The sequence below is a fragment of the Ornithinibacillus massiliensis genome (genome assembly GCF_018310345.1).
In the GTDB taxonomy this organism is placed as follows: domain Bacteria; phylum Bacillota; class Bacilli; order Bacillales; family Amphibacillaceae; genus Ornithinibacillus; species Ornithinibacillus massiliensis.
On record NZ_JAGXBY010000006.1, the window covers coordinates 43,223 to 100,893 of the forward strand.

59 protein-coding genes (1 of these 59 cut by a window edge) are annotated in these 57,671 nt (G+C 38.3%); 43 read left to right on the plus strand and 16 right to left on the minus strand.

The window, feature by feature from the left end; translation table 11 throughout:
• Positions 1-314: 314 nt before the first annotated feature.
• Positions 315-626 (minus strand): hypothetical protein, encoded by a 312-nt coding sequence (locus tag KGF86_RS15545; RefSeq protein ID WP_186870432.1) that lies wholly within the window; start codon positions 624-626, stop codon positions 315-317.
• A 191-nt stretch (positions 627-817) separates the two neighbouring features.
• Here KGF86_RS15545 and KGF86_RS15550 point away from each other — a divergent pair, with 191 nt between their 5' ends.
• The 4 genes from KGF86_RS15550 (at position 818) to KGF86_RS15565 (ending at position 5,387) form a co-directional block, all read left to right on the plus strand.
• Positions 818-1,315 carry a hypothetical protein gene (locus KGF86_RS15550; protein WP_186870431.1) on the plus strand — a complete coding sequence of 166 codons (498 nt, stop codon included), beginning with the start codon at positions 818-820 and terminating at the stop codon, positions 1,313-1,315.
• Positions 1,316-1,396: 81 nt separating this feature from the next.
• On the plus strand, positions 1,397-2,260 hold the full coding sequence (locus KGF86_RS15555) for a chemotaxis protein (RefSeq protein WP_186870430.1): 864 nt from the start codon (positions 1,397-1,399) through the stop codon (positions 2,258-2,260).
• A gap of 100 nt (positions 2,261-2,360) precedes the next feature.
• Positions 2,361-3,911 carry a Na+/H+ antiporter NhaC family protein gene (locus KGF86_RS15560; protein ID WP_211742398.1) on the plus strand — a complete coding sequence of 517 codons (1,551 nt, stop codon included), beginning with the start codon at positions 2,361-2,363 and terminating at the stop codon, positions 3,909-3,911.
• A gap of 147 nt (positions 3,912-4,058) precedes the next feature.
• Complete coding sequence (locus tag KGF86_RS15565) at positions 4,059-5,387, plus strand: FAD-binding oxidoreductase (protein ID WP_211742399.1); 1,329 nt, start codon at positions 4,059-4,061, stop codon at positions 5,385-5,387.
• A 47-nt stretch (positions 5,388-5,434) separates the two neighbouring features.
• Here the strand turns inward: KGF86_RS15565 and KGF86_RS15570 are convergent, their stop codons facing one another.
• Positions 5,435-7,462 carry a LuxR family transcriptional regulator gene (locus KGF86_RS15570; protein WP_211742400.1) on the minus strand — a complete coding sequence of 676 codons (2,028 nt, stop codon included), beginning with the start codon at positions 7,460-7,462 and terminating at the stop codon, positions 5,435-5,437.
• 182 nt (positions 7,463-7,644) lie between these two features.
• Here KGF86_RS15570 and KGF86_RS15575 point away from each other — a divergent pair, with 182 nt between their 5' ends.
• From KGF86_RS15575 to dhaM, 16 genes are all read left to right on the plus strand, one after another.
• Positions 7,645-7,842 carry an alpha/beta-type small acid-soluble spore protein gene (locus tag KGF86_RS15575; RefSeq protein ID WP_211742401.1) on the plus strand — a complete coding sequence of 66 codons (198 nt, stop codon included), beginning with the start codon at positions 7,645-7,647 and terminating at the stop codon, positions 7,840-7,842.
• 159 nt (positions 7,843-8,001) lie between these two features.
• Complete coding sequence (locus tag KGF86_RS15580; RefSeq protein WP_343221465.1) at positions 8,002-9,396, plus strand: PAS domain-containing protein; 1,395 nt, start codon at positions 8,002-8,004, stop codon at positions 9,394-9,396.
• Positions 9,296-9,604: a sensor histidine kinase gene (locus KGF86_RS19600; protein ID WP_343221466.1), complete on the plus strand. Its 309-nt coding sequence runs from the start codon at positions 9,296-9,298 to the stop codon at positions 9,602-9,604. Before KGF86_RS15580 ends, KGF86_RS19600 begins: the two co-directional genes overlap by 101 nt.
• Positions 9,597-10,280: a response regulator gene (locus KGF86_RS15585; RefSeq protein WP_186870424.1), complete on the plus strand. Its 684-nt coding sequence runs from the start codon at positions 9,597-9,599 to the stop codon at positions 10,278-10,280. Before KGF86_RS19600 ends, KGF86_RS15585 begins: the two co-directional genes overlap by 8 nt.
• 154 nt (positions 10,281-10,434) lie before the next feature.
• A complete protein-coding gene (locus KGF86_RS15590) occupies positions 10,435-11,439 on the plus strand; it encodes a tripartite tricarboxylate transporter substrate binding protein (RefSeq protein ID WP_211742402.1) in 1,005 nt (334 codons plus the stop codon).
• Between the two features lie 79 nt (positions 11,440-11,518).
• Positions 11,519-11,977 (plus strand): tripartite tricarboxylate transporter TctB family protein, encoded by a 459-nt coding sequence (locus KGF86_RS15595; RefSeq protein ID WP_186870422.1) that lies wholly within the window; start codon positions 11,519-11,521, stop codon positions 11,975-11,977.
• Positions 11,978-11,989: 12 nt separating this feature from the next.
• Positions 11,990-13,486, plus strand: coding sequence for a tripartite tricarboxylate transporter permease (locus KGF86_RS15600; protein ID WP_186870421.1), 1,497 nt, complete (start codon positions 11,990-11,992; stop codon positions 13,484-13,486).
• Between the two features lie 202 nt (positions 13,487-13,688).
• Complete coding sequence (locus KGF86_RS15605) at positions 13,689-14,402, plus strand: gamma-glutamyl-gamma-aminobutyrate hydrolase family protein (RefSeq protein WP_211742403.1); 714 nt, start codon at positions 13,689-13,691, stop codon at positions 14,400-14,402.
• 141 nt (positions 14,403-14,543) lie between these two features.
• Positions 14,544-15,497, plus strand: coding sequence for a dipeptidase (locus KGF86_RS15610; protein WP_211742404.1), 954 nt, complete (start codon positions 14,544-14,546; stop codon positions 15,495-15,497).
• Between the two features lie 389 nt (positions 15,498-15,886).
• Positions 15,887-17,731 carry an asparagine synthase (glutamine-hydrolyzing) gene (gene asnB / locus KGF86_RS15615; protein ID WP_211742505.1) on the plus strand — a complete coding sequence of 615 codons (1,845 nt, stop codon included), beginning with the start codon at positions 15,887-15,889 and terminating at the stop codon, positions 17,729-17,731.
• A 397-nt stretch (positions 17,732-18,128) separates the two neighbouring features.
• Positions 18,129-19,376, plus strand: coding sequence for a formaldehyde dehydrogenase, glutathione-independent (fdhA, locus tag KGF86_RS15620; protein WP_343221467.1), 1,248 nt, complete (start codon positions 18,129-18,131; stop codon positions 19,374-19,376).
• A 266-nt stretch (positions 19,377-19,642) separates the two neighbouring features.
• On the plus strand, positions 19,643-20,473 hold the full coding sequence (locus tag KGF86_RS15625) for an MIP/aquaporin family protein (protein ID WP_186870417.1): 831 nt from the start codon (positions 19,643-19,645) through the stop codon (positions 20,471-20,473).
• A 27-nt stretch (positions 20,474-20,500) separates the two neighbouring features.
• Positions 20,501-21,997 carry a glycerol kinase GlpK gene (gene glpK / locus KGF86_RS15630; RefSeq protein WP_186870416.1) on the plus strand — a complete coding sequence of 499 codons (1,497 nt, stop codon included), beginning with the start codon at positions 20,501-20,503 and terminating at the stop codon, positions 21,995-21,997.
• A 69-nt stretch (positions 21,998-22,066) separates the two neighbouring features.
• Positions 22,067-23,056 (plus strand): dihydroxyacetone kinase subunit DhaK, encoded by a 990-nt coding sequence (gene dhaK / locus KGF86_RS15635; protein WP_211742406.1) that lies wholly within the window; start codon positions 22,067-22,069, stop codon positions 23,054-23,056.
• Between the two features lie 15 nt (positions 23,057-23,071).
• Positions 23,072-23,689, plus strand: coding sequence for a dihydroxyacetone kinase subunit DhaL (gene dhaL / locus KGF86_RS15640; protein WP_211742407.1), 618 nt, complete (start codon positions 23,072-23,074; stop codon positions 23,687-23,689).
• A complete protein-coding gene (dhaM, locus tag KGF86_RS15645) occupies positions 23,690-24,058 on the plus strand; it encodes a dihydroxyacetone kinase phosphoryl donor subunit DhaM (RefSeq protein ID WP_211742408.1) in 369 nt (122 codons plus the stop codon).
• Between the two features lie 41 nt (positions 24,059-24,099).
• On the opposite strand, the gene KGF86_RS15650 is transcribed toward dhaM, so the two are convergent.
• Entirely contained in the window at positions 24,100-25,407 is a 1,308-nt protein-coding gene (locus KGF86_RS15650; RefSeq protein ID WP_211742409.1) for a trypsin-like peptidase domain-containing protein, read from the minus strand.
• A gap of 573 nt (positions 25,408-25,980) precedes the next feature.
• Positions 25,981-26,430, minus strand: a complete 450-nt coding sequence (locus KGF86_RS15655) for an Lrp/AsnC family transcriptional regulator (RefSeq protein WP_186870410.1) — start codon at positions 26,428-26,430, stop codon at positions 25,981-25,983.
• Between the two features lie 270 nt (positions 26,431-26,700).
• On the opposite strand from KGF86_RS15655, the gene KGF86_RS15660 reads away from it, so the two are divergent.
• Genes KGF86_RS15660 through KGF86_RS15670 form a run of 3 tightly spaced genes read left to right on the plus strand, consistent with a single transcriptional unit; the run spans position 26,701 to position 29,367 of the window.
• The gene (locus tag KGF86_RS15660; protein ID WP_425516501.1) at positions 26,701-28,245 is read left to right on the plus strand and encodes a gamma-glutamyltransferase family protein; all 1,545 of its coding nucleotides are present in this window, start codon (positions 26,701-26,703) and stop codon (positions 28,243-28,245) included.
• A gap of 28 nt (positions 28,246-28,273) precedes the next feature.
• Complete coding sequence (locus tag KGF86_RS15665) at positions 28,274-28,834, plus strand: chromate transporter (protein WP_186870408.1); 561 nt, start codon at positions 28,274-28,276, stop codon at positions 28,832-28,834.
• On the plus strand, positions 28,834-29,367 hold the full coding sequence (locus KGF86_RS15670; RefSeq protein WP_186870407.1) for a chromate transporter: 534 nt from the start codon (positions 28,834-28,836) through the stop codon (positions 29,365-29,367). The genes KGF86_RS15665 and KGF86_RS15670 overlap by 1 nt, the downstream gene beginning before the upstream one ends.
• A 135-nt stretch (positions 29,368-29,502) precedes the next feature.
• Here KGF86_RS15670 and KGF86_RS15675 read toward each other — a convergent pair whose 3' ends face one another.
• The gene (locus tag KGF86_RS15675) at positions 29,503-30,288 is read right to left on the minus strand and encodes an HAD family hydrolase (RefSeq protein ID WP_211742411.1); all 786 of its coding nucleotides are present in this window, start codon (positions 30,286-30,288) and stop codon (positions 29,503-29,505) included.
• 160 nt (positions 30,289-30,448) lie between these two features.
• Here KGF86_RS15675 and KGF86_RS15680 point away from each other — a divergent pair, with 160 nt between their 5' ends.
• Complete coding sequence (locus KGF86_RS15680; protein WP_211742412.1) at positions 30,449-30,901, plus strand: GNAT family N-acetyltransferase; 453 nt, start codon at positions 30,449-30,451, stop codon at positions 30,899-30,901.
• Positions 30,902-30,937: 36 nt separating this feature from the next.
• Positions 30,938-31,360 carry a DUF7878 domain-containing protein gene (locus tag KGF86_RS15685; protein WP_211742413.1) on the plus strand — a complete coding sequence of 141 codons (423 nt, stop codon included), beginning with the start codon at positions 30,938-30,940 and terminating at the stop codon, positions 31,358-31,360.
• A gap of 34 nt (positions 31,361-31,394) precedes the next feature.
• On the opposite strand, the gene KGF86_RS15690 is transcribed toward KGF86_RS15685, so the two are convergent.
• Positions 31,395-33,092, minus strand: coding sequence for a M3 family oligoendopeptidase (locus KGF86_RS15690; RefSeq protein WP_211742414.1), 1,698 nt, complete (start codon positions 33,090-33,092; stop codon positions 31,395-31,397).
• A gap of 166 nt (positions 33,093-33,258) precedes the next feature.
• Here KGF86_RS15690 and KGF86_RS19525 point away from each other — a divergent pair, with 166 nt between their 5' ends.
• A complete protein-coding gene (locus tag KGF86_RS19525) occupies positions 33,259-33,387 on the plus strand; it encodes a hypothetical protein (RefSeq protein WP_281413789.1) in 129 nt (42 codons plus the stop codon).
• A gap of 208 nt (positions 33,388-33,595) precedes the next feature.
• On the opposite strand, the gene KGF86_RS15695 is transcribed toward KGF86_RS19525, so the two are convergent.
• A complete protein-coding gene (locus KGF86_RS15695) occupies positions 33,596-33,784 on the minus strand; it encodes a hypothetical protein (protein ID WP_211742415.1) in 189 nt (62 codons plus the stop codon).
• Positions 33,785-34,046: 262 nt separating this feature from the next.
• Positions 34,047-35,249 (minus strand): dicarboxylate/amino acid:cation symporter, encoded by a 1,203-nt coding sequence (locus KGF86_RS15700; protein ID WP_211742416.1) that lies wholly within the window; start codon positions 35,247-35,249, stop codon positions 34,047-34,049.
• Positions 35,250-35,413: 164 nt separating this feature from the next.
• Here KGF86_RS15700 and KGF86_RS15705 point away from each other — a divergent pair, with 164 nt between their 5' ends.
• Positions 35,414-35,704 carry a hypothetical protein gene (locus KGF86_RS15705; RefSeq protein ID WP_186870400.1) on the plus strand — a complete coding sequence of 97 codons (291 nt, stop codon included), beginning with the start codon at positions 35,414-35,416 and terminating at the stop codon, positions 35,702-35,704.
• A gap of 40 nt (positions 35,705-35,744) precedes the next feature.
• On the opposite strand, the gene KGF86_RS15710 is transcribed toward KGF86_RS15705, so the two are convergent.
• The 5 genes from KGF86_RS15710 to KGF86_RS15730 form a co-directional block, all read right to left on the minus strand.
• Positions 35,745-36,590, minus strand: coding sequence for a CvfB family protein (locus KGF86_RS15710; RefSeq protein ID WP_211742417.1), 846 nt, complete (start codon positions 36,588-36,590; stop codon positions 35,745-35,747).
• Between the two features lie 418 nt (positions 36,591-37,008).
• Complete coding sequence (locus KGF86_RS15715) at positions 37,009-37,671, minus strand: ABC-2 transporter permease (protein WP_186870398.1); 663 nt, start codon at positions 37,669-37,671, stop codon at positions 37,009-37,011.
• Between the two features lie 12 nt (positions 37,672-37,683).
• Positions 37,684-38,322: an ABC-2 transporter permease gene (locus KGF86_RS15720; RefSeq protein ID WP_211742418.1), complete on the minus strand. Its 639-nt coding sequence runs from the start codon at positions 38,320-38,322 to the stop codon at positions 37,684-37,686.
• A gap of 5 nt (positions 38,323-38,327) precedes the next feature.
• A complete protein-coding gene (locus KGF86_RS15725; RefSeq protein ID WP_211742419.1) occupies positions 38,328-39,176 on the minus strand; it encodes an ABC transporter ATP-binding protein in 849 nt (282 codons plus the stop codon).
• Positions 39,173-39,553 (minus strand): GntR family transcriptional regulator, encoded by a 381-nt coding sequence (locus KGF86_RS15730; RefSeq protein WP_186870395.1) that lies wholly within the window; start codon positions 39,551-39,553, stop codon positions 39,173-39,175. The genes KGF86_RS15725 and KGF86_RS15730 overlap by 4 nt, the downstream gene beginning before the upstream one ends.
• 163 nt (positions 39,554-39,716) lie before the next feature.
• Here KGF86_RS15730 and KGF86_RS15735 point away from each other — a divergent pair, with 163 nt between their 5' ends.
• The 12 genes from KGF86_RS15735 (at position 39,717) to KGF86_RS15790 (ending at position 51,804) form a co-directional block, all read left to right on the plus strand.
• Positions 39,717-40,616, plus strand: a complete 900-nt coding sequence (locus tag KGF86_RS15735) for an AEC family transporter (protein WP_211742420.1) — start codon at positions 39,717-39,719, stop codon at positions 40,614-40,616.
• A gap of 323 nt (positions 40,617-40,939) precedes the next feature.
• Entirely contained in the window at positions 40,940-41,611 is a 672-nt protein-coding gene (locus tag KGF86_RS15740) for a GntR family transcriptional regulator (protein WP_186870498.1), read from the plus strand.
• A gap of 177 nt (positions 41,612-41,788) precedes the next feature.
• Positions 41,789-42,709, plus strand: a complete 921-nt coding sequence (gene hpaI / locus KGF86_RS15745; RefSeq protein WP_186870394.1) for a 2,4-dihydroxyhept-2-ene-1,7-dioic acid aldolase — start codon at positions 41,789-41,791, stop codon at positions 42,707-42,709.
• Positions 42,710-42,722: 13 nt separating this feature from the next.
• Complete coding sequence (gene hpaE, locus KGF86_RS15750; protein WP_211742421.1) at positions 42,723-44,207, plus strand: 5-carboxymethyl-2-hydroxymuconate semialdehyde dehydrogenase; 1,485 nt, start codon at positions 42,723-42,725, stop codon at positions 44,205-44,207.
• A gap of 15 nt (positions 44,208-44,222) precedes the next feature.
• Positions 44,223-45,689: a 4-hydroxyphenylacetate 3-monooxygenase, oxygenase component gene (gene hpaB, locus KGF86_RS15755; RefSeq protein ID WP_211742422.1), complete on the plus strand. Its 1,467-nt coding sequence runs from the start codon at positions 44,223-44,225 to the stop codon at positions 45,687-45,689.
• A 12-nt stretch (positions 45,690-45,701) separates the two neighbouring features.
• Positions 45,702-46,685 (plus strand): 3,4-dihydroxyphenylacetate 2,3-dioxygenase, encoded by a 984-nt coding sequence (hpaD, locus tag KGF86_RS15760; protein WP_211742423.1) that lies wholly within the window; start codon positions 45,702-45,704, stop codon positions 46,683-46,685.
• Between the two features lie 197 nt (positions 46,686-46,882).
• On the plus strand, positions 46,883-47,359 hold the full coding sequence (locus tag KGF86_RS15765; protein ID WP_186870390.1) for a flavin reductase family protein: 477 nt from the start codon (positions 46,883-46,885) through the stop codon (positions 47,357-47,359).
• Between the two features lie 32 nt (positions 47,360-47,391).
• The gene (locus KGF86_RS15770) at positions 47,392-48,534 is read left to right on the plus strand and encodes a Leu/Phe/Val dehydrogenase (protein WP_211742424.1); all 1,143 of its coding nucleotides are present in this window, start codon (positions 47,392-47,394) and stop codon (positions 48,532-48,534) included.
• Between the two features lie 10 nt (positions 48,535-48,544).
• Entirely contained in the window at positions 48,545-49,777 is a 1,233-nt protein-coding gene (locus KGF86_RS15775; RefSeq protein ID WP_211742425.1) for a dihydrolipoamide acetyltransferase family protein, read from the plus strand.
• A gap of 94 nt (positions 49,778-49,871) precedes the next feature.
• Positions 49,872-50,663, plus strand: coding sequence for a fumarylacetoacetate hydrolase family protein (locus KGF86_RS15780; RefSeq protein ID WP_211742426.1), 792 nt, complete (start codon positions 49,872-49,874; stop codon positions 50,661-50,663).
• A complete protein-coding gene (locus KGF86_RS15785) occupies positions 50,660-51,415 on the plus strand; it encodes a fumarylacetoacetate hydrolase family protein (protein ID WP_186870386.1) in 756 nt (251 codons plus the stop codon). Before KGF86_RS15780 ends, KGF86_RS15785 begins: the two co-directional genes overlap by 4 nt.
• A gap of 11 nt (positions 51,416-51,426) precedes the next feature.
• Positions 51,427-51,804, plus strand: a complete 378-nt coding sequence (locus KGF86_RS15790) for a 5-carboxymethyl-2-hydroxymuconate Delta-isomerase (protein ID WP_186870385.1) — start codon at positions 51,427-51,429, stop codon at positions 51,802-51,804.
• Positions 51,805-51,951: 147 nt separating this feature from the next.
• On the opposite strand, the gene ytaF is transcribed toward KGF86_RS15790, so the two are convergent.
• On the minus strand, positions 51,952-52,590 hold the full coding sequence (gene ytaF / locus KGF86_RS15795) for a sporulation membrane protein YtaF (protein ID WP_186870384.1): 639 nt from the start codon (positions 52,588-52,590) through the stop codon (positions 51,952-51,954).
• Between the two features lie 184 nt (positions 52,591-52,774).
• Between ytaF and KGF86_RS15800 the strand changes: the two genes are divergently transcribed.
• From KGF86_RS15800 to KGF86_RS15815, 4 genes are all read left to right on the plus strand, one after another.
• Positions 52,775-53,188, plus strand: coding sequence for a hypothetical protein (locus tag KGF86_RS15800; RefSeq protein ID WP_186870383.1), 414 nt, complete (start codon positions 52,775-52,777; stop codon positions 53,186-53,188).
• 50 nt (positions 53,189-53,238) lie between these two features.
• The gene (locus KGF86_RS15805) at positions 53,239-55,416 is read left to right on the plus strand and encodes a DNA topoisomerase III (protein ID WP_211742427.1); all 2,178 of its coding nucleotides are present in this window, start codon (positions 53,239-53,241) and stop codon (positions 55,414-55,416) included.
• A 113-nt stretch (positions 55,417-55,529) separates the two neighbouring features.
• The gene (locus tag KGF86_RS15810) at positions 55,530-55,922 is read left to right on the plus strand and encodes a GNAT family N-acetyltransferase (protein WP_211742428.1); all 393 of its coding nucleotides are present in this window, start codon (positions 55,530-55,532) and stop codon (positions 55,920-55,922) included.
• A gap of 161 nt (positions 55,923-56,083) precedes the next feature.
• Entirely contained in the window at positions 56,084-56,323 is a 240-nt protein-coding gene (locus KGF86_RS15815; RefSeq protein ID WP_186870380.1) for a DUF362 domain-containing protein, read from the plus strand.
• 85 nt (positions 56,324-56,408) lie between these two features.
• On the opposite strand, the gene KGF86_RS19530 is transcribed toward KGF86_RS15815, so the two are convergent.
• Together KGF86_RS19530 and trpB are read right to left on the minus strand one after the other, a co-directional pair.
• Complete coding sequence (locus tag KGF86_RS19530; RefSeq protein ID WP_255488130.1) at positions 56,409-56,543, minus strand: hypothetical protein; 135 nt, start codon at positions 56,541-56,543, stop codon at positions 56,409-56,411.
• 126 nt (positions 56,544-56,669) lie between these two features.
• Positions 56,670-57,671, minus strand: partial view of a tryptophan synthase subunit beta gene (gene trpB, locus KGF86_RS15820; protein WP_211742429.1) — the 3' portion only. Its footprint extends 165 nt past the window's final position; the window shows 1,002 of its 1,167 coding nt (coding positions 166-1,167); its start codon lies beyond the right edge, outside the window — the gene reads right to left on this strand; the stop codon is at positions 56,670-56,672.

Here is a 57,671-nt window from a genome sequence, read left to right on the forward strand (position 1 = left end):
ACATCTGCTTGAAAAGACCTCGCAGTGTCTTCTTTACACTTTATCACAGTATAAGTGCGACATCTGCTTGAAAAGACCTCGCAGTGTCTTCTTTACACTTTATCACAGTATAAGTGCGACATCTGCTCGAGAAAACCTCGCAGTGTCTTCTTTACCGTCGGGTGGCTGGTGAGCTTCCTCGGAGCTAACGCTCCCTTGGGGTCTCACCGATGCCTTTCCTCCCACAGGAGTCTCCGTATATTTCCGGGGGCTAATGTGGTGATGGTTCGTTTTTTATTACCTTTGTTTAAATTTGTCCGAACCCCATCTTACTGTTAAGAAGCTACACCTATTGAAGCATTATCTGGTTTTGCGGCATTAATCATGAGGAAAATGGCAGAAAGAATATGCATAATCATTCCAACGAATGGAATCCAACCAATACAAGAAGTAATAATACCGAGGATACTTCCTGTAGATGCGCCACCATCTCTTTGTGTCAGAACTAAAGTGATGATATGTAGAAATAACATGACTAAAAGTGGCGTCCAAAGTAATCCAACAATTATGGTAGCACCTAAAATCGGAAACCCTAACAAAGCTTCTAAACCACCCGTTATCCATTTCATGATTCGAGAAGTTGACATGAATTTTCACCTCCAAGAAATTATATGTATTAATATTTTAAATAGTGCAACAAAATTATGGCAAAACTTTGGTACTAAGTCGACAAATATCCTTAACCTATTGTGGAACTTGTTTATTAGTAAATTACTTATAATTATCTTTTGCATCGAATAGTTATGAAGTAGTCCAATCTCAAATGGGAGGGTTACGAATGAACCGAAATAGGAACAGAAGGGTTTTTATCGTTATATTCTTCGTAATTATTGTCTTACTTCTTAGTGGTTTTGTTTATTTTTTTATTTTTCAAACACCTTCCAATCAAGCAGAGAAAGCAGTTGAGAAGTTTTACGAATATGAACAGGAGGGGGCGTTTTCTGAATCATGGGAAATGTTCCATCCATATATGAAGGAACGATTTGACAAAGGTGATTACTTACAAGATAGGCCGCATGTTTTCTTTCATCATTTTGGAGTTAATACGTTTACCTTTACGTTGGAAAAAGCAAAGCTGATTCGCAATTGGCAAATAGAAGAGGAAGTTGAACCAATCGATGAAGTTTATAAAGTTACTGTTGTCCAATATTACCAAGGATTGTACGGGAACTTTGAGATTGTACAGGATGTTTATGCTACTTCTTTAGATGGAAAGTGGACGATACTTTGGGATTATAAAAAGACAGGGATTATAGAAGATCTAGAAGAAAAATAACTAATCTTTATCTTTTAAAATTACCCACTTTTCTGTAAAATAAGAAAAAGGCATGTCTTATGAATCCAAGGGGGAGGTTTGATGAGTCAAAAAATTGCCGTATTGATTCTTCATGGCGCTGGCACTCCTAAGGAGAATTTTGCAGATAAGTTAATAGCTAGAATTACGAAAGAATTTAACAATATGCTACCAGAACAAAAAGCAGATAAAGAGATTGTATTCGAACCAGTGTTTTGGTCTAGTGTCTTTGCTGCTGAACAAGTGAAGTTATGGGAACAACTCAAGACATACAGGAAACTAAGATATTCGCGGCTGCGCCGATTTGTATTAGAATTTCTTGCAGATGCTGTAGCCTATCAACCTACAAAAATGGAGAATCAAAATTATGATAAGGTTCACGCTTTACTGGCAAAGTCGATGCAACGTTTACGAGAGAAGGCCGGTGAGAAGGCACCTCTATGTGTAATAAGTCATAGCCTTGGTACGATTATCGCAAGTAATTACTTTTATGACTTGCAATACAAGCAAGAAAACATTGGCAAGGAAACGAAATATTGTACGAGTCAGAATGCAATTGAACAATGTCAGACGCTAACACTTTTTTATACATTAGGTAGTCCGATGGCGATGTGGTCCCTACGTTATATTGATTTTGGTTCACCGATAGCGGTCCCCTCGCCATTAGTTCAACTATATTATCCCAATTTACAAGGGGAATGGCTAAACTTCTATGATAAAGATGATATTCTCGCATTTCCTTTAAAAGGAATAAATGAAGCTTATAACCAAGCGGTTACGGAAGATGTTCAAGTAAATGTAGGTGGCATTTTTACTAGCTGGAATCCACTATCTCATCTTAAATATGATACTGAAAAGGAGGTTATTAAACCAATAGTGAATGGACTTGTTCGAACATGGAAGAAAGTGAATAGAAAAACTGTGTAAAATCATCGCTTCCTCTTATTAAAGGAATTTTTTACTAAACTGTTCCATACATAAAGTATAGGGGGAGTATATCTCTAAAATGGAAAGAGGGGGAATAACAGTGGAATTTGGGATATTATCACTTTTACCACCAGTATTGGCGATACTGCTAGCTTTAATTACTAGAAGTGTCATACCTGCCTTATTTGCCGGCGTCTGGATTGGGGCTACTATGGTTCATGATTGGAACCCATTACTCGGCATGTATGCTAGCTTTAGTGAATTTATTTTACCAAATTTAGGGGATGAGTGGAGTGCTACTGTATTGCTTTATTGTGGTTTGTTTGGCGTATTAGTTGCATTTTTACAAAAAACAGGTGGTGCTCAGGCGATTGCTCAATCCATTTCGAAAAGAGTAAAAACCGATCGTGGTGCACAGGGGTCGACGATGTTATTTGGAGTTATTATCTTTTTTGAGGATTATTTCAATGCGCTTACTGTAGGAAGTGTTATGCGTTCGGTAACCGATAAGATGCGTGTATCGCGAGAGAAACTCGCCTATATAGTCGATTCGACTTCAGCACCATTATGTTTACTTGCTCCAGTATCGACTTGGGTCGTATTTGTGATGGGATTAATTGGCGCACAATTTGTGGAACTTGGAATTTCAGGTTCGGAATATGTTACGTATTTAGCAACAATACCGTTTAATTTTTACTCGATATTAGCACTACTTTTAGTTGCTATCGTTATCTTCAAACGGTGGGATTTCGGTCCAATGGCAAAGGCAGAATACAGGGCAAGAACGACAGGGAAAGTTCTCAGAGATGGAGCTGAGCCTCCTTCAGATGATTCGATGCATGAGTTCGAGACAATACCGGGGAATCCAAAGAAACGCAATTTTTTAGTTCCAATCATTGTACTTCTTGGTATGATACCGCCAATGTTTCTATGGACTGGTGGATTTCCAGAAAATGATTTAGTTACTGCTGTAGGAGAAGCGGATGGAGGACTATCCATATTAATTGCTGCCTTCGCCGCAATTGTAGTAGCATTGCTAATGGGCCTACAACAGAAACTTTTTAATTTTAAAGAATCCATGCAATTAGTTGTAAACGGTTTCAAAAGTATGATGTTAGTTTATATTATACTAACATTAGCATGGTCTATAGGCAGCGTAACACAAGCACTTGGTACGGCAGATTTTATTGTAGGTCTTGCTGAGCAGTCTGTATCACCAGCAATAATTCCTATCCTATTATTTATTGTAGCAGGAGTGGTTGCCTACACGACTGGAACATCTTATGGCACTTTTGCCATTATGGTACCGATTGCCATGCCATTAGCACATGCAATGGATGAGATGTCTATGTTTTTAGCCATTGCTGCGGTATTAAGTGGAGGTATTTTTGGTGATCATTGTTCGCCAATTTCTGATACAACAATACTCTCATCAGCCGGAAGTGCCAGTGACCATATTGATCATGTTAATACCCAAACACCATTTGCCATCACTGCTGGAATTAGCGGATTAGTTTCTTTCTTTATAGCAGGAGTTACAGGATCAGCACTATTGTCTCTTGCAATTGGAATTGTTGTACTTATTGTTCTAACATACTTGTTACAAAGAAAATGGGGGCAGAAAATACCAGACAACTATTCCATAACATAATAAGTAGTCTATTAAAATATATACCTAGGTATACATTACAAATATACTGTCATATGATATTCTAGTTTTAACAGGGGTGTATTAATTTCTAGCTATGAAATACGGAGTAGGTGTACCCTATCGTTACTAGTAAATGGAGGAATTTTCATGGGTCAAGATATCGAACAAAAGTCTGGCCAGAAAATTGAATGTGATCACCCTTTATATCACTTAAAACGAAAAGTATGGAATTCTCATGTTGATCGATATCCTGCTGTGATCTTTGAATGCCAACGTGTACAAGATGTACTGGAGGCTGTCCATTATGCCAATGAACATGGATTAAAGATTAGTGTAAGAGGGGGAGGTTTTCATCCGGCAGGGAAAACGGTTAAAGATAATGCCGTGCTCATAGATGTCTCCCAGATGAATGAGATTCAAGTAGACGAAATTAGTAAATTGGCCATTGTTGGAGCTGGCGCGATAACGGCAGAGGTAGATAGGATAACTCAAGAATATGGATTGGCAGTTCCGTTATCGATGAACTCTCAAATCGGCATTTCAGGCCTTGCATTAGGTGGTGGAATCGGACATTTGAGAGGGAAATACGGACTGACAAGTGACAATGTCGTCGGCGTTCATCTTGTTACGGGAGAAGGTCAATTACTCTACGTTAATAAATTCGAACATCAAGAGCTTTTTTGGGCAATTCGAGGTGCTGGGGCTAACTTTGGTGTAGTAACAAAATTTGAATTTCAATTACATCCTGTCGGTCAATATATTCTAGGCATAGATGTTGTTTATGATTATAAAGATTGTAAACAAATACTAGAAAAAGCTGAGAGATATCGTCAGCATGCGGTTGAGGATATCTCATTTAATATTATCATAACAAAAATGAACCAAAACTTTCCATGTGTAAGGTTAGTTGGAATGTATGTCGGGGAGTTAAATATAAAGTCAGAACAAGAAATAATTCAACCATTGTTGGAGCTAGCTACACCACTTGCTGATAATACAGAAATCACCCTGTATGGTGACATGCAATGTAAATTTGACTCGTATATTCAAGAGGGGATTACGTTTGAAGGAATTTCCTTATTCTTTAATGAATTACACCCGGATGTTATTCAACTGCTTATGGATGAAGTCAATGAGAGTGAACTACTCGTCGTCATTCATCTTATCGAAATGCATGGTAAAGTAAACCAAATCTCCCATCAAGAAACAGCATTTTATATTCGTGATGCGAGCTACCTTCTAGTAATTGAAGCTGAGATTACTAGCGATCCATCAAAAACCCAAACATGGTTCAATAACTTATATAAAAAGCTTCTTCCCTATTCTTATAATCAAATATCTTATTTAAATAGCACACAGGATAACGAGGAAGTAACTCGAAATGCTTATCGAGCTATTGCGGATAAATTAGTAGCGCTTAAAAAGGAATATGACCCGAATAATCTTTTTTGCTCAGAGCATAATTTAATAGACTAAAATGAAAGACGTCATCCAAAGAATTCAGGCTCTTGGAGACGTCTTTTCTATAGAATATCCATCATCTTCTTTAAGAAATGACTTCTATTTCGGACATTTGCTTTATGATATATCCTGCTTAGACTTTTTTTGACCGTAATTTGAGCAATGAACAATTCACTAGCAATTTCAGCAATCGTTTTGTTTTCTAGAATCAATTTCGTAATATCCTGTTCCCTTTCTGTTAAGGAAAACTTTTCTGCTAATATATCTAACTTCTGTTGTTGGGTAATATCGTGTAAGAATTGTTTGAGATATGGTAGTAGTTTCGGTCCGCTCAAATCCAATAAGAATGTCGGGGTTGGGACATCTGTTTCAAAATCACGATGCTCTGCCCCTGGTACGGTTTGAAACCCAAATTTGTATAGCAAATCCTGATAGAATCGTAAAGGGGTGGATGTAGAAATTTTTCCACCTGAAAAGATTAATGGTAATAGACTATATAATAAAAATGAACGGGCAGAATTATTAGTTGGATCTTTATATTCTTGGTAACGGATATAATATCCGGCAGTCTTTTCTACTGGTACATTATAAAAGTCTATTTCCTCCTTGGTCAAATTACCAAAATATGCACTAGAAACAGGCTGAGTTGCAAGGAAGGGTAATGTCTGTTCATTAACTGGAACAATAATGGATATACCGATTACCTCATCATGAATGTTTTTTAGTAAGCTTGAACCGTTATAACCGATTTTTTTAATGTATTCAGGTCCAACTAATTCCTGCTCATGTTGTTTATGTACTAATGGTGAATGGAATTGGAAGGAATGGTTAGTTGTTCGATTAAAATAATGGGTCTTTGTCATTGTTGGATTATTTTTTAGATAGGCAAAGAAATCCTCTACAGCATGAAAATTATGGTCGCCAATCGGTTCTAAATACATAGCGTTATCAAATGTGGCATCGTGAAAGAAGACCGATTGAATAACATCATCTCCAAGATGATAAAAAAAAGAAGCAATATCTTCTTCCGTTGGTCGTTTGGCAATTCGATGGTAATAAAAATCAATAATTTTTTTGTTTATTCGTTCATATTGGTTGGGATTACGTTGTTGGAGTTCTATACGAATAGCATCACGAACTAAATCATGTATACTCCATCCCCTTCGTGACCTTTTTACAAAAGATAGAGAGGTAAGTTGGTAGAATTCTTGATTAGGTATTTCACGATTTAGTACCTCGGATAGACAATGTTGATCAAATTGATGAAACATGGCAGCAGCTTCTACCATTCTTGTTAATCCTTCATTGGTTACCTCTCTTAACCATCTTTTGGTAAGGGTAGTCAAAATATCTATGTTATTGTTAAAACTTCGATTATGCTCTTCCTCTGAGAGATTAATTATAGTAGCGAGTGTTAATAGTAATGGATTACCTTTAGTAAACTCCCATATTTTTCTTATTTCTTGATTATTATTAAAACCATTTAGTTCCAGTAAATTACTTGTTTCCTCCACGGTAAAGGGCTCTAATTTTATCTGTCTAGTAATTTTTCTCCATGCAGGGGATTCCAGCCATTCTCCGATTAAAGGTTTTCTTCCTGCTAGAATGATCGTGACACTTGGATGTAAATATCGAATAAAGGTATTTCGAAACCAACGTTCTAACTCCATTTGTTCAAATGTATCTATTGTAATGATTACTCGACATTGAAACCGATCAATTAGAGAAAGACAATCTTGTAAGCTTATTTGTGGTGAATAGTTCAGTGGTTCGTTTTGATGACAAGCCAAAGTTTGATATAAATGATCAATAAACCCTTGAACGTTTTGTACAAAGTCCTGACTATCGAGTAGGAAAAAAGGAATCTGTTTTTGTTTTGCAACTCTAGCAAATTCATGTAATAAAAAGGTTTTACCGATTCCACCTTCACCATAAAAATGGATGATTTTTTGACCTGGATTGTCTTCTCGAATATACTCTTGAAAGAACGTTAACTCTTTACTTCTACCAATAAAATATTTTTCCTCTACATCTTGAATCAGTTCATTTATACGCTCTTCGCTTTCTGTAGTATCTTGATAAACGTTCAATCATATAGCCCCCAATTCTAATGTTTTATATTAGAAGAGTCTTATTATTAAAAATATAAAGTAGTAAAAAAGTACTGTCAAGCTTATGTTAACTCGATTAAAAGTATAATAAGTAACCATTATTCGCACCCTAATATGGAACAGAATCTTCTGTTCCATTACCCACAAGGGAGTGATCGGTTTTGGCTAGAAACAATAATAAATTGTTAGTGCCTGGTGCAAGGAATGCAATTGACCAAATGAAAGAGGAAATTGCAAATGAACTTGGTGTTCAGCCTGGTGCGGAGACAACTGCACGCGAAAACGGATCCGTGGGTGGCGAGATGGTCAAACGAATGATCAAAATCGCTGAACAGAGTATGCAAAATGGGAACAAGTAGCTTGCTCTGGAAAAGGAGCTTCCATTATGGAGGCTCCTTTTTAAATGGTTTTATACTACAATACAATCAAATTATACAATACTTCACGTAATCTTCTGTATTTAAATAAGACTATGAATATGGTAAATTTAGAATATTAATGCTCTAGGGTGGTGCTACTTGCAGAAAATTTCCTTACAATCCAAAATACTAGTGTTAATTGTTAGTTTAATTACGTTTATTACAATTTCTCTAATCGGTATTTTCGCCTATTTAGAATCAAAGGATACAGAGAGGCATATTGGGGAGCGTGCTTTAAATGCCGCAACGACGATATCCATCATACCAACTGTAGTGGAAGCGTTTGAACTGGAAAATCCATCAGAGGTTCTCCAACCAATTGCGGAAGAAATTAGAGAGGTAATTGGGGCAGAGTTTATTGTGATTGGAAATGCAGATAGTATTCGCTATGCACATCCAGATAGAGAGAGAATTGGGGAACGGATGGTTGGTGGTGATAATGACCGAGCGTTAAACAATGGCGAATACTATATTTCCAAAGCAGATGGTAGTCTAGGTCCATCTCTAAGAGGAAAAGCTCCGGTTTTCAATCAGGATGGAGAAGTAGTTGGCATTATTTCTGTTGGATTTATGCTCGATGATATTCGAGCGATTATTTATAATAGCTTACAAAAATTTAGTGGCTCGGCAGTAGTGATTATAGTGTTGGGGATAATTGGCAGTGTGATGCTTGCCCGTAATATACGAAAAGACACGTTTGGTCTAGAACCTTATCAAATAGCATCATTGTTTCAGGATAGAAGTGCTATTTTGTCATCGATAAAAGAAGGGATCATTGCAATAGATTCTCATGGTAGAATTACGGTTATGAATGAATCTGCCCAGAAGATACTTGGATTAATAGATAATTATACGAATAAAAGAGTTGAAGAAGTGTTTCCTAATACTAAAATGTATGACGTTTTAAAATCAGGGAAAGCAGTCAGAGATGATGAAATGGTGTTAAATAACCGCCTTGTAATTGTTAATCGAACACCAATATTGGATGAGAAGCAAAACGTAGTTGGAGTGGTAGCGAGCTTTCGGGATAAGACGGAAATTAATGAAATGCTCAATACGTTATCAGAGGTAAGAAAATACTCAGAAGATCTAAGGGCACAAACCCATGAGTATACGAATAAACTCTATGTTCTATCTGGACTGTTACAATTAGGGCATTATAAAGAAGCAATTGATCTAATTCAACTAGAATCAAGGGCAACGATTCATGCTAATAGAATATTAATGGAACAGATAAAGGACCGAACAATACAAGCAATATTGTTGGGCAAGATGGGGAAAGCATCGGAGAAGAAGGTTGAGTTTAAAGTAGATGGAAACAGTTATATAAGCGAGTTGCCGAAGCATATAGATATGGCCAAGATGATTTCCATTCTAGGAAATTTACTAGATAATGCATTGGAGGCAGTGGAGAAAAAGGAAAAGAAAGAAGTTATTTTTTTTTGGGACAGATATAGGAGCGGATATTGTCTTCGAGATAGCGGATTCTGGTGATGGTGTACCAGATAAGGATGTACAAAAACTATTCGAACTAGGTTATTCCAGTAAGAATGATGTAGAAAGAGGATATGGTCTAGCCATTGTTAAGGATACGGTGAAGGAGCTAGGCGGTCAAATTGAAGTTCATAATCAACCAAGTGGGGGAGCGGTGTTTTCCGTATTTATTCCAAAACAAGGAAAATCGGGGGAAGAATATGATTAATGTTGTCATAGTGGAAGATGATTTTCGAATCGCTAAAATTCATGAAGAGTTTATTGGGAAGGTTTCGGGCTTTCGGGTAGTAGGCAGAGCATTAAATGGAGAGACAGCTATCCAGCTAATAGCTGAGAAGCGTGTAGATTTAGTAATTTTAGATGTCTACTTGCCAGATATTCTCGGAGCGAATCTAATAGATACGATTCGAGAAACAAATTCACATATCGATTTTATTATGGTTACGGCGGCTACGGAAACAGAACTGGTGAGTGAAATCATTCGAAATGGCGTGTTTGACTATATTATTAAGCCAGTAAAAATGGAACGGTTTATTGAGACATTACAACGCTACCGGGAAATGAAGGAAAACCTCGAGAGGAAAAAGGAGGTTGATCAATCATTTTTAGATAAGTACTTTGGCCACCAATCGGCTACGTTAGATCAGAAAGAAACTCCTAAAGGAATTGATCCATTAACATTAGAGAAGGTATCTGACATTATAAACACGTTAAAAGGGGGAATAACAGCAGAAGAGATGGGAGCCAAGATAGGTGCATCACGTACCACTGCTAGAAGATATTTAGAGTATCTAATTTCGGTAGGAGAAGTAGCGGCGGAATTAGAATATGGGATTGTGGGACGACCAGAAAGAAAATATCACGTAGTAAACAAAGGAGACTGATTAATGCGACAGTCTCTTTTTCTGTGAACAAAATGAACAAAATGTATTTTTTTGTTTTTTTATTCATTATTTTGAAAACGGTTACATTAGATTAGTAGTGAATTATAGTGGAAAATAAGCACTGATTTTTCAGAATTTTAAGGGGGATATAAATATGAAGAAGTATTTAGCACTTTTCTCAATTGTTATCTTAATAACGATTCTTGCTGCTTGTTCGGCGAATAACACTTCTGGTGATAATGAATCGGGAGAGTTTGAGCCAGATAGAGCCATTGAAATGGTTGCACCAGCTGGAGCAGGTGGTGGCTGGGATACAACAGCAAGGATGGCTGCTAAAGTATTTAGTGAAGCAGGAATTATTGATGAAAGTATTGGCGTAATTAATAAGCCTGGTGGCGGTGGTGCTGTCGGTTGGGCATATGTTGCAGGACAGGATGGAAGCAATCATCACTTATTTGTTGCTTCACCACCTATTATTCTAGTTCCATTAAACGGACAATCAGAATATGGTTATGATGACTTCACACCGTTTGCTAATGTTATTGCCGATTATGGAGCGTTCGCTGTCCGAGCAGATGCACCATGGGATAACTTAAATGAATTATTTGAAGATATGAAAGCGGATCCAGAGAGTATTTCGGTAGTTGGAACATCCTCACCAGGTAGTATGGACCATATCCAATTCGTACAGATTGCCAAAGCAGCAGGTGTCGATATTACAAAAATTAAATATGTTACCGACCCGGATGGCGTTGGGTTAACCCAGTTATTAAATGGTAGTGTTGAAGTATTTTCAACTGGTGTTGCGGAAACAGTAGAACAAGTAAAAGCTGGAACTATTAAGGTTCTTGGTATTACGGCAGAAGAAAGATTATCTGGAGAAGTTCTAGAAGATTTTCCGACTGCGATGGAGCAAGGAATTGACGCTTCATTTGTTAATTGGCGAGGGTTCTTTGGGCCACCAAATATGGGTGAGGAAGCAGTTGCTTACTATGAAGCAAAATTTAAGGAGTTAAGTGAATCAGAGGAATTTGCTACTATTCGTCACCAATATGGATGGGATGAAATGTTCTTAGGTACGGAAGATTATAAGGCTTTCTTAGATGAGCAAAATGATACTGTTCAAATCTTATTAAATGAGTTAGGACTAGGTCAGTAAAATAACCATTCTGTGAAGTCAATGATTCCCATGTCATTGACTTCCGTTTATTTTTTATTTTTATAGAGGTGGTGAAAGTATGTTCAAAACATTAAACCAACGAGTAAGCCTGGTATTACTAGTGCTGGCCACTTTATATCTCATACTTGCTTATCAATTACCTTCATTTTCCTATTCGATTGTCGATGCTGATGTAGTGCCAAAGGGATTAGGATTTTTATTGATTGCACTATCGATTGGGTTATTTTTTACGAAGGATTCCGAGACGGAGGAGCAAAAAGCACGTAGAAATATACCTAAAAAAGATATTGGGGTATTAATGGCTGTTTTCGCATTTGTATTCTTATATATATTCTTCTTAGAGATATTAGGATTTGTTGTAACAACCGCCATGTTTGTTTTTGGTTGTTCTTGGTTCTTAGGATATAAAAAACATCTTACGAATGGACTTGTAGCTATTTTGTTTCCTCTATTCATGTACCTTTTATTTACTAATTTTCTAAAGATAAATTTACCACAAGGAATATTGCCGTTCTAAAGGAGGGAGCATATGGGATCGATTGAAGGTATTTTAGCTGGTTTTCAAGTAGCGTTAAGTCTTGAAGGAATTATGTTTGTTTTAATAGGGGTCCTTGTTGGAACATTTATTGGTATGCTACCTGGTCTCGGACCAATTAGTGCCATTGCGGTTATGATTCCAATAACATTTGGAATGGATCCAGCTCCAGCCCTTGTCATGATGGCGGGCGTCTATTATGGTGCGATATTTGGTGGCTCTACTTCCTCCATCTTATTAAACGCACCAGGTGTATCTGGGGCGGTTGCAACATCTTTTGATGGGTATCCAATGGCACAGCAAGGAAAAGCTGGAAAAGCATTAGCGATTGCAGCTGTTTCCTCCTTCGTTGGAGGTACAATTAGTGTTGTACTATTAATGATCTTTGCACCGGTCCTTTCAAGTGTAGCGATATCATTTGATCCGCCTGCTTATTTTGCATTAATGTTCTTAGGTCTAACCGCTATTACTAGTCTGTCAGAAGGATCCACTATTAAGGCGTTAATTTCAGCTGTAATTGGCTTTATGGTTGTGACGATTGGAATTGATGCACAAACAGGGACACAACGCTTTACATTTGGAAATGTTAATTTACTAGAAGGGATTGACTTTTTAGTTATTGCTCTTGGACTATTTGCACTTGCTGAGGTTTGTACACTCATTATTAAGCGGAAGGATTTATCCTTTGATAATAAACATAAGCTAGGAAGTCTAAAGATTACGAAACAAGAATTTAAAGAGATGAAAGGACCGATGACGAGACAATCTTTTCTAGGCTTTGTTCTCGGTGTTCTACCAGGCGCAGGAGCAACGATTGCTTCCTTCATCGGTTATATTACTGAAAAACGTCTTTCTAAAAAGCCGGAAGAGTTTGGAAAGGGTTCGGTCAGAGGTCTCTCAGCACCAGAGACAGCGAATAACGCAGCAACAAGTGGGGCGTTTGTTCCTTTATTAAGTTTAGGAATTCCCGGTTCGGGTACGACTGCAGTTATGCTAGGTGCTTTTCTAGTTTTGAATGTTCAACCAGGACCACTGTTAATGACCGATCGTCCAGAGATTTTTTGGGGCATTATTGCTAGTATGTATGTCGGTAATGTATTTCTATTAATCTTAAATCTACCATTGATTCCGTACATCTCTAAAATACTAAAAATACCACGCCCATTACTAATATCCTTGGTCATCATGTTTAGTATTATTGGGGTGTATGCAATTAGTTTTAATACCTTTGATTTGTATATGCTGCTTTTATTTGGGGTTATTGGATTCTTAATGCGACTATTCTCCTTCCCCGCACCACCGTTTATTCTAGCATTTATATTAGGTGGTATGATGGAGCAAGCATTTAGACAATCATTAACCATTTCTAACGGAAGCTATATGGTCTTTGTCAATAGCCCGATAGCGTTAACGTTATTAATCTTTGGTTTATTATCATTCTTGTTCCCAATCATAGGACATTTTCGTCGTAAACGGAAAGAAGTAAGCTAGGGGGGGTTACTCCCTATTATAAAGCTCCTTATGGCGCTAGACCGAAAGTAAGATCAAGCTTTTAGGGTTGTAGTGTCTAAGGAGCTTTTTACATAGTTGTCGAATAATAAATGGAAAACTTTATCTTTTCAAAAAAATAGTCCCATTATATTACGAGTACGTGTATCATAGTAATCAAAAGAGTTACGAGGAGGATGCCAAAATGAAACCGTTAATTGGTGTGATTACTTCGACAGACCTTGATGGAGATGTGTATTATGAAGGAAAAGATAATGTGAATGCTATTTTAAAAGCTGGTGGAGTCCCAATATTACTTCCTTACTATGAGCAGGAGGAGGATTTAACAGCGATTGCAGGGATGATAGATGGGCTTTATGCAACAGGCGGATACGATATTGATCCAACTCTGTTTGGAGAAGAACCACATCCAAATCTAGGAACAATTTTACCAGAACGAGATACATTTGAAATATCGATCATGAAGAAAATGCTGGAGTTGGAAAAACCGATTCTTGGGGTTTGTCGTGGAAGTCAAACATTAAATATTGCACTAGGTGGGGATATGTATCAGGATATTTATGCACAAATTCCAAGTACGTTACTACAGCACCGGCAGAATGCGCCGAAATACCACGGCTCCCATTTTGTTGAGGTTAAAGAGGGTTCCCTTTTGCATCGCTTAACAGGTGAGACGAAACTAAGGGTAAATAGTAGACATCATCAAGCAAATCGAAACGTACCCAATCCGCTTCAAATTAGTGCAACCGCCGGTGACGGTGTTATCGAAGCAATCGAAAGCACAGAACACCAGTTCGCCCTTGCGCTGCAGTGGCATCCAGAAAATATGTTTATGGCGAATGACACGCCCTCCGCGGCAATATTTAAGGGATTTATTTCCGCTTGTAAGCAAAACTAGGCATTTACTTGTCTTAAGTGAATGCGGTAGTGTTTCCATTGCTGGGAGGGAAAATGTTTATGTTTTTTTCTGTTAAGATAAAACTAAGCATGCTATAAAGGGAGTATGTAATATTTTCTATATGGAGAAAGGATTATTAAATTGAATATAATCGATACCCATTGTGACGCTTTATTAAAAATACAATATTCCAAAAGACAATATGATAAAAAACTACTTCAGTTTAAGGACGCACAGGAGTTAAATACTAATCTTGGATTTCTTAAAAAAGGAAAGGTGAAGGTACAGTTTTTTGCTATTTTTATTATGCCGGACATTCCTGTCGAAGCAAAATGGCAGCATGCCCTTGAGCAAATTGATATTTTTCATACCGATATTCTTGAACCAAATCCAGAGATGAAGCATATTAAAGAGTGGCAAGATATAAAGAAGTTAAAAAATGGAGAAATCGGTGCAGTATTAACACTCGAGGGTGCAGATGCTTTTGGTAGTGATTTAGCAAAGCTCCGATTACTTTACCGTTTAGGTGTCATGTCCATTGGTCTTACATGGAATAATGCTAATTTATGTGCCGATGGTGTGGAAGAACCTAGAGGTGCGGGCCTAACTGCATTTGGTAAAGAGGTTGTCCAATTAAATAATGAGCACGGTGTATTGACAGATGTATCCCATTTATCTGTTAAAGCCTTTTGGGATGTAATGGAACTAGCAAAATATCCAATAGCAAGTCATTCCAATGCTTATAGCCTCTGCCCACATCCTCGTAATTTAAATGATGAACAGATTAAAGCGATGTTTGAACGAAATGCGATGATTGATGTTGTATTTTGGCCTCCTTTTATTAACCATGAGCGCCAAGATGGGAGTATAGAAGATTTAATTCGTCATATTGACTATCTATGTGAGCTCGGTGGCGTAAGGAACATCGGGCTTGGATCAGACTTTGATGGTATCTCATCCTTTATCACAGATTTAGAGGACGCCTCGAAATATCAAAATCTAATAAATGACTTATTAAAGTACTATTCAGAGGAAGAAGTAAAAGGTTTTGCCTACCTAAATTTTATTAATCAATATGTGAATGTAATTGATTAATGTAGAGTGTCTACATAGAATAAATGACTTAGTGTTGTGCTGGACGTACCTGATTCGCGGGTAGAAGAGGCTGATTGGCAGAAGGGAGCGCATGTCCTGTAGGAGGGTGAGGTTCATCCGCGGGTACATGGGCCCACTCCGCGAGTACATGGGCCTAAAGCGGAAGAAGATGAACCCACCCCACCCACCCAAACTCTTCTCACATGCCAACCCCCCCAACAAATTAACCAAATCCAAATCTTTTCATGCATAGAAAACCCTTCCAATCATATAATATTAAGTTGTTTGTCATGTACGTTTATTTGTTTGCATATGATGATATGTGGCCTATTTTTCCTGATAACAGGGAAAATACCGGTGCAATTAATTCATTAGGAGTGAATGCAGCGATGTGTGGGATAACCGGTATTGTGAGTTGGAATAATTTTGTGCGTGAAGAAAAGGAAATACTTCAACGTATGACAGATACGTTGTCATTAAGAGGTCCAGATGATACGAATCTTTGGTTAAATACTTTTGTGGGTTTTGGACATAAGCGATTGGCGGTTGTGGATTTAGAAGGTGGGAAACAGCCAATGCAAAAGAAAGCTGGTGGCAATACGTATACACTTGTCTATAATGGCGAGTTATATAATACAGAGGAATTAAGAAAAGAGCTTCTAAATCGCGGCTATACGTTTCAGACGACTTCTGATACAGAAGTATTACTGACTTCCTATATCGAATGGAAGGAAGATTGTGTAGAGTATCTTAATGGAATCTATGCCTTTGGGATATGGGATGATGCTAGACAACAGCTATTTATGTCACGTGATCGAATAGGGGTAAAACCTTTATTTTATTTAGAAGATGAAAATCGTTTTCTATTTGGTTCGGAAATAAAGGCAATATTGGCTCATGATAGTGTAAAAGCAGAAGTTGATTATAGTGGTTTAGCAGAAATTTTTGGATTAGGTCCATCAAGTACTCCTGGTCATGGGATTTTTAAACATATGAAAGAATTGCGTGCGGGACATTCGCTAACCTTTTCAAAAGATGGGTTAAAGACTTGGCGTTATTGGAATGTGGAGAGTAGGGAGCATACGGATTCTATTGAAGAGACGATTCAACGAGTGAGAGAACTTTTTATTGATGCAGTACAGCGCCAGTTAGTAGCCGATGTACCAGTATCTACTTTCTTATCAGGTGGTGTGGATTCTAGTGCGATTACCGCAGTAGCATCGGAGTATTTTAAAGATAATGGGAGAGGGACACTGACTACTTTTTCGATTGATTATGAAGGAAATGATAAACACTTCGTCGCTAGTAAATTTCAGCCATCCACTGATAAACCATTTATAGACAAAATGGTGCAAGCTTTTGAAACAGATCATCATGACGAGATAATTTCTGGGGAAGAATTGGCACATTACTTAAAAGAAGCGGTTATACTACGTGATCAACCAGGAATGGCGGATATTGATTCCTCTTTACTTTGGTTCTGTAAGCAAGTGAAGAAGCATACAACGGTAAGCTTATCTGGTGAATGTGCGGATGAGATATTTGGTGGATATCCATGGTTCCATGACCCGGATTCGGCGGAGGACGGCTTCCCATGGGTACGTTCGCTTGATTCTAGAATTGATTTATTAAAGCCAAAATGGCAAGAAAAGCTTGATTTAAAAACATATGTCCATGACCGATACCGGGAAACCATTGAAGAAACTCCTCGACTAGATGGAGAAGGGAAGCAGGATGCAAGAAGAAGAGAATTATTCTATCTAAATATTCATTGGTTTATGCAACAGCTTCTTGATCGGAAGGATCGGATGAGTATGGGGGCAAGTCTAGAGGTTCGGGTTCCGTTTGCTGATCATCATTTAGTAGAATACGTTTGGAATATTCCTTGGGAGATGAAGATGTATAATAATCGAGAAAAAGGAATTCTGCGTAAGGCTTTAGAAGGAGTTTTACCAGATGAGGTTTTATACCGTAAGAAAAGTCCTTATCCAAAGACCTTCCAGCCTGAATATACACAGCAAGTAATAAAATGGATGAAGGAAATACTTTCGGATAAGGATGCACCATTATTCGAATTTCTAGATAAAAAGAAAGTCGAAGCGATAGTTCAAAGCGAAGGAAAGGAATTTAAAGATCCTTGGTATGGTCAGTTGATGAAAGGGCCACAACTGATTGCTCATTTGTGTCAGATTGATTATTGGTTAAGGACATATCAGGTTAAAATATCGGAATAGCTAGTAAAAATGGTGAATCATCTTTTATAATGGTTCACTTTTTTTACTGGCTAATTAACTAAACCACCCTATGAGAAAATGAAGGCATCCACTATATGTGCCACAAGAAAAGCGCTTTCTAATAAACAGGGACAAGCTACTTCATTTTAGATTCGGTTCATTTTCCTTCGTTAGAACAGTCCCTTTTCCCAAAATTAATTCAACAAGATTCGAGGAATAAGTTGTATATTCTAAATGTAATATGAAAATTAAGTCGAAATAACAGTTAAATGGTCATAAAATAAAATCAATATTCAATTTACTGATTATTGAAAATAGTGGTACAAGATGATATAGTTGGGATAGAATGTGTAATCGCTTACAAATAACATCCATCAATTATAAAGGAGTGGTTCATGTGAGTAACAAAGCGGTAGTTTATGTGAAGCCTGGTGAGGTGGAGGTACGGGATATTGGCTATCCGGATTTAGTGCTACGAGACGGTCCTGGTGTAAACCCACTGAATGTTGGGAGAAAATGTAATCATGGGGTTATTTTGAAGGTCATTACAACGAATATTTGTGGTAGTGACCAGCATATGGTACGTGGTCGTACTACTGCTCCTAGTGGATTGGTTTTAGGACATGAGATTACTGGTGAAGTAGTAGAAGTTGGTAGCGATGTTGAATTTATTAAGAAGGGTGATATTGTCTCCGTACCGTTTAATATTGCCTGTGGTCGTTGTGTAAATTGTAAAAGTCAGGATACCCATATTTGCTTGAATGTAAATCCGGACCGTCCAGGATCTGCCTATGGTTATGTAGATATGGGGGGATGGGTTGGTGGACAATCCGAATATGTCATGGTACCATATGCGGACTTCCAATTACTTAAGTTCCCTGACCGTGAGCAAGCATTAGATAAAATCCTAGACTTAACAATGTTATCGGATATATTCCCAACCGGCTACCATGGAGCGGTAAGTGCTGGAGTCAAAATGGGCTCTACCGTATATGTTGCAGGAGCTGGACCTGTAGGATTAGCTGCAGCACATTCAGCCCAACTATTAGGTGCATCTGTAGTTATTGTTGGTGACTTAAATGAGGCTCGTCTAGAGCAAGCAAGAAGTTTCGGATGTGAAACTATTAATCTACGTGAGCATGATAATCTAGGAGAGCAAATTGCCGAGATTCTAGGGGTTCCTGAAGTAGATTGTGCTATTGATGCAGTAGGATTTGAAGCTAGTGGCCATGGTAAAAATGCCGGCGAAGCACCAGCTACCGTACTTAACTCTATAATGGGTATTACGAAAGCAGGTGGAAGGCTAGGTATTCCGGGGCTGTATGTAACAGGAGATCCAGGTGCAGTGGATGATGATGCGAAAGAAGGTACCTTAAAAATTCGCTTTGGACTTGGATTTGCAAAGGCACATATCTTTGTAACAGGTCAAACACCAGTAATGCGTTACAATCGCGATCTAATGAAGGCAATACTTAGTGGAAGAGCCCAAATTGCGAAAGCGGTAAATGCAACATTAATATCTATTGATGAGGCACCAGATGGTTATAAGCAATTTGATGGAGGCGTTTCTCGCAAATTTGTTATTGACCCACATGGTTCGGTGAAAAATCGTGTCTCTGCTTCTGCAAGTGCCCATGCAGAATAAGAAATAGATTATTATATCTAGCAAATAGAAGCCTACACTTACGGGAAAGGAAAGTGTAGGCTTTTTCAACTAATAATTAGCGAAAATAGTTTCACACCTTTACAAGAAAAAGTAGCTGTATCATGTGGGTTTTCTTAAGATAATGACATGTTAATTAGATTAATAGAATATATTTAAAATAGGACATTTGGTTCTAGTTTACTCTCCTAAACAGGCCAAATTTCCTGTAGTAGGACTTATAAACTGAAAAAGGGGTGTTGGGTAAGATGTCAGAGTTTATGGCGGAATTAATTGGCACGATGATTTTGGTCATTTTTGGTGGAGGAGTTGTCGGGGGCGTTGTACTGAAAAACTCCAAAGCAGAAGGCGCCGGTTGGATAGTTATTACGATCGGATGGGGTCTTGCAGTAACGATGGCAATTTATGCTGTAGGTAGTATTTCAGGAGCGCATGTCAATCCGGCAGTAACAATTGGTTTTGCTTCTGTTGGAGAGCTTGAGTGGGCTAAGGTTCCATTATTTGTAACAGCCCAAATGCTAGGGGCAATAATAGGAGGAGTCATTGTATATTTAACATATATTGCACATTGGCGTAAAACGGATGACCCTGCGACTAAGCTTTCCGTATTCTCGACCGCACCAGCAGAGCGTAGCATGTTTGCAAACTTCTTAACGGAGACAATAGGTACATTTGTTTTATTATTAGGCTTAATGTTTATTGGGGCAAATGAATTTACGGAGGGGCTAAATCCGTTAATTGTTGGTCTGTTAATTGTAGCAATCGGAATGTCTTTAGGTGGTCCTACGGGCTATGCGATTAATCCTGCTCGTGATTTAGGACCAAGAATTGCTCATGCGGTATTACCTATTGCTGGTAAAGGGGACTCCGATTGGGGGTATTCCTGGATACCAGTGCTTGGGCCAATCTTTGGTGGTGTTTATGGGGCGGTTTTCTATCATGCCATATTTCAAGGAGACTTTTCCGTATTATTTTGGATTATGAGTGGATTAATGTTACTTGTTATTGTAGGGGCAGTGAATGAAGATTTTAAAAAACAAGGAGCAAGTAGAAGTCAGACTAACAAAGAAGCGGTATAATAGTCATTATTAGGGAGGGATATCTTGATGGAAGAGAAATATATTTTAGCCTTAGACCAAGGTACAACAAGCTCAAGAGCGATTCTTTTTAATCATAAGGGAGAAATTGTAGAAACAGCTCAGCGGGAATTCGAACAGTTTTTCCCGAAACCAGGTTGGGTAGAACATGATGCAAATGAGATTTGGACTTCGATATTAGCGTGTATTGCGGAGGTACTAAGAAAAGCGGATGCTGATCCAAGTCAGGTAGCGGGAATCGGTATTACGAATCAACGCGAAACAACGGTTGTATGGGATAAGAATACAGGAAAACCAGTCTATAAAGCGATTGTATGGCAATCTCGTCAAACTGCAGATATTTGTAACGAATTGAATGAAAAGGGTTACAATGAGCTGTTTCGAGATAAGACGGGACTATTAATCGATGCTTATTTCTCTGGAACAAAAGTAAAGTGGATACTTGATAATGTGGAAGGCGTACGGGAAAAGGCAGAGAACGGTGATCTTTTGTTTGGAACAATTGATACATGGCTAGTGTATAAGCTTTCCGGTGGAAAAGCCCATGTAACAGATTATTCAAATGCATCCCGTACATTGATGTTTAATATTTATGAGCTAAAATGGGATGATGAATTGTTGGAAATTCTAACCGTTCCTAAATCAATGCTTCCAGAAGTTCGTCAGTCATCTGAAGTTTATGCCCATACCGTAGATTACCATTTCTTCGGTCATGAAGTTCCGATTGCTGGAATTGCAGGGGATCAGCAGGCAGCGTTATTCGGTCAGGCTTGCTTTGAAACAGGTATGGCAAAAAATACGTACGGTACTGGCTGCTTCATGCTTATGAATACGGGGGAAGAAGGTGTGAAGTCAGAACATGGGCTTCTGACAACATTAGCATGGGGTGTTGATGGAAAAGTGGAGTACGCCTTAGAAGGTAGTATCTTTGTTGCAGGTTCTGCAATTCAGTGGCTACGGGATGGGCTACGAATTATTAAAAATGCCCCAGAAAGTGAAGATTATGCTTCAAAGGTTGAGTCGACTGATGGGGTATATTTAGTACCGGCATTTGTCGGACTTGGTACACCTTATTGGGATAGTGATGCACGTGGAGCGGTCTTTGGTTTAACTCGTGGAACCTCAAAAGAACACTTTATTCGAGCTACATTAGAATCGCTAGCCTACCAAACAAGGGACGTGCTGGATGCGATGATAGCAGATTCTGGAATTGAGTTAAAAACATTGCGTGTTGATGGTGGCGCGGTTAAGAATGATTTCTTAATGCAGTTCCAAAGTGATATCTTAGGTGTACCAGTAGACCGCCCAGTCGTACAAGAAACAACAGCACTAGGGGCAGCATATCTTGCAGGGCTTGCTGTTGGCTATTGGAAGGATAAAGAAGAAATCGCTAAGCAATGGCAAATTGATAAAACATTTGAAAACCAAATGGATGCAGAGGAAAAAGATAATTTATATGCCGGTTGGCAAAAGGCCGTGGCAGCTACAAGAGAATTTAAACGATAATAGATATGGCCCTAACGAATGTACCGCTAGGGCCATTCATACTATATAGAGACAAAGGGGGAACGCCAAGTGAAAAAAATTATCAATGATGCCAATCAAGTCGTACAAGATATGGTGGACGGACTTGTCGCTGCTAATCCCACTACATTAAAGCAAGTGCCTGAAACATTTGTAGTAGTGAGAAAGGATGCACCGGTAAAGGGAAAAGTGGCCATTGTTAGCGGTGGTGGTAGTGGACATGAGCCTGCCCATGCTGGATATATAGGAAAGGGAATGCTAGATGCTGCGGTTTGTGGTGAGGTGTTTACATCACCAACACCTGACCAAGTGTTGGAAGCAATAAAATCAGTAGATGGTGGTGCAGGAGTATTATTAGTAATTAAAAACTATACCGGTGATGTGTTGAATTTTGAAATGGCTGCTGAGCTTGCAGAAATGGAAGGTATTCAAGTGGAGAAGGTCATTGTTAACGATGATGTTGCTGTAGAGGATAGTTCATTTACTACGGGACGACGTGGTATAGCTGGAACTATTTTTGTTCATAAGCTTGCAGGAGCGAAGGCTGCATCTGGCGCAAGCTTGGAAGAGGTGAAATCTGTTGCAGAAAAGGTAGTAGCCAATGTCCGTTCCATGGGGATGGCTTTGACGCCTTGTACGGTTCCTGCAGCAGGAACGCCAAGCTTTCAGCTAGCGGAAGATGAAATGGAAATTGGAATGGGAATCCATGGAGAGCCGGGGATTAATCGTGGATTAATAGCTAGCGCCGATGAAATTGCTACGACGTTAACAGAGAAAATTCTGGAAGACTATGATTTTTCTGGTGAGGTAGCTGTACTAGTAAATGGATTAGGGGCAACGCCGGAAATGGAACTCTATATCGTGAACAAAAAGGTTCATGCCCTTTTAGCTGATAAGGGGATTAGAATTTATAAAACATTTGTAGGCGAATATATGACATCATTAGAAATGGCGGGATGCTCTGTATCCCTACTAAAATTAGACGAGGAATTAAAGGAATTACTAGATGCAGAGTCATTAGCTCCTGCATTTCGAATCTAGGAAGGGAGTGATTCCATGGAACTAAATGTAGAAGATATGATTAAGTGGCTCGGGTTAGCAAATGAAAAAATCCAAGAAAATAAAGTATACTTAACAAAACTAGATCAACCAATTGGTGATGGCGACCATGGAATTAACATGGCTAGAGGATATCAAGAAGCTGTTCTTGCATTACAGGCTAAAGAGTATAACGCTCCTTTTGAGGTGTTGAAGGATGCTTCCATGGTATTATTGTCCAAAGTTGGAGGTGCATCTGGTCCATTATATGGTACGGCTTTTTTGAAATTGTCTATGGAGGTTAAAGTGAAAGAAGTACTGAATCTTCAAGATTTAGCTAATGGTTTAGAAGCAGGACTTACAGGGCTTAAGCAACGCGGGAAATCTGAGATAGGGGAAAAGACACTTATTGATGTATGGGGACCCGTTGTAGACTATTTTCATAAAGCCGGTTTTCAGCCAGACGATCTCACGGAATCGGCACGAAAAGCAATGGAAAATACCAAGGATATAATCGCTACAAAGGGCAGGGCAGCCTATTTTAAAGAAAAATCTATTGGTCATATTGATCCCGGATCTGCTTCCTCTTATTTAATTTTTGAAGCTTTGGCAGAAGTGATAAAGGAGAAGGAATAGATGAGTTATGTTGGTATTGTACTCGTATCCCACAGTATAAAGCTAGTTGAAGGATTACGAGATATTATCCGTCAAGTCATTCATGAGGTTCCAGTAGAAATAGCTGGTGGAACAGAAGAAGGAGATATTGGCACGAGTGTAGAAAAGGTCTTGGCAGCTATTGAAAAAGCGGATACTGGAAAAGGAGTAGTCCTCTTTTATGACCTTGGTAGTGCTAAAATGAATGCCGAAGTCGCATTGGAATTAGCAGAGTCTACCGTGAAAATCGTTGATGCACCATTAGTGGAGGGGGCATATGTTGCGGCAGTAGAATCCAATATGGCTAAATCATTGGAAGAGGTATATGAAGCGGTGATGAAAGAGTTTTGATCATAATCTGGCCAGACCGATCCAAGTCTGGCCTTAGTTTATTAATATGGAATGTATTCATCTAACACTTCATCATAGTAATACCACATGCCGTCGTTCTCATCATAGTATGTCCATGCATCTAGGTAACCATCATAGTAATACCATATATCCTCTACTTCATCATAATAACTCCACTCACCAGTATCTTTATCATAATAGATATTTTCATCGAAATAGCCATCCTCTGACCATTTCTCCTCAAAATAATCATCGTACTCCTCATCATACCAGTAATCGTAGTATGAGTCATCATCACCAAAGTATTCCCAAAGAACATCCCCTAGCTCTGACCAGAAATCTTTATAACCGTATTCCCAATAGTGATAAAACCCTTCATCATCTGAATACTCGCCACCGTCAAAATATCCATCACTCCATGAATCATAACGAACATCATCTCCATAATATTGGGCGAGAATCTCCTTCTCTGTCATTGGTTGATTAATCCAAGATTCAATAAGAGAATGTACGGTATACAGTGGAATACTAAACCCAATCATAGCATCCTCTAGACTTTCAGCTGAGTTAATCGCAACAATTTTTTCAGAGGACTTCGAAATAAGTGGCCCACCACTACTGCCAGGTGAGATAGGTGCGGAGATTTGATATAAATTTTCATAGACATAAGAATCAATGACAAAACTACGGTTTTTCCCTGTTATATACCCCATTGTTGCAGTATTTTCTAACCCTAATGGGCTACCAAGTGCAATAATTTCCTCTCCAATATTAGAAGAATTTGAGACTTCTAAGTTAAAAGGTTCTACCCCTATTAAATCTGGTACAAGAATGACTGCAACATCGGTTTCGTTCGAATAACCAATAACCGTACCAGGATACTCGACTCCATTAATTGTCTTAACATATATATCGGTTTCCCCTTCAATTACGTGCGCATTCGTGATTACTGCTCCTTCCGTATTGTATAAGAAGCCCGAGCCTTGACTATATGGTGTAAACACGGTATAAACGGTCTCTTGAGCAGCCGCAATGATTTCAGTTAGTTTCCGTTTTTGTTCATCCTGCAGTTCTTGTTTTTCTATTTCAGGAGCTGTAAACTCTGCTACCTGCTCGGGGCCCTTTTCATTTAACTGATTTTCCGTAACAGGTGCCCCAGCGAAAAAGCTATTTGCACTGTTTCCATAAAAATTTGTCACAATAAAAATGCTAACCCCAATGACACCAAATAATAGTAACGATAGAAATATAACGGTAAAAGGACTTAGCTTTTGTACTTGTTTGGACCCACAATAAGAGCAGAATTTTGAGTTTGGCCGTCTCTCTTTCCCACAAGATTGACAGTACATATTCGAACTCCTTCTTTCTTCGTAGATACTATTATTATATCATGATTAATTTAATCTTAAGCCTGCTGTTTCACATTTTTATAGATACGGAGATTGGTAATAGTGTATGGGGCTGAGGGAGGAGCAGATGAGCCGGGGGAAAGAGAGCATGGGCCTGAGAAGGAGAAAGATGATCCCGAGGGAGGGGAGCATTAGCCCGAAAAGGAGAAAGATGATACCACGGGTGGAGAGATGAAGCCCAAAGAGAGAAAAGATAAGCCCGCGGGTGGAGAGCATGAGCCCGAAAAGGAGAAAGATGATACCACGGGTGGAGAGATGAGCCCAAAAGAGAAAAGATAAGCCCGCGTCAGGAGAGCATGATCACCAAAGTAGGAGAGCATAAGCCAAAAGTAATACAGATGCTCCCAAACCTAAATTACATGTGCCCAAAGCGGGTATCAGGGAGTGTAATATAGGGGATGTCAAATAATGTGTGTAAGTATAGATACACACCCCCAAAGCCAAATAGTTGCCCACCTCCCCCCTATACCAGATTAACCTTAGGTTAGTAGCCATCAAAATGAAATATGTAAGCTACAATTTATACCCTGTTCTACTCTTAAATCGTTTTAAAATAACAGAGCTTTCCACACGTGTAATTCCCTCTACTGAATAAAGCTCTTCGTTAATAAATGTTTCTAATTTTTGGAAGTCCTCTACTAATACGTGCATATGTAACGTACTTGGACCAGTCATTTGATAAATGCTTGCGACATTTGGATTGTCTGCTAAATTTTGTGCTACGGTTTGTAATTGCTTTGGTTCGACATCTACTTCGAAAAACGCTGAAACTTTTTTTCCCATCTTTTCTGAATTAATGACAACAGTAAATTTTTCGATGACGCCTTTATCTTTTAGGTTTTGTATTCGATCTTTTACCGCAACACGGGATAAGCCTACTTTTTCTGCAAGCTCAACATAAGATAAACGTCCATCTTCAGCTAATAGGGATAGTAATTTTTTATCTATTTCATCGTATTTCATTTCTGATCGCTCCCTGAGTAGATATTTTGTTAACATTATAGAAGATGTCTAAACAAAATGAAAGTAAATCATCGTTAATTTGATTGAAAGGAAAGTATGAATGAAATTTTACTTTATTATAGAAGATTCCTAGATTGACAGATTAGTTTTTCTTTCGTAATATGATATATAATTTCGAGCATTTATTGGGGAGGGTTTTAGTTGGTTACATTTAATCATCAATCATATCCGTATGCGAACACGAGACATTCTACATATGGAAAAAATGGAATGGTAGCAACATCTCAGCCACTTGCTGCACAGGCTGGTCTAGAAATTTTGAAAAAGGGCGGGAATGCAATTGATGCTGCAATAGCAACTGCTGCATGTTTAACTGTTGTAGAACCAACCTCTAATGGTATTGGAGGTGATGCCTTTGCCCTTGTTTGGACGAAGGGAGAGCTCCATGGACTAAATGCTAGTGGGAAATCACCAAAGAATATTTCCATTGAAGCTGTAAAGGAAGCTGGCCATGAGGAAGTTCCTACTCACGGCTGGATTCCAGTAACGGTTCCAGGTGTTCCGGGCGCATGGGCTGAATTATCAGAGCGATTTGGCAAGCTTCCACTGGATGAAGTGTTAGCACCAGCCATTCGTTATGCCGAGGAAGGATATCCTGTTTCACCAACATTAGGGAAGTATTGGAACTTAGCCTATAAAGCATTTAAACAACGTCTAACAGGTGATGAATTCAAGCATTGGTTTGATACCTTTGCACCATACGGTCGGGCGCCAAAGATTGGTGAGATGTGGTCTTCACCAGGGCATGCAGCTACACTAAGGTCGATTGGAAAAACGAAGGCAGCTTCATTTTACCGTGGTGAGCTAGCAGAGAAGATTGTCCAATTCTCTAAAGAAACTGGTGGCTATTTAACAGCGGAAGATCTTGCAGATTTTAACGCAGAATGGGTTGACCCAATCCATGTGAATTACCGAGGCTATGAGGTATGGGAAATCCCACCTAATGGTCAAGGAATTGTTGCATTACAAGCATTAAATATTTTAAAAGGCTTTGAGTTCCCAGAGAAAGAATCTGTTGATACGTATCATAAACAAATTGAAGCAATTAAGCTAGCTTTTGCTGATGCTGAAAAATATGTTACAGATGAAGCGCATATGAGGGTTACTTCTGAGCAAATATTAAGTGAAGAGTACGCAGAAAAGCGTAGAAGCCTAATTGGTGAAGAAGCACTCCTTCCTGAAGCTGGTGATCCAGCACTAAGTGGTACGGTTTACTTAGCAGCGGCTGATGGAGAAGGAAATATGATTTCCTATATTCAAAGTAACTACATGGGATTTGGTTCTGGTATTGTTGTTCCAGGTACAGGAATTGCACTGCAAAACCGTGGACATAATTTCTCAATGAATCCTGAACATGCCAATGCTTTAGAAGGTGGAAAACGTACATACCATACTATTATTCCTGGATTTATGACCAAGGGTGACCAACCAGTCGGACCATTTGGTGTAATGGGTGGGTTTATGCAACCACAAGGACATGTGCAAGTAGTTATGAATACCGTAGACTTTGGTTTAAATCCGCAAGCTGCTCTCGATGCACCTCGTTGGCAATGGATGAAGGAGAAAGTCGTTGAAGTAGAAAATCGTTTCCCGCATCATTTAGCACAAGCTTTGGCAGAAAAAGGGCATCATATAAAAATAGCTCTTGAACCGAATAGCTTTGGACGCGGGCAGATTATTTGGCGTGACCCTGAAACGGGAGTGTTAGTCGGTGGTACGGAAACTAGAACAGATGGAACAGTTGCAGCTTGGTAATATGAACAGAAAGGTTGTTAAGGTTTAAATGAAAACACAATGGCATTTGTTTTTAGCTTTCTTTCGAGTGGGAATGCTGGGATATGGTGGTGGCCCGGCATCCATTCCACTGATGCATAAGGAAGTTGTGAGTACATACAAGTGGATGGATGATGAGGAATTCGGGGATGTATTAGCGATAGCGAATACACTCCCAGGTCCAATTGCTACCAAATTAGCTGGATATATTGGCTACCGAATGTCTGGTTGGTTAGGGATGATGAATGCACTGATAGCAACGATATTACCGACTGTCGTATTATTGATTGTTTTATTATCAACACTAGCATCCTTTAAAGATATCCACTGGGTAAAAGGAATGACTGCAGCAATCGTCCCTGTTGTTGGAATGATGATGGCTACATTAACCTGGCAATTCTTTGATAAAGCAAGAGAAGGGATGGGCTGGATTCGAGCGATATTAATGACTATTGGGACTATTATATTTTTATATATTTTAGATATCCACCCAGCAATAATAATTGTCATACTCATAGTTGCTGCTCTGCTTATCCGAGATAAACAACGTGAAAAAGGAGGGGACCGTTAATGTTGCTAACGTATTGGCAAATTTTTATATCCCATTTTATTCCAGGAATCGTTGGCTATGGTGGCGGTCCAGCAGCTATTCCACTAGTTGAAAATGAAGTGGTTGGTAGATACGGATGGATGACCGTTCAGGAATTTAGTGAGGTGTTGGCTTTAGCAAATTCACTACCTGGCCCCATCAATACAAAAATGGCAGGTTATGTTGGATATGAAGTTGGTGGAATAATAGGTGCTTTTATTGCTATTTTTGCCACTGTAGCACCATCATTAATTATTTTGATTATACTATTGAACTTATTGAATAAATTTAAACACTCTCCTAAAGTAAAACGTATTACATTATTTGTTCGTCCTGTTATAGCAATCTTACTTGGATATATGGCATGGAGGTTCTTCTTTGAGTCGTATGAAGGTATTGGATTGTTACATACAGTTATCATTGCACTAGCGAGCTACCTCTTAATCGAACGAATTAAAATAAATCCTGCCTTTGTTATTTTAGGTGCATTTTTATATGGTGGATTGTTATTATAAGGAGAAATTCCTAATAGGATGGCTTGCGCTTTCTTCATATTGGCTTAAAAATGGGATAAGTCGGCTATCGTATAATACATTTTCAATCAAAAAAGATGATGAGACATTGTTCTCATCATCTTTTTAATATGTACGCTACTTCACTAATCCTAGTTCCTTCAATCCATAGAATACACCTGCATCAGCTACAGTCTTCGTTTCATATTTGGCGTACTGAAATAGTTCCGGATTGGCATTACCCATGGCAAAGCTTGCACCGACTGTCTCCAGCATCTCTTTGTCATTCATTCCATCTCCAAAGGCGATAGACGCTTCAGCAGAAATAGTTAGATGTTTTAATGCTATTTTAACAGCTTCTCCTTTATTAACGGATCTTCGAATGACATCATAGCATTGCTCCGCACCATTAACATTTACTTGTGATAGCCTAATATCATCATCTTTTTCGTATAAACTCACTTCTTTAGGCGTTACATTAATTAAGGTTGCACCTAAAATATGTTCGATAATATCCTCATTCATTGGTTTTAGGTTTGATAATGCAAACATTTCAGCGAATTTTATCAACGGAGGTGAATCTAATGACGTAACGAAATTATCTTCACTGGAATAGAAAATGATGTCATGGCCATGCTCTTCGGCAATTGCTAGATATCTTTTTACAATGGTAGGGTCCATTGGAGCATCTAATATGTTTTTACCTTTATACATGGCATAGGCTCCGTTATAGCCGATGAAAGATTTAATATTTAAATCCGCAGCAAGCTCACTTAATTCGTGGGAAGGCCTGCCAGTTGCTAAGAAAACTTCCATTCCTAATTCTTGTACTTGAGCGATCGCTTCCTTTGTTTTTGGATGATACGTATGATCTGGTTTTAAAATCGTGCCATCAATGTCTAGAAATAATATTTGATATGTCATGTCAATCTCCTCTTAATGTAGTGATGACTATAGTGTATCATAGAACGATTAAGGAATCGAAAACAGATTGTAAAGATAAATAATTGTAATACTATTTTAATATCTTTTATAATAGGGATAACTTAATATACTTAATTTCTCATAAGGTAGGAGATATAGTTTGATCATTCGAAAATTGCTAAAAGATGAAGTGCCCCCAATTGATTTATTACTACTTGCAGATCCATCAGAAGAAATGATTATGGGATACTTACAACGTGGAGATTGCTATGTAGCGGAGTTAGATAGTGAAATAGTAGGGGTTTTTGTTTTACTTCCGACAAGACCTGGAACGATGGAGATTGTAAATGTTGCTGTCTCAAAAGAATATCAGAGTAAAGGTATTGGGAAAAAACTTATTCAAGATGCGATTGAAAAAGCAAAAATAGGTGGATATAACGCAGTTGAAATTGGTACTGGTAATTCTAGTATTAATCAACTAGCGCTATATCAAAAATGTGGATTTCGCATTATCGGAATCGATCCAGACTTCTTTATCCGTAATTATTCGGAAGAAATCTTTGAATATGGTATTCAATGTAGAGATATGATTCGGTTAAAGCTAGATTTATAGGGGAAGAGAGAAGTATTAATAGTGAGGAACGGTAAAATGGATATAAAATTCTGCTTTCAATTAACGAAGGAAAGTACAACAAAGGATGCCTATCAGCTTGGCTTTCTTGAAGCGGATTTAACGATTTTAGTGAATGGCCATGTATTCTTTCACGAACCCTATATAACGATAGCGGAGCTTGGAGTTCAATTAGGAGAATGGATTAAAAATGTAAATAGTGGTCGCATGATGAATATGAATTATCTATCTATTGATCATGATGAGCCGATCATTAACTTTGTGTATAGGGATAATCATCAGTGGAAGCTTACGTCAATTTGGCAAAAATTTAGTGTGGATGAGATTATTCCTACAAACACTTTACTGCAAGCTACGAATGATTTTTTACATGAATTACACGCAGAATTGAATTCGATTAATTACGCTGTAAAACTGGATAAATATTTACCAAGAACATAAGAGAACCGGAGAGATAGCTCTCCGGTTTTCCTAATTATAAAGCCTTATCATCCACACTAGCTAACCATGCTTCTATTGCTTTCACAGTGGATTCGACAGTACCTTCCTCAAATGGAGATTTTAAGTTTGCTGTTTTTACTAATTCTAAGAAAGGTTTAGAACCGCCTAATTTACAAAGCTTCAAATAATCATTCCAAGCTTCCTCACAGTTTTCTCTTGAGCGTTTCCAGAATTGGAAGGCACAGATTTGTGCTAGAGTGTAATCGATGTAATAAAATGGCACATCATAAATATGTCCTTGGCGCTGCCAAATTGCCCCGGTACTCCAGTACGGCAGATCATCATAATCACGATGTGGTAGATATTTTTCCTCTACTTGTTTCCAAGCTGCTTTTCGTTCTTCAGGTGTCCAGTCTGGATTTTCATAAACTAAATGCTGGAACTCATCAACAGCTACTCCATATGGAAGAAAACGTAATCCACTTGATAGATGGGAATACTTATATTTGTCTGTATCCTCTTGGAAGAACAATTCCATCCATGGCCAAGTGAAGAATTCCATACTCATAGAATGTATTTCAGCAGCTTCATAGGTCGGCCAAATGTATTCAGGGATACCAATACTACGGCTTTGATACACTTGGAAGGCATGACCTGCTTCGTGTGTTAATACATCTATATCTCCTGAAGTACCATTGAAGTTAGAGAAGATAAATGGTGATTGATAATCCTCGATAAATGTACAATAGCCACCAGATTCTTTTCCTTTTTTCGCTTCAAGGTCCATTAGATTACGTTCAATCATAAAATTAAAGAATTCATTCGTCTCTGGTGACAACTCTTCATACATCTTTTTCCCATTTTCGATAATCCATTCTGGTGAACCTTTTGGATTCGCGTTTCCTGTTTTGTATTGGAAGCTTTCATCATAGAACTTCAAGGAATCAAGCCCAATGCGTTTAGCTTGCTTTTCATAAAGCTTCGTTACTAGAGGCACAATGTATTCTTGTACTTGCTTCCGGTAATTTGCAACCATTTCTACATTGTAATCAATACGCATCATGCGAACATAGCCTAATTCTACGAAGTTTTTATAACCAAGCGTGGTCGCGATTTCATGACGAACTTTTACTAATTGATCATAAATGTCATCAAATTTCTTGGCATTTTCCTCGAAGAAGCGAGCAGAAGCTCTAGCACAGTTTTTACGGACTTCACGATCCTTATCCTGTAGGAATGGACCTAGCTGAGCTAATGTGTACGTTTTGCCATTAAATTCTATTTCAGCTGAAGCAACTAATTTCGAATACTCGGATGTTAATTTATTTTCTTTTTGCAGTAGTCCCATTACTTCAGGAGCAAATCCTTTAATCGAGTAATCCGCTATTTCAAATAATTGTGATCCCCATTTTTCCTCTAAATCTGCTCGGAATGGTGTCTTTACTAATTCTTTGTAAAAATCAGTATTTAATTTTTGCACCTCAGGGGAAATCTCATCCCAATAATCACGTTCCTTTTGATAAAATTCATCATTTGTATCAATGGAGGCACGAACGTAAACAAGATTAAATAAAGTGGAAATGTGATTTCGGAAAGCATTGATTGCTTCAATAGCTTCATTCTGTTCTTCTACCGATTTAGCTTTGGTAAAAGCTTCTAATAGCTTTGCAAACTTGTCTTTTTCTTGCTCAAAATCTGGTCTTTCATATGTATAATTTTCAAACGTTAGCAAATAAATTCCCCCTTAAAATTAATGAAATCAATTTTCTATTATAGTGTACACTATTTTGGAGGAAATGAAGACTTTTTTGGTTGGAAGAATGTGAATATTTGTTTATCAGTATTGATAGCGAATGGAGGAAAGGGAAAGGGGTTTTCTTAAATACTAAATCTCGTTTATGGTAAAACGAAAAGAGGCCGGGACAAAAGAATTTATCCTAAAGGAAAAACCGAATGATGAGCAAAGACCACGCTCCGGAAATATACTTGCGGTTGCTTCCAGCACAGGGGCGACATCTGCTCGATAAAAACATCGCAGTGTCTATCTTGCCGCCGGGCGGCTGGTGAGCCCCCTCGTGCTACTTCTTTAGGGGTCTCAACCTTGTCTTAACCTCCCGCAGGAGTCTACGTATATTTCCGGAGCTAGTATCGTGTATCATTCGGTTTTACATTTAATTCTTTTAGTTATGTCCCACTCTCTCATAATACATCTGTTTCATGCGGTTCGCTCAAAAATTATCCTGCTTCTACATATTGCGGTATTGACTTTTGCTTATGTATAGCAATATAAAGTAAAACAATGCCGCCAATAAATAAAATGGTTTTGATAAAAGAGAAGTCGGTGAATCCTAATACCATGTTTAGTAGACCAAAAACACCAACAAATAGTAACAAATAAACAACTGCAAGCTTGGTATTGCCCATCACTTTACCCCTCCGTTTTAATACTTAATTCTATTCAATAAAGCTTCCCGTAACATAGCAGTTTATTAAATGTGCATTTAATTCCTTATATTTTCATATTAACGTATCATCCATTTTATTTGAAAATGATGAAATGTAAAATAAACCATTTGTATATCGATATAGGTTTCTATGTTGTTACTACTAGGTAAATAGGAAAAGGAGGGGCTGTTATTAGGGAATAAGGGACAGACCACCAGTTAACACTGATGGTCTTGTTGCATCATGCCGCTACAGCCTTATTTTTATTTTCCGATTGATCCAATACTACACTTGCCGTGGCATCTCCCATCACATTAACCGCTGTACGAATCATATCCAAAATACGGTCAATTCCAGCAACAAGCGCAATGGCTTCTAGTGGGAGATTAACGGCTGCTAATGTCATGGTTAGCATAACCATGCCTGCACCAGGAACACCTGCTGCACCAATAGAAGCTAAGGTTGCTACAAGAGCAACAATTAGAAGTTGCCCGATAGATAGCGATTGGCCAAAGTATTGGGCAGTAAACATAACAGCAATCCCTTGATAGATTGCAGTTCCATCCATATTAATAGTAGCACCTAATGGCAAGACAAAGCTGGAGGTCTCTTTTGATACACCAAGATTTTCTTGTGTGTTTTTCATGGTAACAGGAAGTGTGCCTGAGCTACTACATGTTGTAAATGCTACTGTTACGGCGGGGAGTATGCCTTTTAAAAACTGTAAGGGACTCATTTTTCCTAATGTTTTAAGAGCAATAGAGTAGATTACGACGATATGAAGCACACTAGCAATTAATATGGCGATTATTAACTTCATTAATGGCATTAAGACATCAAGACCGTATTGTCCGACAATTGGAGCAAGTAAGCCAAAGACACCAAGAGGAACTAGCTTCATTACGACTGCGGTAATTTTGTACATTACCTCAGCAAGTCCATCGAAAAATCGTTGTACAGGTGCTGCCTTATCACCTGCCAGTGTAATACCTAGTCCTAGAAAGATAGCGAAAAAGATAATTTGTAAAATGTTAGCGGTTGCAAGTGATTCAATGGGATTCGTAGGAATAATATTTAGCAGTGTATCCATCACACTTTGTGTTTCACCTGATGGGATATTTTCTTCGTTTAGACTTACATCAACCCCTGTTCCTGGAGATAGTAGGAGTGCAACTATTAGACCGATGGTAATCGCAAAAAAACTAGTCACAAGGTAAAAGGAGATGGTTTTCCCACCTAATCTACCGAGTTTCTTCATACTACCAGCACTCGTTACACCAACTATAATCGTGGCTAAGATTAATGGTACGATAATGAAACGGATGAGACGTAAGAATAAATCCCCGAGTGGCTGAACATATGCCGCTCTATCACCTAATAACAACCCAACTATAATAGCTAATACAAAAGCAGCAAGTAATTGCCACAAAAAGCGGTTTTTCATAAATAAATACTCCTTTCTTTTGGTATGTTAAACAAGAAAACCTTATTAAGGTTAACTAAAATAACGATTGTTTATAACTATTCAAATTTTTCGGAAAATATATTAGTAAAACATAAAAAATTTACGATACTAATATAAATAGGTAATAAAAGTGAGGTGTAAACATGTTAGTACAGACAATTATAACTATTGGAGCAATCTTGGCTGTAATTGGCATTGTTTTAGGGTTTGTATTGTTAAAAATGACCGGAGGCGAGGGGTATGTACCTTATTATCCAAGTGCCCTTCTAACTTTAGCAGGGATAGTGTTTGCTTGTATTGCTGCTCCGATGGACGTAATGGTAAGAGAAGTTGGACTAGGAGGATGGGCAATAGCAGCTCTTTTTGCAGCAGGTATTAGCTTTATCGTTACTAGTGTTAGCCATGCTTTTCAAATTCATGATAACGAAGCTTAAAAAAACATCGCACAGATTGATTAACTGTGCGATGTTTTCCTTATTTCAGATATGTTTTTCCATCTCGTTGTTCTATTTTTCCTTCTTTCATTAGCTTACCGAGCGCTCGTTTAAAAGCTGCTTTACTTATATTAAATGTCCCTCGAATGTCCTCAGGATCACTTTTATCACTGAATGGTATTACACCATCATGTTCCTCTAGATGAGTTAAAATTAGATCAGCATCATCGATCATTCCATGCTGTTTTAGCGGGCGAAGGGAAACATTTAATGTACCGTCAAAACGAACTTCAATCACTCGTCCTTCGACAAGCTCACCTAAACGAGGCTCGGTTTTTCGTTCGGTATGATGGATAAATCCACGATAATGTTCATTAGTAAGTATGGTTGTACCTTCCCTGCTCGTATGATAAACACGACCTGTAACCTTTTGATTTAGCAATGATTCAGGTGCATGCTCGAATTCTCGCTGCATGACGCCTTCTGTTGCGGGAATGGCCAGTAATCTTCCTTTTCTATCCTTACCTAAAGTTACAAATAGCATATCTTCTTCTTTAGGCCAAACATTTTCAAACAACGGTAAGTCATCTATAGAGACTAGAAATTCCTTTGTCGTCCCAATATCAACAAATACCCCTAAATTAGGAAGAACACTAACAACCTTTGCCCATCCGTATTGATCCATAACGACTTCCGGAAGCTTAGTAGTTGCAGTTAAATTACCTTTTTTATCTTGATATAAGAAAACATCTACATCTTGCTCGACTTCTAATACGCTTTCTGTTTCATTATGGTGTAAAAGCGCTTCTGTCATATCCTTTTTTAGTACGTAACCACTATCAATTTTGCGATCAACTGTCATTGTTTGAATTGTACCAATTTCCATTTACGCTAACCCTCTTTCTTATATGTATTGGAAAAGGGATACCCAAGTTATAGGGTACCCCTTATATTTCTAAAGTAACACATCGTTTATTTATATTTTATCCCAATTTGTTTTGGGTGGGAAATTCAATTCGTAATTAAGATTTATTATTAGTTGTTTTATTCGGTAACGCTTCCGAATTTCATAGAATTTCACTTTAACCGCGGTAAATTTTCCACTGGATTGTTTAGCTTTTGCCAAAAGCAAGGAATCAATCCGATGTCTTCTAACTTAAGCAACGTAAGCCCTACCTGCTCTTACGTCCTTGCGACCCCTTAGTCGCGCCAGTGTGAATAAGCATCAACAAAAACATTGTAGAATGCCAGATTCGAATGTTACTTTAGTAACTAGTTCATTATGGCATATATTACTGTAATTGTCAAATTGAGCTCTTAGTTTGAAAGGCTTTAGTAGTAATTGCAATAGATAAGCCATAAAAGATTAGCCCCAAAATAGGTAAAACTAGATAAGGATATACGACTATTTTTTCTTCAATCAATGGAATGATCCATTGGTCTAGATCATTAAAGATAAGGCTTGTTGTCATTCCTGATACAGTCACTAAAGCATCGATTGATATTAAAAAGGTAATAAAGAAACATACCAATATTAGGGTAGAAGGAATGACGAAAGAGCGAGTCACGACAAATAAAGGGATGTAAATGGCAATAATTAATAATCCTAAGCTTAGTAAAACGACTATTTCCTTCCAACCAAAGGTATATATCGCGTAAGGAATTAAGTTTTCTAATAGCTGACCAACTGCAAACTGGTATAACACGGTGAAAATCCATACGATGGCGAAAGAAATATACCGGCTTATCATAATGGTTTTACGTTTTAGCGGTAAACTAGTTACAAAGGAATTTATTCCTGCTCGATGATCTAGAAAGAATATAGATAGGATAATAACCTGTAATATGAATGCTAAACTAATCATAAATGGAGGCAATGATAAGATATAGCCTAGCGGGATTAATATGAGCGTATAGGTTATTAGACCTTTAGAAAGGATTAGGTCCCGAATTAATAAAGATTTCAATGGATTAACCTCCTATTCCAAATCGAATTTTATAAAGAACCAATTAGATATTAGATAAGATACAAACATCACGAGTAACGAAACAACCAAAGGTATGACGAAAGGTTGTATATTCCAAAGGGCTTCAATGAGAGATGCAATTTTGTCATCTAGTGTGATATATGGATTTCCTCTACTGATGCTATACGTGAAGACGATAACAAAATGGGAAACCATAAACACCGACACGGCATGCATAAAGTTTTTAATAAGATAAAAAATTGGTAAATAAATAGCTAACAGTACCGTAAAAATGACAAAATAATGGACGATATCTTTTGCAGTTAAGTAAGTAAAGTTTCCTAGGTATAGGTTGTTGATTGCAATCGAATCGACTAACCAAATGAAAAGCATGAATACGATTGTCAATGAATACAAAAATACGTATCTTGTTCGAACGATTTGCTTTCGATTTAGTGGCATACTGACTAGAGAGCGCAGTACATGATGCTGATAATCGAAATAAAACAATAAAATTAGAAATCCTAATATGACAGTCATGTTTATTCCCATACTGTTTACATGGAATAGATAAGTTAGGAGAATAAACAAGGCAAAGAGAATGATGTATAGACGAGAAATCTTTAAATCTTTAACATATAATTGTTTCAAGTGCACTACTCCTTCCTCGTCATGAAATACATAATATCTTCTAATGTAGCTTTTTCAATGAAGACATCCTGTCCGAAAGGTTTAAATAAGGCTGGATTTCCCTCGAATAAGCCCTGAAAACCAGTGTTGGATAGTTGTAACCCAGAAAATAGTTCTCTTGTGTCATCATCTATCAGCTCTTTTTTTCCCTTCACTACATGGAAAGTCTCTTTAATTTCCTCCATACTTTTTTGGAAGAGAATTTTTCCTTGATAGATAAAGATAATATAATCGGCAATTCGATCTAAATCTGTTGTGATATGTGAGGAAAGGAAAATGGTTTGTTTTTCATTAATCATGAGATCTTGTAATAAATCAAGAAGCTCTCTACGGAATATCGGATCAAGGCCAGAAGTAGGTTCATCCATGACGATAAATTCAGGTTCATGACTTAAGGCAAATAGGAGGGAGGTCTTCATTTTCATCCCTTTTGAAAACTTTTTTACCTTCTTTCTTAATGGAAGTTCAAATTGCGCCAAATATCGCTGAAAAAGATTTTCATTCCATGTTTTATAGAGTGGTGCAATAAAAGCTTTCATATTAGCAATTGTAAAATCCTCATACATGTAGAGATCATCATAAACAAAGCCAATTCTTTGTTTGTTGTGATGATTTTTATGGGAGTTTCCAAAGATTCGTATGTCTCCTTTGTCAATTTGTAATAAATTCATCATCATTTGGATAGTAGTTGTTTTTCCGCTTCCATTTGGTCCAATAAAGCCAGTTATAAAGCCTGTTGGTATCGTAAAAGAAAGGTTTTGGATGGTGAAGTCCTTTCGATTTTTTGCGACGTTTTTGAATTCAACAGTATTCATCGGCTCTCCTCCTCGTAATAGATGTTAAGCATTTCTAGTAATTCTTCCTTTGAAAGTCCAAGTTGTTTACTGGCGATTACAAGCTTCTCTAATTCATTTTCCAATTCTCGAATTTGCCACTCGCGTAAAACATGCGGCTGTTGCCCTGCAACGAAAGTTCCTTTTCCAACGGTTGAAACGAGGAAACCTTCCTTTTCTAACTCTTCATACGCTCGTTTTGTTGTGATGACACTAACCTTTAAATCTTTTGCTAGAGAACGCATCGATGGAAGTGCATCTCCTTCCTTTAGATCACCGGAGAAAATTTGCTGTTTTATTTGCTCTTTAATCTGGAGAAACAATGGATCCTTGTTGCTAGATGAGATAATTAGGTTCATGCTTACACCTCCTAATAAATGTTTATATTGTATATATTGTATATACACAATATATAAGTTGAGAATAAAAAAGTCAACCATAATTCTGAAATTAATTTACAAGATAAACAAAAAGTGAGATACAATGTATAGTGTAAATGAAGCGTAATGGGGTCGAGAAGAAATGAGCATATTTTTTAATGTCATCCTTCCAGTAATAGCGGTATTTGGTGCAGGATTTATATTGCAGCGGTTTAAACCAATTGATATTAGGGCAGTGTCAACACTATTTATCTATGTATTTCTACCAGCATTAGTATTTACGAAATTATATGAAGCGACATTTGATAGAAGCTATACGATATTATTGATTTTTGCATTTGTTCAATTGGGTTTGATGATAAGTTTAAGCAAATTAGCTAAGCACATATTTAAATGGTCCCATTCAGTGGAAAGTGCTTCAATATTAACAGCAGGATTTATGAATGCCGGTAATTACGGAGTACCTGTGATTATGTTTGCTATTGGAGAACAAGCATTACCATATGCCATATTTTTTATGGTTATTCAGACGATGTTCATGAATTCTTTTGGGGTGTATTATGCATCTAGGAGTTCTAGTGGGATTAGGCGAGCGGTTATGAAGGTCTTTACATTGCCAGCTACTTATGCGGCATTAATCGCCATAATATTACAAAATATTTCCTGGGAAATACCGGAAACTGTCTATTCCACACTTTCGATGGTCGGTGGAGCGGCAATTCCAGTAATGATGGTAATCCTAGGAATGCAGTTAGCATCAATCACTTCTATTACATTTAATTGGCAAGTCATTATTTCTACCGTATCGATAAGAATGTTAATTGGGCCTCTAATTGCGTTCGGTTTTATAAATCTAGTAGATGTCGATCCAATAGTCGCAGCGGTCTTAATAATTGTAGCATCCATGCCTAGTGCAGCAACGACAACGATGTATGCAATACAGTTCGATACAGAACCAGAATTAGTATCAAGTATTACATTGGTTTCCACATTATTCAGTATAGTTTCGATAACTGTGTTATTAAATATGATTCCATATTAATAGTAGATTAGACAAGGTCTCTTGTTATGATTTCCAAGTGTTTACACCATGCCAACTAAGAATTAGAATGATAGTTCTATATGGTACTTATCACTATAGAGACTAGGGTTGGACAAAAAATAATTATTTAAAGGAAAAAACGAATGATAACTAAAGACCTTACTCCGTAGGGTGGTTAGTCGACTAGAGGAGTCACCCTTTTCCTAGCCACCCGCTGGAGTGTGACCGCGTGTCATTCGGTTTTTCATTTATGCACCAACCTTTCAAGTTTTGTTTTCAGAATATTGACATTATATATCATTTCCTATACTATAATAAGTATGATGATAAAAGAAAACAAACAGCAAAAAGTATATCGAATAATAAAAGGAAGAATTATAGAACGAGAATATGTTCCAGGTCAACGAATTGTTATCGACCAAATAGCGAAGGAGCTGGAAACAAGTTCGATACCAGTACGTGAGGCGATTAGGCAATTAGAAGCAGAGCGTTTAGTTGTCTATAAGCGGAATGTCGGGCCTGTTGTAGCAGAAGTAAATGAGTCGGACTATTTGGATACTGTTCGTGTTCTAGCGTTACTGGAGGGCTATGCAGCATCGCTTGCAGCACGGAATTTTCCGCAAGAAAAGCTAGTTCAGTTAAAGCAGTTAAATGAGCAAATGGAGGAGGCTTTAGAGGATTTTGACATTATCCAGTTTAGCAAACGAAACGCTATATTTCATCGAATCATTTGCGAACAATGTGGTAATACATACTTATTAGAAACGATTCAGAATACGTGGAATCGTATTGATTCCATCCGAGGGACTGGATCAACACTTTATTCAAAGCGGGTAAAAGAATCAATTGAAGAACATAAGGAAATTATTAACCTATTAGAAGCAGGGGATGGAGAACAATTAGAAGTGGTTGCTAGAGAACATAAAATAAAAACGGCTCTCAACTTCGAAAAAAGAAGAAAGAACCTAATTGATACCAATATTTTTCCTTCATAAGAGGTGAACTAGAGATAAGATCTAGTTCTTTTTTTTAGACTAGAATCCTAGCAAACTGCTAGTGGCATATCCAGCTAAAACTACAAAAATTCTATGTTGACATAACATATGAAATCATATATGATTTAATTGTTCTGAAAATTAATATTAATGAAAACAATGAGGTGAGGTAATCAAATGGCTTTTGAAGAGGCGAAGGAACGATTAAGAGGCTCGATTGCACCGGTGATTACACCTTTTAAGGAAGATGAGCAGATTGATTTTGATAAGTTTCAGGAATTAATTAATTGGCAAATTGCTAGTGGAAGTCATGGTATTTCCGTAACAGGTACTTCGGGTGAACCAAGCTCCATGTCCGAAGAAGAGCGTATTCAAGTAATGGAAATTGCCTGTAAAACAGTGAATGGTAGAGTTCCCTTTATACCAGGAACTGGATCAACTAACCACCAAGAAACACTCCGCATGACAAAAGCAGCACAAGAAATGGGAGCAGATGCTGCTATGGTCATTGTCCCATACTACAATAAACCTAACCAACACGCATTATACAAACACTTCAAAGCAATCGCAGATTCAGTAGACATTCCTATCATTTTATACAATATACCAGGTCGAACAGCGATAAATTTGGAAGCGGTTACAATTTCAAGGCTTGCAGAGGACTGTCCAAATATTATCGGAGTGAAAGAATCGAATAAGGACTTTGAACATGTCAATAGCGTACTACTTCATTGTGGGCGAGATTTTAACTTATATTCTGGAATTGAGGTGCTTTGCTATCCAATGCTTGCTATTGGAGGAGCTGGCCATATTAGTGCGACTGCAAATGTAGCTCCTAGGGAAGTTGCAGAGGTATATAACCGATGGGCAATGGGGGATATAAAGAGCGCTCAGGATTTACATTATGAATTAATGCCATTAAATGATGTGCTTTTCCGGGATACTAATCCAGCCCCTGTCAAAGCTGCATTAGGGATGATGGGGAAAATTAAGCCGATACTTAGAAAGCCGTTAGATGTTCCTTCACCTGAAATCCGGGCTGAGATTAGAGAAGTATTATTAAATTACCAGCTTATTACAGAAGATGTCCAACTGTAAGGAGGGACTGTAATTGGAAGAGAGATTAGAGAATATCCAGCTCTTTATCAATGGAGAATTTGTGGATGCAACAACAAATGAAACCTTTGAAAATAAAAACCCCTTCTCCAATGAGGTAATGAATCACATCGCTAAAGGTGATGCGGCTGATATTAATAAAGCGGTTTTAGCGGCAAAAGAAGCCTTCACAAACGGACCTTGGGGACAGATGAAGGTTAAAGAACGAATGAAATATATTGAAAGAATTGCAGACTTAATTGAAGAGGAATCAGAAACAATTGCACGACTGGAGTCGCTCGATTCTGGATTACCAATTAGTCAAACTCGTAAAATGGCGACACGAGGTGCTGAGAATTTCCGTTTTTACTCTCGAATGGTTCAGGCAAGATTACATGGAGATGCCTATCAGGTTGACAATGAGTTTATGAATTACACGGTTTACCAACCGTTAGGTGTAGTGGGCTTAATTACGCCTTGGAATGCGCCATTTATGTTATTAACATGGAAGGTTGCACCTGCTTTAGCTACTGGTAATACGGTAGTACTAAAACCAGCTGAGCTATCACCACTATCCGCTAATATACTTGCAAATGTTATCCAAAAGGCAGAACTACCTAAAGGTGTATTTAATGTAGTTCATGGATTTGGAGAAACGGCTGGAGAAGCGCTTGTCAAGCATCCTATCGTGAAGGCGATATCGTTTACAGGGGAAACAACTACTGGTAAACGAATTATTAAAAATAGCGCAGATTCGTTGAAAAAAACATCGATGGAGTTAGGGGGGAAGTCACCATTAATCGTATTTGATGATGCAAACTTTCAGCAAGCCCTTGATGCGACGGTTTGGGGAATATTCTCCTTTAACGGGGAACGCTGTACAGCAAATTCTAGAGTATTTGTTCATCAAGCTATAAAAGAGCAATTCGTTGAAGCTTTAAAAGAGCGTGTCCAAAACATTATTGTTGGTGATCCGAAAGAAAACGATACAGAGCTTGGGCCGCTTATCGATACAGGTCACTTCAGGAAGGTAACAGGATATATTGAACTGGCAAAAGAAGAGGGGTGTGACGTGTTTCAAGGAACAGTACCGAAAGAATATCAAGCAGGCAACTTTGTACCGCCCACTTTATTACTAAATGCGAAGAATAATATGCGAGTTTGCCAGGAAGAAATATTTGGACCTGTAATGGCAGTTATGGAATTTAAAACGGAAGAAGAAGTAGTTCGTATGGCCAATGACGTAGAATATGGCCTTGCAGGCTATGTATGGACGAATGATATTAAGCGAGCTCATCGTGTAGCACAAGCAATCGATTCAGGAATGATCTGGGTAAACTCGCAAAATGTTCGGGATTTACGCATTCCATTTGGTGGAATGAAAGCTAGCGGGATTGGTAGAGAAGGTGGACACTTTGCGATGTTTGAATTTTATACTGAACCAAAAGCGATTCATGTCGCCATTGGAGACCATCCTATACCGAAATTTGGAATAAAATAATAAGGAGGGACTAACATGCCAGCAAAAACAGGGAAAGAATATATCGAGGGATTGAAGAAGGCAAATAATAATATATATATTCACGGGGAAAGAGTCGAGGATGTTACAGAGCATCCAGCATTTAAAAATGTCATTAAATCGATGGCAAATTTATATGATTTACAATACGAGAAACCTGAGAAAATGCTATATACATCCCCAACTACCGGAGACAAAGTAGGAATGACATTCTTACAACCGAGAACTGTCGATGATTTGATTAAGCGACGTGAAGCGATGCAAGAGTGGGCGAGAACATCGGGTGGAATGATGGGGCGATCACCTGATTATTTAAATGCAGAAGTGATGGCAATGGGAGTAAATAATAGCCTATTTGCCGAGGGGAATCCACAGTTTGCAGATAATGCTCGTAATTATTATGAATTCGCTCGAGAGAATGACATTAGTTTAACCCATACATTAATCCACCCACAAGTTAACCGTGCAAAGGCACAGCATCAGCAAAAGGATGCTAATGTTGCCCTTCATCTAGTGGAAGAAAGGCCAGATGGAATTATTGTAGACGGTATTCGCCTACTGGCTACTCAAGGTGGTATTACCGATGAGATTTTAGTATTTCCTTCCACTGTAAAAAAAGCCGGCGAGCTAGATGATCCTTATTCTTTAGCATTTGCGATTCCAAACAATACACCTGGCTTGAAATTCATTAGCCGTGAATCCTTCGATTATGGCAAGAGTGAATGGGATCATCCACTAGGTGCACGATTCGAAGAGGGCGATGCCATTGTTTCGTTTGAAAATGTATTCGTCCCGTGGGAGCGAGTTTTCGTTTGTGGAAACTCCTCTGTATGTAACCGGACATTTAAAGAAACGAATGCGGTTGTCCATATGGCCCATCAAGTAGTTGCCAAAAATATTGTAAAAACCGAATTTGTTCTTGGGGTTGCACTAAGTATGATGGATGTAATTGGAATTGACGGATTCCAGCATGTTCAGGATAAGGGATCAGAGATAATGCTGACACTGGAGACGATGAAATCGCATCTGTATCGTGCAGAGCATAATGCTAAGCTTGATCAATCAGGCACGATGACACCGGACTTTGAAGCATTAGATGCGGCACGTAATTGGTACCCAAGAGTGTATCCGAGATTATCTGAGATAATTCGTATTTTAGGAGCATCAGGGCTAATGGGAATCCCGACAGAAAAAGATTTCAACCATGAGGAAATCGGTCCAATCATCCACCGTGGATTACAAGGAAAGAATTTAGAAGGATATGAACGAGTACAATTATTCCGTCTTGCTTGGGATATGACCTTAAGTGCCTTTGGAAGCAGACAGACACATTACGAATACTACTTCTTTGGCGACCCAATACGTATGGGAATGACATATTTTGATCAATACGATAAAGAGCCATTTAAACAATATATCCAGGATTTTTTGAAAAAAACTAGCAGTGTGAACGCTTCTAATTAAAGGAGGATTACGATGGATTATAATGTGATTCGCTGTGCTAGGGCTATTCTTCATGTAACCAATCTTGAAGCATCAAGAAGGTTTTATGTCGATACGCTTGGGTTTATTGAAACAGAATCTGATGAAGAACATATTTTTCTTCGAGGATTAGAGGAGCATAATCACCATAGTTTACTGCTGAAAAAGTCCGATAAGCCTGTAGTGGAGGCATTAGGGTATAAGGTTTCATCAGAACATGATTTAGAAGCGTTAGCACTGCTGTTTGAAAAAGAAGGCTATCCAACGAAATGGATCGAAAAAGGAGAGCAGCATGCGATGGGGCGGGCATTACGTGTAAACGATCTTTCTGGTTTACCATTAGAGTTCTTTGCGGAGATGGATACGGTAGACCGGCTATTACAGCGTTATGATTTATACAAAGGCTCCAAGATGCAACGAATTGACCACTTTAATTGTGCTGTTCCAGATGTAGAAGCAGCATATGATTTTTATAAAGAAAAATTAGGGTTTGCATGCTCTGAATATACCGAGACCTCTGAAGGTAGTATTTGGGCAGCATGGCTACACCGGAAGCAAAATGTACATGATGTTGCATTTATGAACGGAAAAGGACCTCGATTACATCATATAGGCTTCTGGTTGCCTGATCAATTATCACTTATCCATACGTGTGATGTACTGGCGGCCAGTGGTTACGGGGAATCAATTGAACGTGGACCGGGCAGACATGGACTATCCAATGCTTTCTTCTTATATTTACGTGACCCGGATGGACATAGAATTGAATTATATAGCGGGGATTACCTAACAAGTGACCCAGATTTTGAACCGATACGTTGGGATATCAATGATCCTATGCGTCAGACCTTCTGGGGGCATGCAGCACCAGATAAATGGTTCACCGAGGCATCATCTGTCTTACATGTACACACTGGTAAAGAAGTACCTATACAAGCGGCTAAACTAAAACAACATAAACCGACATTTGTGATTTGATGTTTAGAAGGCTTGGCATAGTGGTTAGGAATAGAAGCTTATACATGGAGCAGTCTGACTATACTTTTATGAGATTAATTAGGGCGGCTAAATCCACAGTATAAGCTCAGGGATTCCTAAAAAATGGAGCATCACCATATGAAAAGTATAGGAATATGCCATGTATGAGTAGAAAACATTTAAAAGGGGGTTAGTTAATGGATGATCGTGCATTCCGTCATGCAATGGGGAAATTCGCTACTGGAGTTACCATTATTACAACAAAGCTTGGAAACGATATCCACGGCATGACCGCAAATGCTTTCATGTCCGTATCCTTAAACCCAAAATTAGTACTTGTATCTGTTGACCATAAAGCGACGATGAAACACTATATCAATCATTCTGGGAAATTCGCTATTAGTTTTTTAAATCAAGACCAAAAAGAACTCTCAGCCTATTTCGCAGGCCAAATGAAAGAAACCAGAGAAATCGATTTTCATTGGTTTCATGAATTACCAACGATAAAAGAAGCGCTAGTGAATCTCGTCTGCGAGCTGCATGATGCTGTTGACGCTGGCGACCATACCCTCTTTATAGGGAAGGTTACTGATTTAGAGGTGCGAGATGGAGAACCACTAGCATTTTATGAAGGGAAATATCGGGAATTAGTGAGTAGTGAACGAGTTAAATAGATTCATATTCTTGCTGAATGGGGGGGTTGACCATGAAACAGCAAATAAATCAATCAGCCGTGAAGTCAATCGATATATTTGAAAAGATAAGTGGGCACGAACAGGTCGTATTTTGCAATGATCCTAGTACAGGTTTACAGGCAATTATAGCGATACACAACACGACACTCGGCCCAGCACTTGGTGGAACTAGAATGTATCCTTATGCCAATGTAGAGGAAGCATTGGAGGATGTGTTACGTCTGTCAGAGGGAATGACCTATAAATGTGCAGCCGCGGATATTGATTTTGGTGGTGGTAAAGGTGTAATCATTGGAGACCCGAAAACGAATAAATCACCAGCACTATTTCGAGCTTATGGGCAGTTTGTAGATTCCTTGAATGGTCGATTTTATACCGGAACAGATATGGGTACTACAATGGATGATTTTGTGCAAGCATCGAAGGAAACGAATTTCATTAATGGTATTCCAGAAGAATTCGGCGGTGGAGGTGACTCGTCTGTCCCTACTGCAGAGGGCGTGCTTTACGGATTAAAAGCGACAAATGAATATTTGTTTGGCAATGAAACTCTAGCTGGGAAAACTTACGCAATCCAAGGTTTGGGTAAGGTAGGATTTAAAGTTGCGGAACAATTACTACAGGTTGGAGCACATATCATCGTAACCGATATTTCTGAAGAGGCAATTACTACTATCCGTGAAAAAGCTACCAATTATCCAGGCATGGTAACCGTAGTTGAGTTGGATGACATTTACGAGGTTGACGCAGATATCTTCATTCCATGTGCTATGGGTGGGATTTTAAATGATGAAACGATTGAAAAGCTAAAGGTTAAGGCAGTTGTCGGTTCAGCGAATAACCAGTTGAAGGAAGATTTTCATGCAAAAGCACTTCATGATAAAGGAATATTATATGCGCCTGACTATATCGTCAATGCAGGAGGATTAATCCAAGTTGCCGATGAACTATATGGAGCAAATAAAGCTCGTGTTTTATTGAAGACTAAAGCAATTTATCAATCGATTTTGGCGATTTATCATCAATCAGAATTAGATGCGATTACAACACTCGAAGCGGCCAATCGTAAATGCCAGCAACGCTTAGAAGAACAGCAAGGTCGTAATAATTTCTTTAAAAGAGAAAAAAGCCCGAAATGGACATTTTATAAATGAGGTGTAACCAATGGTTGAAGTAAAATTTCATGATATTGGCGAAGGAATGACAGAGGGCGAAGTTGTAAATTATTTAGTAAAGGTAGGGGACAGGGTAAAGGTTGATCAGCCATTAGTGGAAATGCAAACCGATAAAATGGTCGCTGAAATCCCTTCGCCAACTTCTGGCATCGTGAAAAAGATTCATGTTGAAGAGGGTACGACCATTACGATCGGCTCTGTATTATTAGAAATTGATGATGGCATAGCAGTGGTGGCGGAATCAAGTTCAGAGCAAGAGGTTGCTGCTGTGCTAGCACCTGAAAAGAGGAGTAAACCAGTTCATCCCCCAATTGTCAAACAAGCTCCTAAGCGGATTATCGCTGCACCACATACAAGAAGAATTGCACGGGAAAATGATGTGGATATTGAACAGGTGGTTGGCTCCGGATCAGCAGGAAGAGTGACAGATGAGGATATCTATCGATTTATTCGAGATAGGGGAAGAAAGGGAGAAGAGGAGGTTGCAGTAGAGAAAGAAGTAAGGGAAGCCGAAGAAACGAAAGTATCGGCAGCAGACACAATACCTTTCATTGGTATTCGCAAACAAATTGCCATGAAAATGACGGCGTCACTTTCTACGATTCCACATGTAACCCACTTTGATGAAGTGGATTTAACGAATCTATTAGAATATCGTGGGGAGCTAAAAGAGGCAGGGGAGCATATATCTGTTGTGGCCTTTTTTCTAAAAGCGCTCACTATTACACTAAAGGAATTTCCTTTATTCAATGCACGGTTAGAGGAAGAAAATAATGTGATTAAACTATTGAAGGATTATCATATAGGTATGGCAACGAATACAGAAAAAGGATTACTTGTCCCGGTACTACGTGATGTCGATAAGAAGTCATTGAAACAGGTGCAGGATGAAATGAAAGCATTAACAAAGAAAGCACAGGAGCAAAAACTAGCTGCAGACGATATGAAGGGTGGAACATTTACGATAAGCAATGTAGGTCCACTTGGAGGTATAGCAGCAACACCAATCATTAATCATCCACAGACAAGTATTATTGCTTTCCATAAGACCAAAAAAATGCCAGTCGTAATGGGGGATGATGAAATCAAAATTCGTTCTATTATGACGATGTCCTTATCTTTTGATCATCGCATTATAGATGGGGCGGACTCTGTTATGTTTACGAACCGTTTTATAGAATTAATCGAACATCCAAAAAAGCTTCTATTATATTTACACTAACAGTACGGGCAGCTTGCAGCTAATTTTTGTTCTCTGCCCTTTCACCTTGGAATAAACTATGAAAATAACATGAATAGTTAGGGGGAAGGCGTTCATGATGTATCATGCAAAAGCAAGATTTGCTAACGGGATTGGCCTCGAGGATATAGCTGTTGCACAGTCTTATATTGAGTGGAAGGGTGAAAAGCTTACTGAGGATGCCTTATCCTGGCAATCTCCTGTAACTGGAACAGTTTATGGTACATTACTAAATTTTCAGGAACAGATGGATGCCTTAAAGAATCAATTTGAGAAGCCACCTTATCATCAAGCACCAGAGCGCCCAGTGTTATATATTAAGCCACGAAACACGATTAACGCGCATTTGAAAGAGGTGGCAATTCCTCTGGATGTAGACGAAATCGAAGTGAATGGGACACTTGGGATCGTGATAAGCAAAACGGCCACCAATGTAAAGGAGGTAGATGCCTTTGATTATGTGGAAGGCTATACGATTGTCAATGATGTTTCCATTCCACATCAAAGTTATTTTCGTCCTGCTATTAAACAAAAGGCTCGTGATGGATTTTGTCCAATCGGTCCGTGGGTTGTTCCAAAGGAAAATGTCCCTGAACCAGATTCCTTAATGATTTGGACATTTAAAAATGATGAATTGATTCAAGTAAATAACACAAAGGATTTAATTCGACCTATCCCTCGTCTTATTCAAGATGTCACGGAGTATATGACACTTGCAAAAGGTGATTTGTTAATAGTTGGTTTGCCGAATCACCCCCCAACTGCTAAGCATGGAGATACTATCCGGATAGAAATTGATTATATTGGTAGCTTAGAGAATCGATTTGTTTATGAAAATGTCCAGATTGCAGGAGGGGAGAAGCGTTGAAATATGCAAGAGTTGCTTGTCTTGGCGCAATACATGAAGCTGTTCAAGCCGGAAATAAGCTGAAATTAAGTAGTGGGCGTTTAGTAGATGAAAATGAGGTTGTTTGGTTACCACCAATTGAAGCAGGGACCATTTTTGCACTCGGACTAAATTATGCAGACCACGCGAGTGAAATTAGCTTTCAGGCACCAGAGGAACCACTTGTTTTCTTAAAGGGCCCGAATACATTAATTGGACATAATGGTGAAACGAGAAGACCAGTAGATGTTGAAATGATGCATTATGAGTGTGAGTTGGCTGTGGTGATTGGAAGAACCGCTCGAAATGTTAAGCAGAACGATGCCTATGAATATATTTCTGGCTATACGATTGCTAATGACTATGCCATTCGGGATTATCTGGAGAACTATTATCGCCCTAACTTAGCGGTGAAAAATCGAGACACGCTAACCCCAATAGGCCCGTGGTTTGTGGAAAAAGAAGATATTCCAGACCCAATGAATTTGAAGCTCTTTACTTATGTGAATGGTGAATTAAAGCAAGAGGGCTCTACGAAGGATATGGTATTTGATATCGCGTATTTAATTGAATATTTAAGTAGCTTTATGACACTATATGAAAACGATATTATTTTAACTGGTACACCTAAGGGAACGGTCAATGTAAACGAAGGGGATGAAGTTGTCGTAGAAATTGAAGGAATCGGGTCACTACGAAATAGAATTGTTAGTGATAAGGTCTTTTCGAGATAAGGAGTGTAACGATGCCACATATTACAGTAGAGTATACCGATAATCTAAAACAAGCTGGTAATATGAAAGAATTGTTACAGCGTATTAATGAAATTCTGATTGATGAAGGCTTTCCAATTGGGGGCATCCGTTCAAGAGCAGTCGAATTAAAGGATTATGTTATAGCAGATGGAACGTCTGAAGAGGATAGTTTTATCCATGTCACATTAAAAATAGGTCCAGGTAGAACAGAAGAGGTTAAAAAAGTGACGTGCGACCGAATATTTGCTTTACTAGAAAATCATTTTGAAAAGCAATTTGCCACGCGTTATATTGCATTATCACTAGAACTATTTGAGTTTATGTATCCGACATACAAGAAAAATAATATCCATCATCGATATCGGTGATGGATGATTATATTATATGACTTAAATAAGAAAACGATAATCCTCGGATTATCGTTTTTTTGCAGTGTGGAATTAAAACGTCCCACAATAGTATCCCGAAGTTAATATAAGATAATTTTTTACAAGCATTACGCGCAGAATCATCTCTTAAATCAAATTCAACACACCGAGTGTAATTAATAAAATCGGAGGTAAGAAGTTCATTCGCTCTAGTCGTTTGTTCTTGGATAGGATAACGCCAACTTTTATTCCTAGATGAACGAAAACACCACTCATAATGGCGATTAAAACTGGTGTAATGAATGGAGAATAGCCTAAAATAGCGGCTCCGATACCCGCACCAAAGGCATCTAGCGCTAGAGCGGTACCAAGCAATGTTGCCTCACCTAAAGAAATAGTTCCAGAACGGTCAAGGTCTGCTTTGTCTGGTTTGGCAATAACCGTTCTAAAGCTTTGGAAATTTCCTGCTGTGGTTGCTTGGTGTTCTTCTTCATCTATTTCCCCTTGCTTTAGTTGATTTCGAATAATGTTAATTAAGGAAAATAAACCAATTACGATTAAAATCACTCCACCTATCGTTTCAGCGACGCTGACAGATAGGAACGAATTTAATACAGTACCAATTAACATAGATAGAAGCACTACAACCCCTGAGCACATCATGATAATGAATAAGGCACTTTTTGGGACTACTATTCTACGCATCCCGTAGGTAATCCCCACTCCAAAACCATCCAAACTTACTGCAATTACTAGGAATAATAATCCTGTGTAAAATAAAATCATAGCACCATATCCTTTTCTTGTTCTAGTGTATTGTATTGTATGAAAAATGGGCAGTTATGTGCTTCCTACATTGGACTGAACAAAATGTTACTTAATCCTGTTCTTGTTCGCAAGATTTTGGTATCGTTGGAATAAGGAAAGGCAAGTAATGAAAATTTGTTCAGGAAATGATGGAGGAAAATTAATGTGGAAGAAATTATTAACAGCGTTTTTATCAGCTGTGATTTTTAGTTTTTTATTAAGTCTTATCAGTTATCTGACGTACACATCGGATAACCTATGGGTGTCGATGGGTTACTTTATACTATATGCTGCCCCAGTATATGTAATTGGTGGAATTCCACTATCTTATCTAATTGAATCCTATTTAAAGAAAAGAAACTTTTCATCCCAATTAGCGCGTCACTATAGTAAGTATGGTCTATATATTGTAGCAGGGGTATTCGTTGCCATTATTTATATTGTGATAGTCTCCATAACGGACGATCGATTTGTCATGTTATCCCAAGCTTCATTAACCTACATTATTGGTGGGATTCTTGCCGCTTTAGTTTATTATTATGTATCACTCCTAACAGATAGAAATAGTTCGAATTAAAATATGATATAGTGTTAGGATAGAAGTTTTAAGAGAGGAAATACACAAAAATGAGTAAAACATTAGTATTAGCAGAAAAACCTTCCGTAGGTCGTGATATTGCACGAGTACTTCAATGCTCCAAGCAAGGAAATGGATTTATGGAAGGATCGAAATATATTGTGACCTGGGCGCTTGGACATCTTGTTACATTAGCTGATCCAGAGACCTATGATGATAAATATAAACAATGGCGATTAGAGGATTTACCAATGCTCCCATCTAATCTAAAGTTAGTTGTAATGAAAAAGACGGGGAAGCAGTTTAGTACCGTCAAAACCCAAATGATTCGGAAGGACGTAAGTGAAATTGTTATTGCCACGGATGCAGGTCGTGAAGGAGAGCTTGTTGCCCGATGGATTATTGAGAAGGCCCGTATCCAGAAGCCAATTAAACGACTTTGGATTTCTTCGGTAACGGATAAAGCAATTCGTGATGGGTTTAAATGGCTGAAGCCAGGCAAACAGTATGAGAATCTATATGCTTCTGCTGTAGCACGTTCGGAAGCGGACTGGTATGTCGGTCTTAATGCGACAAGAGCACTTACCACTAAATTTAATGCACAGCTTTCCAGCGGTCGTGTACAGACACCAACACTAGGAATGGTAGCAGCACGAGAAGAGGAAATTAGGAATTTTAAGCCACAAACCTATTATGGTGTCCAAGCGAAAGCACAAGGAAAAGTAACCTATACTTGGCAGGATAACAAAAGTAATACACGAATTTTTTCTAAGGAAAAAGCAGATAGTCTATTTGGTAAACTGAAAGATCAACCATTAAAAATTGTAAAAGTTGATAAAACAGCAAAAAAGAAATATTCACCACAACTATATGATTTAACGGAATTACAGCGTGATGCGAACCGGATGTTTGGTTTTTCTGGTAAACAGACCTTATCGATTATGCAAAAGCTTTATGAGCGTCATAAAGTATTAACCTATCCAAGAACCGACTCACGGGTAATTTCAACAGATATAGTCCCTACGTTAAAGGATCGTCTTCAAGCTTGTGGCGTTGATCAATATGCTCGCTTTGCCCAAACAATCCTTCGAAATGGGATTAACAAGCTACCGAAGTCGGTCGTAGATAATTCGAAGGTAAGTGATCACCATGCAATCATTCCGACTGAAGAACCTGTTATTTTAGCAGACCTAGATGATAAGGAACGTAGAATATATGATTTAGTCGTAAAACGATTTTTGGCAGTTCTGATGGATGCTTATGAGTATGAGCAGACCGTGATTCATGCTGTTATCGGAAATGAATCCTTTACTGCTAAAGGAAAAGTAGTGAAGAAGCAAGGATGGAAAGCAATCTATGATCGCACCTTTGAAGAAGAGGACTCGGATGATCAACAGTTACCTATGGTGAAGCAAGGAGATGTTTTTACTACTATTAAGTTAGCTGTAACGACAGGTGAAACGAAGCCACCAGAACGCTTTACAGAGGGTGCCCTTTTACAAGCGATGGAAAATCCGGTACGTTACATGAATCCAGATGAAAAACACTTAGCTGGTACACTGCAAAAAACTGGAGGTATTGGCACCGTAGCTACGCGAGCAGACATTATTGATAAACTTTTCAATGGTGGCTATATGGAACTGAAGGGAAGACATATTTTCCTTACTTCAAAGGGTAAGCAGTTGCTAGAGCTTGCTCCAGAGGATTTACGTTCTCCAGCTTTAACAGCAGAATGGGAACAAAAGCTAAGCTTGATTGCAGAAGGTAAACTGGACAAGAATAAATTCATAACGGAAATCAAAGATTACACGAAGGAAATTGTTCAAGAAATTAAAGGAAATGATAGTAAATTCAAGCATGACAACATGACTGGCACTAAATGTCCGGATTGTGGCAAGTTGATGCTTGAAGTGAATAATAAGCATGGTCGTATGCTAGTATGTCAGGATCGTGCTTGTGGTCATAAGAAGAATATTGCCAAAAAGACGAATGCCCGTTGCCCGAATTGTCATAAACGATTAGAGTTGCGTGGTGAAGGAGAAGGGCAAATGTTCACTTGCTCCTGTGGTCACCGTGAAAAGCTATCAACCTTTAATAAGCGTAAGGAACAAGAGAAGAAGGGTAAAGTTTCTAAGAAAGATGTCAATAAATATCTTAAAAAGCAAGATGACGGATTTACAAATAATGCATTAGCAGAAGCATTAGCGAAATTAAAGGATAAAAAATAATAGTTAATGGATGCCTAGGATAACTTTTTCTTAGGCATTTTTTCATGGAAGGATTTTTAGAGAAAAACAAGAATATATATGGTAAGTAATGTTTGTAAGGAGGAGATAGAGAGATGGAGGTTAGAGAGGTTAGTCCTGAAACTACCTATGAACTAAGACATGCTATTTTAAGGCCACATCAACCATTTGAGGCCTGCATATATGATACAGACCGTGATGTAACTACTTTTCATGTTGGTGCTTTTTACGAAGGTACCTTAATAAGTGTTGCATCTTTTTATGAAGAAACGAATCCCGAGTTTACTAAAGAGAAGCAATATCGTCTACGGGCGATGGCAACTCTACCTACTCATCGCGGGCTAGGAGCAGGAAGAGCAGTGATTGATTATGCAGAGAAACGGATAAGAGAAAAGAATATCGAATTATTGTGGTGTATGGGTAGGACATCGGTACAAGGCTATTATGAGCGGTTAGGTTTTCAACCACATGGTAACGTATTTGATTAACCACCAATTGGACCGCATATTGTGATGGTGAAGGATTTGATGGTATAGAGCTTATTTTCGTTAGCGCCAATTTTCTTTTTTGAAACGGTTTACTTGAATTAATAGTAGATGTATCATTAAAATGAAGATGTACCTTGAATAGATTAGGAGGGTAAACATAGATGGCTTTTGTTATTTTAGATCCATGCAGACAAGAAAAAGCAGCTGAATGTGTTAGTGTCTGTCCAGTTGATTGTATAGAAGAAGGTCCAGATCAATTCTACATAGATCCAGATATTTGTATTGACTGTGGTGCTTGTAAAGCAGCCTGCCCAGTAAATGCGATTGAGGAAGAATATGATTTGACTCCAGAACAAGAAGTATTTTTAGAAAAAGCAGAAGAATTCTTTGCCAACCGTTAATCAGTATAAGTAAAATCCCGTCAGTTCATAAGAGACTAACGGGATTTTTATGTAGGTTTCCTTGAATTTTTAAGATTATCATTTCTTATTCTTCTACAGCTACTGCTAGTTTACTTGCTATCCAGCGTTTGGCTGTTTTTTCATCTACTTCATATACTTTCCCTGCCCGAAATAGTTCTCCATGGTAAGCAGTTTGAACATTCATTTTTACTTTAATCATAAGCTCTAACCCCTTCCTATTCTCATTATAACGAACTGCAAGTAGTGAAGCTAATGTTATGTAATGGAAATGATATGTAAAATCCCCCCAAAGCGAAATCTTGGGGGGATAGAGTTATTTATTTATTTATTTATTTAATAAATCAAATACTTGATTAACATCTTTATCGCCTCTACCAGATAGGTTGACGATGATGATGTCCTCGTCAGTTAGTGTTGGTGCAAGCCTTATCGCATGGGCAATGGCATGAGCGCTTTCTAAAGCAGGGATAATTCCCTCTGTTTTTGATAGTATTTGAAAAGCTTCTAAAGCTTCATCTGCTGTAACCGTTACATATTCTGCTCTTCCAGTCGTTTTTAGGTAACTATGTTCTGGCCCAACACCTGGATAATCAAGCCCTGCGGCAATGGAATACGTCGGTTTCGGCTCCCCATTGTCATCAAGTAATGTTAAACATTTAAATCCGTGAATAACAGCGGCTACACCTTCTGTCATCGTTGGAGCTTCATAAGGTTCAGCACCAATTAATCGGACATTTGGTTCATTTAAGTAGTGAGCAAATGCTCCAATGGCATTACTGCCACCACCTACACAAGCAATAACTGCAGTAGGTAGCTTGCCTTCTTTTTCCAGTATTTGCCGTTTTGATTCTTCACTGATGACAGCCTGGAAATGCTTCACTATGGACGGATATGGATGTGGTCCAACTGCAGATCCAAGCAGATAAAATGTGTTTTGGTAATTTTCTACAAGGTCTTCTAGCGCAGCATCAACAGCATCCTTTAAACGACCTTGCCCTTTTTCTACAGGGACAACATTAGCTCCTAACAGCTCCATACGAAACACATTGAGAGCCTGTCTTTCTGTATCCACTTTACCCATGTACACGGTGCAAGGAATATCAAACATGGCACAAGCAGTAGCAGTAGCAACACCATGTTGACCTGCCCCAGTTTCTGCAATGACTCTTGTTGCTCCCATTCGCTTAGCCAGTAGAATTTGCCCTATTACGTTATTAATCTTATGGGCTCCTGTGTGATTTAAATCCTCACGCTTTAAATAGATTTTTGCTCCGCCTAATTTTTTGGTTAAGTTTTTAGCTTCCGTTAATGGGTTTTCTCTCCCCAC

Excerpts from the sequence above, each read along its gene's own strand:
- KGF86_RS15590 (WP_211742402.1), top strand. The coding sequence starts at position 10,435 with ATGAAGAAGTATTTAGCACTTTTCTCAATTGTTATCTTAATAACGATT.
- KGF86_RS15545 (WP_186870432.1), bottom strand. The coding sequence starts at position 626 with ATGTCAACTTCTCGAATCATGAAATGGATAACGGGTGGTTTAGAAGCT.
- KGF86_RS15665 (WP_186870408.1), top strand. The coding sequence starts at position 28,274 with ATGAAAACACAATGGCATTTGTTTTTAGCTTTCTTTCGAGTGGGAATG.
- KGF86_RS15685 (WP_211742413.1), top strand. The coding sequence starts at position 30,938 with ATGGATATAAAATTCTGCTTTCAATTAACGAAGGAAAGTACAACAAAG.
- hpaD (WP_211742423.1), top strand. The coding sequence starts at position 45,702 with ATGGATTATAATGTGATTCGCTGTGCTAGGGCTATTCTTCATGTAACC.
- KGF86_RS15700 (WP_211742416.1), bottom strand. The coding sequence starts at position 35,249 with ATGAAAAACCGCTTTTTGTGGCAATTACTTGCTGCTTTTGTATTAGCT.
- KGF86_RS15725 (WP_211742419.1), bottom strand. The coding sequence starts at position 39,176 with ATGAATACTGTTGAATTCAAAAACGTCGCAAAAAATCGAAAGGACTTC.
- KGF86_RS15650 (WP_211742409.1), bottom strand. The coding sequence starts at position 25,407 with ATGTACTGTCAATCTTGTGGGAAAGAGAGACGGCCAAACTCAAAATTC.
- KGF86_RS15585 (WP_186870424.1), top strand. The coding sequence starts at position 9,597 with ATGATTAATGTTGTCATAGTGGAAGATGATTTTCGAATCGCTAAAATT.
- ytaF (WP_186870384.1), bottom strand. The coding sequence starts at position 52,590 with ATGATTTTATTTTACACAGGATTATTATTCCTAGTAATTGCAGTAAGT.
- glpK (WP_186870416.1), top strand. The coding sequence starts at position 20,501 with ATGGAAGAGAAATATATTTTAGCCTTAGACCAAGGTACAACAAGCTCA.
- KGF86_RS15810 (WP_211742428.1), top strand. The coding sequence starts at position 55,530 with ATGGAGGTTAGAGAGGTTAGTCCTGAAACTACCTATGAACTAAGACAT.
- KGF86_RS15625 (WP_186870417.1), top strand. The coding sequence starts at position 19,643 with ATGTCAGAGTTTATGGCGGAATTAATTGGCACGATGATTTTGGTCATT.
- dhaM (WP_211742408.1), top strand. The coding sequence starts at position 23,690 with ATGAGTTATGTTGGTATTGTACTCGTATCCCACAGTATAAAGCTAGTT.
- KGF86_RS15805 (WP_211742427.1), top strand. The coding sequence starts at position 53,239 with ATGAGTAAAACATTAGTATTAGCAGAAAAACCTTCCGTAGGTCGTGAT.
- KGF86_RS15655 (WP_186870410.1), bottom strand. The coding sequence starts at position 26,430 with ATGAAATACGATGAAATAGATAAAAAATTACTATCCCTATTAGCTGAA.
- KGF86_RS15765 (WP_186870390.1), top strand. The coding sequence starts at position 46,883 with ATGGATGATCGTGCATTCCGTCATGCAATGGGGAAATTCGCTACTGGA.
- KGF86_RS15790 (WP_186870385.1), top strand. The coding sequence starts at position 51,427 with ATGCCACATATTACAGTAGAGTATACCGATAATCTAAAACAAGCTGGT.
- dhaL (WP_211742407.1), top strand. The coding sequence starts at position 23,072 with ATGGAACTAAATGTAGAAGATATGATTAAGTGGCTCGGGTTAGCAAAT.
- KGF86_RS15670 (WP_186870407.1), top strand. The coding sequence starts at position 28,834 with ATGTTGCTAACGTATTGGCAAATTTTTATATCCCATTTTATTCCAGGA.
- KGF86_RS19600 (WP_343221466.1), top strand. The coding sequence starts at position 9,296 with ATGCATTGGAGGCAGTGGAGAAAAAGGAAAAGAAAGAAGTTATTTTTT.
- KGF86_RS15550 (WP_186870431.1), top strand. The coding sequence starts at position 818 with ATGAACCGAAATAGGAACAGAAGGGTTTTTATCGTTATATTCTTCGTA.
- KGF86_RS19525 (WP_281413789.1), top strand. The coding sequence starts at position 33,259 with ATGGTAAAACGAAAAGAGGCCGGGACAAAAGAATTTATCCTAAAGGAA.
- asnB (WP_211742505.1), top strand. The coding sequence starts at position 15,887 with ATGTGTGGGATAACCGGTATTGTGAGTTGGAATAATTTTGTGCGTGAA.
- KGF86_RS15770 (WP_211742424.1), top strand. The coding sequence starts at position 47,392 with ATGAAACAGCAAATAAATCAATCAGCCGTGAAGTCAATCGATATATTT.
- hpaI (WP_186870394.1), top strand. The coding sequence starts at position 41,789 with ATGGCTTTTGAAGAGGCGAAGGAACGATTAAGAGGCTCGATTGCACCG.
- KGF86_RS15800 (WP_186870383.1), top strand. The coding sequence starts at position 52,775 with ATGTGGAAGAAATTATTAACAGCGTTTTTATCAGCTGTGATTTTTAGT.
- KGF86_RS15565 (WP_211742399.1), top strand. The coding sequence starts at position 4,059 with ATGGGTCAAGATATCGAACAAAAGTCTGGCCAGAAAATTGAATGTGAT.
- KGF86_RS15675 (WP_211742411.1), bottom strand. The coding sequence starts at position 30,288 with ATGACATATCAAATATTATTTCTAGACATTGATGGCACGATTTTAAAA.
- KGF86_RS15730 (WP_186870395.1), bottom strand. The coding sequence starts at position 39,553 with ATGAACCTAATTATCTCATCTAGCAACAAGGATCCATTGTTTCTCCAG.
- hpaB (WP_211742422.1), top strand. The coding sequence starts at position 44,223 with ATGCCAGCAAAAACAGGGAAAGAATATATCGAGGGATTGAAGAAGGCA.
- KGF86_RS15695 (WP_211742415.1), bottom strand. The coding sequence starts at position 33,784 with ATGGGCAATACCAAGCTTGCAGTTGTTTATTTGTTACTATTTGTTGGT.
- KGF86_RS15775 (WP_211742425.1), top strand. The coding sequence starts at position 48,545 with ATGGTTGAAGTAAAATTTCATGATATTGGCGAAGGAATGACAGAGGGC.
- KGF86_RS15605 (WP_211742403.1), top strand. The coding sequence starts at position 13,689 with ATGAAACCGTTAATTGGTGTGATTACTTCGACAGACCTTGATGGAGAT.
- KGF86_RS15710 (WP_211742417.1), bottom strand. The coding sequence starts at position 36,590 with ATGGAAATTGGTACAATTCAAACAATGACAGTTGATCGCAAAATTGAT.
- KGF86_RS15780 (WP_211742426.1), top strand. The coding sequence starts at position 49,872 with ATGATGTATCATGCAAAAGCAAGATTTGCTAACGGGATTGGCCTCGAG.
- KGF86_RS15600 (WP_186870421.1), top strand. The coding sequence starts at position 11,990 with ATGGGATCGATTGAAGGTATTTTAGCTGGTTTTCAAGTAGCGTTAAGT.
- KGF86_RS15740 (WP_186870498.1), top strand. The coding sequence starts at position 40,940 with ATGATAAAAGAAAACAAACAGCAAAAAGTATATCGAATAATAAAAGGA.
- KGF86_RS15555 (WP_186870430.1), top strand. The coding sequence starts at position 1,397 with ATGAGTCAAAAAATTGCCGTATTGATTCTTCATGGCGCTGGCACTCCT.
- KGF86_RS15705 (WP_186870400.1), top strand. The coding sequence starts at position 35,414 with ATGTTAGTACAGACAATTATAACTATTGGAGCAATCTTGGCTGTAATT.
- KGF86_RS15595 (WP_186870422.1), top strand. The coding sequence starts at position 11,519 with ATGTTCAAAACATTAAACCAACGAGTAAGCCTGGTATTACTAGTGCTG.
- KGF86_RS15735 (WP_211742420.1), top strand. The coding sequence starts at position 39,717 with ATGAGCATATTTTTTAATGTCATCCTTCCAGTAATAGCGGTATTTGGT.
- KGF86_RS15660 (WP_425516501.1), top strand. The coding sequence starts at position 26,701 with ATGGTAGCAACATCTCAGCCACTTGCTGCACAGGCTGGTCTAGAAATT.
- KGF86_RS15815 (WP_186870380.1), top strand. The coding sequence starts at position 56,084 with ATGGCTTTTGTTATTTTAGATCCATGCAGACAAGAAAAAGCAGCTGAA.
- KGF86_RS19530 (WP_255488130.1), bottom strand. The coding sequence starts at position 56,543 with ATGATTAAAGTAAAAATGAATGTTCAAACTGCTTACCATGGAGAACTA.